This window comes from Pseudomonas sp. PDM26, from assembly GCF_019219185.1.
In the GTDB taxonomy this organism is placed as follows: Bacteria; Pseudomonadota; Gammaproteobacteria; order Pseudomonadales; family Pseudomonadaceae; genus Aquipseudomonas.
Window position 1 is genome coordinate 112,925 of the sequence record NZ_JAHUWC010000017.1, and the last position, 41,690, is coordinate 154,614.

The 41,690-nt window shown below is 59.2% G+C and carries 38 protein-coding genes (1 of these 38 cut by a window edge); 14 read left to right on the plus strand and 24 right to left on the minus strand.

Features of this window, described 5'->3' with window-relative positions; all coding sequences use genetic code 11:
• A protein-coding gene (locus KW849_RS27445; RefSeq protein WP_218432582.1) for an energy-coupling factor ABC transporter permease crosses the window boundary here: on the plus strand, positions 1–459 show its 3' portion. It extends 231 nt beyond the left edge of the window; 459 of the gene's 690 nt are visible here — the last part of the coding sequence; its start codon lies beyond the left edge, outside the window; it ends in the stop codon at positions 457–459.
• A 34-nt stretch (positions 460–493) separates the two neighbouring features.
• On the opposite strand, the gene yacG is transcribed toward KW849_RS27445, so the two are convergent.
• Genes yacG through KW849_RS27465 form a run of 4 tightly spaced genes read right to left on the minus strand, consistent with a single transcriptional unit; the run spans position 494 to position 3,402 of the window.
• Positions 494–694, minus strand: coding sequence for a DNA gyrase inhibitor YacG (gene yacG / locus KW849_RS27450; RefSeq protein WP_218432541.1), 201 nt, complete (start codon positions 692–694; stop codon positions 494–496).
• Complete coding sequence (gene coaE / locus KW849_RS27455) at positions 691–1,314, minus strand: dephospho-CoA kinase (protein WP_218432543.1); 624 nt, start codon at positions 1,312–1,314, stop codon at positions 691–693. Before coaE ends, yacG begins: the two co-directional genes overlap by 4 nt.
• Positions 1,311–2,183, minus strand: a complete 873-nt coding sequence (locus KW849_RS27460; RefSeq protein ID WP_108216454.1) for an A24 family peptidase — start codon at positions 2,181–2,183, stop codon at positions 1,311–1,313. The genes coaE and KW849_RS27460 overlap by 4 nt, the downstream gene beginning before the upstream one ends.
• 1 nt (position 2,184) lies before the next feature.
• The gene (locus KW849_RS27465; RefSeq protein ID WP_218432545.1) at positions 2,185–3,402 is read right to left on the minus strand and encodes a type II secretion system F family protein; all 1,218 of its coding nucleotides are present in this window, start codon (positions 3,400–3,402) and stop codon (positions 2,185–2,187) included.
• 227 nt (positions 3,403–3,629) lie between these two features.
• On the opposite strand from KW849_RS27465, the gene KW849_RS27470 reads away from it, so the two are divergent.
• Positions 3,630–4,052, plus strand: a complete 423-nt coding sequence (locus KW849_RS27470) for a pilin (RefSeq protein WP_218432547.1) — start codon at positions 3,630–3,632, stop codon at positions 4,050–4,052.
• A gap of 300 nt (positions 4,053–4,352) precedes the next feature.
• Entirely contained in the window at positions 4,353–4,709 is a 357-nt protein-coding gene (locus tag KW849_RS27475) for a BON domain-containing protein (RefSeq protein WP_108216457.1), read from the plus strand.
• A gap of 201 nt (positions 4,710–4,910) precedes the next feature.
• On the opposite strand, the gene KW849_RS27480 is transcribed toward KW849_RS27475, so the two are convergent.
• The 16 genes from KW849_RS27480 to dksA form a co-directional block, all read right to left on the minus strand.
• Positions 4,911–5,207, minus strand: coding sequence for a DUF2845 domain-containing protein (locus KW849_RS27480; protein ID WP_218432548.1), 297 nt, complete (start codon positions 5,205–5,207; stop codon positions 4,911–4,913).
• A complete protein-coding gene (locus tag KW849_RS27485; RefSeq protein ID WP_218432549.1) occupies positions 5,207–8,164 on the minus strand; it encodes a DUF748 domain-containing protein in 2,958 nt (985 codons plus the stop codon). The genes KW849_RS27480 and KW849_RS27485 overlap by 1 nt, the downstream gene beginning before the upstream one ends.
• Before the next feature lie 93 nt (positions 8,165–8,257).
• Complete coding sequence (locus tag KW849_RS27490) at positions 8,258–9,274, minus strand: class I SAM-dependent rRNA methyltransferase (protein ID WP_218432550.1); 1,017 nt, start codon at positions 9,272–9,274, stop codon at positions 8,258–8,260.
• 209 nt (positions 9,275–9,483) lie between these two features.
• Positions 9,484–10,356, minus strand: coding sequence for an oxygenase MpaB family protein (locus KW849_RS27495; protein ID WP_218432551.1), 873 nt, complete (start codon positions 10,354–10,356; stop codon positions 9,484–9,486).
• 146 nt (positions 10,357–10,502) lie between these two features.
• A complete protein-coding gene (gene acs, locus KW849_RS27500) occupies positions 10,503–12,440 on the minus strand; it encodes an acetate--CoA ligase (RefSeq protein WP_218432552.1) in 1,938 nt (645 codons plus the stop codon).
• Positions 12,441–12,698: 258 nt separating this feature from the next.
• Positions 12,699–14,363, minus strand: a complete 1,665-nt coding sequence (gene pgi, locus KW849_RS27505) for a glucose-6-phosphate isomerase (RefSeq protein ID WP_218432553.1) — start codon at positions 14,361–14,363, stop codon at positions 12,699–12,701.
• Positions 14,364–14,587: 224 nt separating this feature from the next.
• The gene (gene panD, locus KW849_RS27510; protein ID WP_003228271.1) at positions 14,588–14,968 is read right to left on the minus strand and encodes an aspartate 1-decarboxylase; all 381 of its coding nucleotides are present in this window, start codon (positions 14,966–14,968) and stop codon (positions 14,588–14,590) included.
• A gap of 119 nt (positions 14,969–15,087) precedes the next feature.
• Positions 15,088–15,948 (minus strand): pantoate--beta-alanine ligase, encoded by an 861-nt coding sequence (gene panC / locus KW849_RS27515; RefSeq protein ID WP_218432558.1) that lies wholly within the window; start codon positions 15,946–15,948, stop codon positions 15,088–15,090.
• Positions 15,945–16,745, minus strand: a complete 801-nt coding sequence (gene panB, locus KW849_RS27520) for a 3-methyl-2-oxobutanoate hydroxymethyltransferase (RefSeq protein ID WP_218432559.1) — start codon at positions 16,743–16,745, stop codon at positions 15,945–15,947. The genes panC and panB overlap by 4 nt, the downstream gene beginning before the upstream one ends.
• Positions 16,746–17,127: 382 nt before the next feature.
• Positions 17,128–17,613 carry a 2-amino-4-hydroxy-6-hydroxymethyldihydropteridine diphosphokinase gene (gene folK, locus KW849_RS27525; RefSeq protein ID WP_218432560.1) on the minus strand — a complete coding sequence of 162 codons (486 nt, stop codon included), beginning with the start codon at positions 17,611–17,613 and terminating at the stop codon, positions 17,128–17,130.
• Between the two features lie 3 nt (positions 17,614–17,616).
• On the minus strand, positions 17,617–19,017 hold the full coding sequence (locus tag KW849_RS27530) for a polynucleotide adenylyltransferase PcnB (protein WP_008050165.1): 1,401 nt from the start codon (positions 19,015–19,017) through the stop codon (positions 17,617–17,619).
• 822 nt (positions 19,018–19,839) lie between these two features.
• On the minus strand, positions 19,840–21,279 hold the full coding sequence (locus KW849_RS27535) for a sigma-54 dependent transcriptional regulator (RefSeq protein ID WP_150754948.1): 1,440 nt from the start codon (positions 21,277–21,279) through the stop codon (positions 19,840–19,842).
• 22 nt (positions 21,280–21,301) lie between these two features.
• Positions 21,302–24,256 (minus strand): sensor histidine kinase, encoded by a 2,955-nt coding sequence (locus KW849_RS27540; protein WP_218432564.1) that lies wholly within the window; start codon positions 24,254–24,256, stop codon positions 21,302–21,304.
• The gene (locus tag KW849_RS27545; RefSeq protein ID WP_003176118.1) at positions 24,240–24,416 is read right to left on the minus strand and encodes a hypothetical protein; all 177 of its coding nucleotides are present in this window, start codon (positions 24,414–24,416) and stop codon (positions 24,240–24,242) included. Before KW849_RS27545 ends, KW849_RS27540 begins: the two co-directional genes overlap by 17 nt.
• Positions 24,417–24,493: 77 nt before the next feature.
• Positions 24,494–25,384: a tRNA glutamyl-Q(34) synthetase GluQRS gene (gene gluQRS / locus KW849_RS27550; RefSeq protein WP_218432566.1), complete on the minus strand. Its 891-nt coding sequence runs from the start codon at positions 25,382–25,384 to the stop codon at positions 24,494–24,496.
• Positions 25,385–25,461: 77 nt separating this feature from the next.
• A complete protein-coding gene (gene dksA / locus KW849_RS27555) occupies positions 25,462–25,902 on the minus strand; it encodes an RNA polymerase-binding protein DksA (RefSeq protein ID WP_007971100.1) in 441 nt (146 codons plus the stop codon).
• 333 nt (positions 25,903–26,235) lie between these two features.
• Between dksA and KW849_RS27560 the strand changes: the two genes are divergently transcribed.
• Positions 26,236–27,408, plus strand: coding sequence for a pyridoxal phosphate-dependent aminotransferase (locus tag KW849_RS27560; protein ID WP_218432568.1), 1,173 nt, complete (start codon positions 26,236–26,238; stop codon positions 27,406–27,408).
• A complete protein-coding gene (sfsA, locus tag KW849_RS27565; protein ID WP_218432569.1) occupies positions 27,408–28,121 on the plus strand; it encodes a DNA/RNA nuclease SfsA in 714 nt (237 codons plus the stop codon). The genes KW849_RS27560 and sfsA overlap by 1 nt, the downstream gene beginning before the upstream one ends.
• Here the strand turns inward: sfsA and KW849_RS27570 are convergent.
• From KW849_RS27570 to KW849_RS27585, 4 genes are all read right to left on the minus strand, one after another.
• A complete protein-coding gene (locus KW849_RS27570; RefSeq protein WP_218432571.1) occupies positions 28,118–28,435 on the minus strand; it encodes a Rieske (2Fe-2S) protein in 318 nt (105 codons plus the stop codon). The genes sfsA and KW849_RS27570 overlap by 4 nt on opposite strands.
• A 381-nt stretch (positions 28,436–28,816) precedes the next feature.
• On the minus strand, positions 28,817–29,089 hold the full coding sequence (locus KW849_RS27575) for a TfoX/Sxy family protein (protein ID WP_108216473.1): 273 nt from the start codon (positions 29,087–29,089) through the stop codon (positions 28,817–28,819).
• A gap of 244 nt (positions 29,090–29,333) precedes the next feature.
• Positions 29,334–29,678 carry a pentapeptide repeat-containing protein gene (locus KW849_RS27580; protein ID WP_007990076.1) on the minus strand — a complete coding sequence of 115 codons (345 nt, stop codon included), beginning with the start codon at positions 29,676–29,678 and terminating at the stop codon, positions 29,334–29,336.
• Between the two features lie 91 nt (positions 29,679–29,769).
• Complete coding sequence (locus KW849_RS27585) at positions 29,770–31,326, minus strand: bifunctional aminoglycoside phosphotransferase/ATP-binding protein (RefSeq protein ID WP_218432573.1); 1,557 nt, start codon at positions 31,324–31,326, stop codon at positions 29,770–29,772.
• A 115-nt stretch (positions 31,327–31,441) separates the two neighbouring features.
• Here KW849_RS27585 and mrcB point away from each other — a divergent pair, with 115 nt between their 5' ends.
• From mrcB to msrQ, 9 genes are all read left to right on the plus strand, one after another.
• The gene (gene mrcB, locus KW849_RS27590) at positions 31,442–33,760 is read left to right on the plus strand and encodes a penicillin-binding protein 1B (RefSeq protein ID WP_218432574.1); all 2,319 of its coding nucleotides are present in this window, start codon (positions 31,442–31,444) and stop codon (positions 33,758–33,760) included.
• Positions 33,761–33,776: 16 nt separating this feature from the next.
• Entirely contained in the window at positions 33,777–34,514 is a 738-nt protein-coding gene (locus KW849_RS27595) for a hypothetical protein (RefSeq protein WP_218432575.1), read from the plus strand.
• Positions 34,514–34,849, plus strand: a complete 336-nt coding sequence (locus KW849_RS27600) for a YqcC family protein (protein WP_218432576.1) — start codon at positions 34,514–34,516, stop codon at positions 34,847–34,849. The genes KW849_RS27595 and KW849_RS27600 overlap by 1 nt, the downstream gene beginning before the upstream one ends.
• A gap of 483 nt (positions 34,850–35,332) precedes the next feature.
• Positions 35,333–37,057, plus strand: coding sequence for an acetolactate synthase 3 large subunit (locus KW849_RS27605; RefSeq protein ID WP_218432578.1), 1,725 nt, complete (start codon positions 35,333–35,335; stop codon positions 37,055–37,057).
• 2 nt (positions 37,058–37,059) lie between these two features.
• Complete coding sequence (gene ilvN / locus KW849_RS27610) at positions 37,060–37,551, plus strand: acetolactate synthase small subunit (RefSeq protein WP_003176102.1); 492 nt, start codon at positions 37,060–37,062, stop codon at positions 37,549–37,551.
• A 45-nt stretch (positions 37,552–37,596) separates the two neighbouring features.
• Complete coding sequence (gene ilvC, locus KW849_RS27615; RefSeq protein WP_003228216.1) at positions 37,597–38,613, plus strand: ketol-acid reductoisomerase; 1,017 nt, start codon at positions 37,597–37,599, stop codon at positions 38,611–38,613.
• Between the two features lie 144 nt (positions 38,614–38,757).
• Positions 38,758–39,615, plus strand: coding sequence for a CDP-diacylglycerol--serine O-phosphatidyltransferase (gene pssA / locus KW849_RS27620; RefSeq protein WP_108216478.1), 858 nt, complete (start codon positions 38,758–38,760; stop codon positions 39,613–39,615).
• Between the two features lie 63 nt (positions 39,616–39,678).
• On the plus strand, positions 39,679–40,692 hold the full coding sequence (gene msrP, locus KW849_RS27625; RefSeq protein ID WP_218432579.1) for a protein-methionine-sulfoxide reductase catalytic subunit MsrP: 1,014 nt from the start codon (positions 39,679–39,681) through the stop codon (positions 40,690–40,692).
• Positions 40,692–41,312: a protein-methionine-sulfoxide reductase heme-binding subunit MsrQ gene (gene msrQ / locus KW849_RS27630; RefSeq protein ID WP_218432580.1), complete on the plus strand. Its 621-nt coding sequence runs from the start codon at positions 40,692–40,694 to the stop codon at positions 41,310–41,312. The genes msrP and msrQ overlap by 1 nt, the downstream gene beginning before the upstream one ends.
• Positions 41,313–41,690 lie beyond the last annotated feature (378 nt).

Consider the following 41,690-nt stretch of genomic DNA (forward strand, 5'->3'; position numbering starts at 1 on the left):
CTGCTGCTGGACTGGCCGCTGGCGCTGGTTGGCGGCCTGGTGGCGCAAACGGGGCTGGTGTTGCTCGGTCGACAGGACCTGGCGGCGGTCGGAGTCAATGGCGCGCTGTTGATTGCGCTGCCGGTGCTGGTCACCGAGTGCTGCGCCATTCTGGTGGAGCGTGCGCAGCCACGAAATCCCTTCGTGTATATCTTCGTTTCCGGATTCTTTGCCGCCGCGCTGTCGGCGTTGCTGTGTCTGCTGCTGGCGCTGTGGTTGCTGTGGTTCGACGAGCGTTTCGAGATGCCGTACTGGCTCGAGGATTTTGTCGGTTACCTGTGGCTGATCATCTTTCCCGAAGCATTTATCAACGGCATGATCGTCAGTGCGCTGGTGGTGTTCTGCCCGGAATGGCTGGAGACATTCAACCGCACCCGCTACCTCTCGGCCCCCTGGAAGGACGACGATCCCAAGCCTTGATCCGGATCAAAGCTTGAAATCGCCGCGGTCGGAATCAATGACGCGGGTCGAAGTCGCCGCTGAACATCTCGTCCTCGGCATCGGGAGGCACTGGAATCTTGTGTTCTTCGGACGCCCAGGCGCCCAGGTCGATCAGTTTGCAGCGGTCGGAGCAGAATGGCCGGAATTTGCTCTCGGCGGTCCATTCCACGGGGGCGCCACAGGTTGGGCATTCGACGGTTGTTGGTTGGCTCATGACTGGCCTCCACGCAAAGAAAGATAAAAGTGATGCAGGCGTTCGACCTCGCTGTGCAGCCAGGCAAGGTCGCGGTCATTGACCACGACGTCGTCTGCATGGCTCACGCGATCCTGGCGGCTGGACTGGGCCTTGAGAATCGCCTGGACTTGCTGCTCGCTGGTCTGGTCACGTTGCAGGGTGCGTTCGATCTGCAATTGTTCGGGGGCATCGATCACCAGCACCCGTTGGGTCATGGCGTATTGCCCGGACTCGATCAGCAGCGGCGAAACCAGAATCGCATATGGCGATTTTGCCAGCGCCAGGTGGTGAGCGATCTCCTCGCCGATCAGCGGATGCAGGAGGGCTTCCAGCCAGCGGCGTTCTTCAGGCACTTCGAAGATCAATTTGCGTAGCGCGGCGCGGTCCAGTTGCCCGTCGGCCAGTAACACGCCCGGACCGAAGTGTTCGGCGATTTGTGCCAGTGCCGGGCGGCCAGGTTCAACTACCCAGCGAGCGGCATGATCGGCGTCTACCACATGCACGCCCAGATCGATGAAGTGTTGGGCGGCCGCACTTTTGCCGCTGCCGATGCCGCCGGTCAGGCCGAGAATCCAGGGTTTTTCCACAGGGCTATTCATTTCAAACCGACAAACTGCCAATAGAGGTCGGTTATTTGACCACCCCAGAGCAACGCAATCCAGCCGGCAATGGCCAGATAGGGACCGAAAGGGATTGGCGTCGAGGTTTTTGCATTGCGCAAGCGCAGCATCATCAGCCCGATAATGGCACCCACCAGCGAGGACAGCAGGATGGTCAGCGGCAGAATCTGCCAGCCACCCCAGGCGCCCAGCATCGCCAGCAGCTTGAAATCTCCGTAGCCCATGCCGTCCTTGCCCGTGATCAGCTTGAACAGCCAGAACACCGACCACAGGAGGCCGTAGCCGGCAATCGCGCCCCAAAGCGCCTCGTGCAACGACACGAACAGGCCGAAACTGTTGACGATCAACCCCAGCCACATCAACGGCAGCACCAGTACGTCCGGCAATATCTGATGTTCGGCGTCGATCAGGCTCATCGCCAGCAAGCCCCAGCTCAGGACCAGCACCAGGCCGGCCGGCCAACCGAAGCCGAAGTGCCAGGCAACAAACGCCGATAACAGCCCGCAGGCCAGTTCGGTCAACGGATAGCGCGGGCTGATCGCCGCCGCACAGGCTGAACAGCGCCCGCGCAAAAACACATAACTGAGCAGCGGGATGTTTTCCCAGGCGCGGATTCGGTGACCGCAGTGCGGGCACTGGGAATGGGGCAGCAACAGGTTGTAGGTCGGCAGCGGTGTTTCGCCAGGCAGCCCGAGAATGTCATGGGCCTGCTCACGCCAGTCGCGTTCGAGCATTTTCGGCAGGCGCCAGATCACGACATTGAGGAAACTGCCGACCAGCAGGCCGGTGATGCCTGCGAGAAGGACAAAGGCCAGCGCAGAGTGAATCAGAATTTCATTCAAGGGCATGTCAGATCGCTGAGCCAAGTTGGAAGATGGGCAGGTACATGGCAACTACCAGTCCACCGACGATAACACCCAGCACCACCATGATGAACGGCTCCATCAGGCTGGTGAGGTTATCGACCATGTTATCGACGTTGTCTTCGTAGAACCCTGCGACTTTGTCGAGCATGGCGTCCAGGGTGCCTGACTCTTCGCCGATGGCAGTCATCTGTATCGCCATGTTCGGAAAAACACCGCAGGTACGCATGGCGAAATTCAATTGCATGCCGGTCGAGATGTCCTGACGGATGCGCAAAACCGCGCGCTTGAACACGATATTGCCGGTCGCACCGGCCACTGATTCCAGGGCCTCCACCAGCGGCACGCCGGCAGCGAACGTGGTCGACAGTGTACGGGCGAACCGGGCCACGGCGGACTTGTGCATCAGGGGGCCCACCAGCGGCAGTTTCAGCAGCCAGGTGTCCATCCGGTCACGCAATGCCTTGGATGTCCTGAGGGCGTGGCGCACGCCGAAGGCCATGGTGATCAGCGCGCCAAGGACCACCCACCACCAGGCTTGCATGAATTGCGACAGGCCAATGACCATCACGGTGAAGGCCGGCAGTTCGGCGCCAAAGCCTTTGAACACCGACTCGAACTGCGGCACGACATTGACCAGCAGAATCCCGCTGACAATCGCCGCGACGAACACCACCACCAGCGGGTAGGTCATGGCTTTCCTGATCCTGGCCTTGAGGCTCTCGCTTTTTTCCTTGTAGGTCGCGACCCGCTCCAAAAGGGTGTCGAGGGCACCGGCCTGCTCGCCGGCATCCACCAGGTTGCAATACAGCTCATCGAAATAGCGGGGCTTCTTGCGCAGGGCGGCGGCGAAGCTGCTGCCTGCGGCAACTTCCTGTTTCAGTTCGTCCACCAGCTTGCGCATGGCCGGATTGTCGAAGCCTTCGCCGATGATGTCGAACGACTGCAACAACGGCACGCCGGCCTTCATCATCGTCGCCATTTGCCGGGTGAACAGGGCAATGTCATGGGCCTTTATGCGCTTGCCCATGTCGAAAACCGACGGATTTTTTTTGCGAACCTTGCCCGGACTGATGCCTTGTTTGCGCAGTTTCGCCTTGATCAGCGCCGGGTTTTGAGCGCTGAGTTCGCCGGTCACTTTTGTGCCTTTGCGGTCGATGCCTTCCCATGCATACACGCTGATTTTCGCTGCCTTGACCGCCATGTTCAGTCCTGGGTATTCCGATTGAATTGCTCTTATAGCCTAGTCAAGGGACGGGGCCAAACCCGCAAGGGTAAGGTGACAAAAAACGTCAGATAGTGCTGATCCTGGTAATAGGTCAGGGCTTTACAGTCACCATGCCCCCTGTCAACAGGGGCTTTTGGCCTTGGCACAGGCTGTGCTGCCATGGGGCAGGTCATGAGCTTTCGACTCATGCATGGAGCCTGTACATGAACAATCAAAAAGGTTTTACCCTGATCGAGTTGCTCGTCGTGGTGGCGATCATCGGGATCCTGGCAACTCTGGGACTGCCGATGTATTCCAAATACCAGGCTCGGGCCAAAGTCACGGCGGCGCTGGCCGAACTGACTGCAATGAAGGTGCCGTTCGAGGATGTGATCAGCCAGGGGGAAACCCCGACAATTGCCAACGTGGCGCCCGCCGGCGCGACATCGACCAACCACTGCGCCCTGTCTGTGACGGCTTCAACTGCGGAGGGGGCGGGATCAATCGTATGTACGTTGCACAATGCCCCGGGGGTGGTCCAGGGCAAAACCGTCACCCTGACACGGGACGAAACCAAAGGCTGGTCATGTAAGAGCAGCGTTTCCCCGGATTACTTGCCCAAAGGGTGTTCCGGTTCCGCGACATGAATAGCTGAATCAGATCCCCGCCATCGCGGGGTTTTTCCTGTTTATCGAACCGTCGTCAAAAGCTACAGAGAAAACTCGGAAATTCAGGATCTTAGGAACTTTCCAGAAACCCGCAACTTGCATGCAGCGTTTCTGCGTCTCGTGCATTTTGCATGATTCCGAAAATTGGCTGATTTTATAATTTGTTGATTTATAAGGTTTTTCTATCTGTTTTAAAGTTGGCATAGCGTTCGCAATATTTCAGGTAACCCTGCCGACATGGCACCCGGCAGACTTTTCCGAAAAACAGGAGTTACTCGTATGAAGAAGTTCGCTATCACTGCCGCTGCTGCTACCGCGCTGACCCTGACCATGGCCAACGTCGCGTTTGCTCAAACCACCCAGGCAACCCAGTCGCCAATGGTGCTGGCTGCCGGTGAAATGGCCAAAGCGAAAGAAGCTACTTCCGATACCTGGATCACCACCAAAGTCAAAGCCGACCTGATGACCGAAAAAGGCATTCCAGGTAGCGATATCAAGGTTGAAACCAACGAAGGCGTGGTATCGCTGTCGTCGACCACCGCCGTGACCGATTCGCAAAAAGAAATGGCAGTGGCCATCACCAAGAAAATCAAAGGCGTCAAGGCGGTTTCCGCTGACGGTTTGAAAGCCGAGTAAGGCAAGGCTTCTCGTCTTGACCGGGAGAAGGCGCGACAGACGGGCCGAGTCTTACGTCTGTTGCAACCTGAGTGTTCATGCGAAGGGCCATAAGGATGTGGCCGTCACGGGCCCCGCGCATTTTTGCCGGGGCCTGTTCTATGTGTAGCGCTGAAAACCCAATGTGGGAGCAAGCCCGTTCCCACATTGGGTAGTGGCAAATTAATTGCCGCGTTTGCTGGTGATCTGCTTCAGCCGATTACCTTCGAACCGCAAGTATTGATACATCCCGCCATTCGGTCCGTAGGTCCATTCCTCGACCTGAAACTCCTCGCGCCGATCGGCACTGCGCTTGTAACCCAACAGGTCGCGACTGACCGGTTCTCCGCACTTGTGCAAAACCTCACTCGAGCGATCGCCGACGCTGATCAATTGGCTGCCACAGCGCAGGGTATCGGCCGCCCAGACCTGACTGGCGGATAACGCCAGAACCAGGCCTGCCAGCAGCCACCGAATCATCACTCGGCATCCAGATGCATCGGTGTCACCACGCGACCGTCACTTTGCGCCTCGCCCAGATTGGCGTCGATGAAGTACACCCGGTCGTCTTCCAGCTGCGTCTTGTCGACCAGGTAATCCTTGATGCTGCTGGCGCGTTCCTGGCCCAGTTGACGCAACAGCACGTCACTGGAGCTCCAGAACTTGATCACCTCGGCGCGCATTTTCGCGGTGCGCTCTTCCTTGCCCAGGTCCTTCCATTCGGCAGGGGGCTGGGTTTTCAGGCGGATGCGGTAGATACCTTCAAGCAGCGGGCCTTTTTCGTCGTCCGGCACTTCCAGCAACGAGGCCTGGGCCGGGACCTTGTCGCCGCGGCGCTGGAGCATTTTGTAGTAGTTGTACTGGTATTCACGCTCCAGGCGTTGTTCGGCTATCAGCGGGCCATCGCTGCTCTGGGCGGCGGTGCCTTCGATTTCCAGGCGCAGGGCCGGGCGCTCCTTGAGTGCTTTGGACAGTTTGTCCAGGGCACCTTCGGCGTCCTTGCCCAAGTCGCTGGAACCGGCTGCGAATGAAACGCTGCCCAGGTCTTCCGAGCCACCACCGTTGACCAGCCCGCCAATGAGCTTGAACGGTGCTGCCGCGGCTTTGACGATCATGTTGCGCAGGCTCTGCCAGATAATCGGCATGATGCTGAACTGCGGGTTGTTCAGGTCGCCGCTGACCGGCAGTTCGATGGAGATCTTGCCATCGACGTCCTTGAGCAAGGCAATCGCCAGTTTCAGCGGCAGGCTCACGGCATCCGGGCTGTCGACTTTTTCACCCAGTTGCAGTTGTTCGACCACTACTTTGTTTTCAGCTTTGAGCTGGCCCTTGGTGATCTGGTAGTGCAGGTCGAGATTGAGCCGGCCCTTGCGGATACGGTAGCCGGCGAACTTGCCGGAGTAGGGCGTCAGCGTGGTCAGTTCCACGCGTTTGAAGCTGGTGGCGATGTCGAGGCTGGCCATCGGGTCGAACGGGTTGACGGCGCCCTTGATGGTCACCGGCGCATAGCGATCGACCTTGCCCTTGACGTCGACACCGGACGGTTTCGGCTGGCGGCTGTCGATGGTGCCGATCTGCCCGTTGAGTTGCTGGATGGCGGTGGCGAAGTTCGGGGTCAGGCTGAAGTCGGCGAAGTTGGCCGAACCATCATTGATGAAAATGCCGCCGATGTGAATGCCCAACGGCTTTTCATTGCCGCCCGGTTTGCTCGCCGCCGGTTTTGCCCCGGAGTCCGCGGGTTGCGGAATCAGCAGGTCGTCGATGTTGGTGGTGCGATCATCGTTGATCATGAAGCGCGCATAGGGCTGGAACAGGTTGATCTTGTCGATCGACAGGCTGTCCCCATGCTGATAGTTCAGGCCTTCGACCACGACCTGTTGCCACTTGAGGAAGTCGCGGGTTTTCAGGGTGTCCAGGGTATGCAACTGATCGACCTGGGCGCGGCCGGTGACGTTGAAGGCCAGGGGGTCGGTGCTTTTCAGGTCGACCGCCAGATCGCTGCCGAGCATGCCGCTGCGCAGTTCCAGGCGAATGAACGGCGTGATGTAGGACTGGGCAACCCGCAGGTCGATGTCCCTGGTCTGGACCTTCAGTCTGGCGCTGACGGGGGCCAGGTTGACCTCGCCGTCGGCCATGATCCTGCCTTGTTTGCCCACGCCGGTATCGAGCTTGAGGGTAAAGGGCGAGCCGTTGAGGCTGTCGAAGTTTTGCAGGTCGAGGTTCAGCGGGCTCAGGTCCAGGGCGACGGCGGGTTGAGCCTTGCGGTCGGCCAGATGCACCTGGTAGTCGCGCAACTGCACATCCTTGAGCAGCACTTGCCAAGGTTTGTCTGGCGCGGCCGGTTCAGGTTTCGGTGAGTCAGCTGCCGCCGGGGCGCTGGCCGGTTCGGCATCCGCCTTGGCTTTGGCTGCGGGTTTTGACGGTTGGCTGGCGAACAGTTTCTGCCAGTCGAGTTGGCCGTCCGATTCCAGTGCGGCCCAGGTTTCCAGTTTGTGGCTGCGGATCTTGCCGACCACCACTTGCTGCTTGGCCAGGTCCACGGTGGTTTCGCTGACGTCCAGGCGTTCGAGCTTCACCAGAGGCCGACCATCCGGGGCCTTGATCGCGAAGGGTGCAATGTTGACCGCTACATTGCTCAACAGCAGCTCGGTTTCCTTGGCCAGGCTGAATTTGTAGTCGGTACTGATGCTCATGACGCCGTTTTCGAGGTCCAGTGGCACGGCGTCGCGCACATAGGGCCAGAAGGCTTTCATCTTGCCATCGGTGATTTTCAGCTTACCTTCGGAGGCGATCGGGACCAGGCTGAAGTTGCCGGTCCAGTCGATCTGTCCGCCATTGGGGCCGACGGCCACCAGGGTCATGTCGGCGCTGTCATCGGGCAGGGTGCTGAGGTTCTTCAGCTCGAAATCGAGTGTGTCGTAGAGAAACTCGATGGGCTCGCTGGGCCGGGCATCTTCAAAGTGCACGGCGCCGCCGGCCAGTTTGATCCGCTCGATGCGCAGCGGAAACGGCTTGGCATCCGGGTCGGCGGGTGTGGGTTCGCTCGCTGGCAGTTTGAACAGCCCCAGCAGATTGAGTTTGCCGTCCTTGCCGAACAGGATTTCGGTCTTGGGCTTGTCCAGCTCGACATCGGACAGGTGCACCGCCTTGGTCCACAGGCTGTCGAGTTGCAGATTGGCGTACAGGCGTTCGAAACCGACCTGCTCCTTGCCGGGCTCGCCGATGTTCAAGCCCCAAAGGGTCAGTTCAAGGCTGAACGGATTGAATTCGATCCGCTGGATCGTGGCGGGCGTGGTGGCGTAGTTGGCCAGTTGCTGGTTGGCAACGCGCAGCGCGACACCCGGTAAAATCAGAAAACCCAGCAAGCTGTAGAGGGCCAGAGCAGTCAACAAGGCGCCAATGGCGCGAATCAATCCTTTGTACATTTGCGGCTTCATCTGTCTGGATCGGAGAGCCTTGGAGTATGGCACGCGTTTCCGGTTCCCAAGTGATCGCCCTGTTCAGTAAGTTTCAGATTTCTCCCACAGTAATCAGAGCTGCAGGATCAGGGTTTTCAGCGGTGGTTGCTGATCCATCGACGGGAAGTCGGCGCCTGGCTTCATCACGCTCCACTCACGCACCGGCCGCCCGGCCTTCTCTGCGCAACGCAAAACCTGTTCGCGCCAGTCGTCCATGCTGACTTTCGCCAGGTTGTTGCAGCAGATCAGCACGCCGTTGTCGGCGGTGGTCAGCAGGGCCGGTTTGAGCAGGCTCTGGTAGTCGCGCAGCAGGTCGACGGTGCCGAATGCGCTCTTGGCCCAGGCCGGAGGGTCGAGCAGCACCAGATCGTACTGACGCTGTTCCAGGCGCTGATAGCTCGGCAGTTTTTGCCCACGGCGCTGGCTGATCGGCAGGCCGGCCAGTTGGCGAATGGCCGGGAAGTAGTCGGACTGGATAAATTCCATGGTTGGCAACAGCGGGTTGAGTTGACCGTTCTCTCGGCCGACCGCCAGGTTGCCTTCGGCGAAGTCCAGGTTGCACACCTCGCGTGCGCCGCCGGCGGCAGCACTGAGACCGACACCACAGGTGTAGGCGAACAGGTTCAGCACGCTTTTGTTTTTGCTGTGGTCCTTGACCCAGCCACGGGTGTTGCGCAGGTCGAGGAACAGCAGCGGGTCTTGTCCGGCATGGCGACCACGCACCCGATAGTTCAGGCCCCATTCGTGGCCGACCAGGTCTTGCAGGGCGGCTTCGTCGGCGCGGTAGACGATGTCTTCGCGATCGATGCGCGAGTTGCCACGGGAGCGGTCGTTGTAGACCAGCAGGGTGTCAAAACCCAGGTGCTGATTGATCGTTTCGTGCAGTTCCAGCAGTTCCTCGCGCTCCAGCGATTGGTGGAAGCTCTGCACCATCAGTTGCGGGCCATAGCGGTCGATGGTCAGGCCACCGGCACCTTCCTGGCTGCCGTGGAACAGGCGATAGCAATCGGTGCCCTGGCTGTGCAGCTCCGTCAGCAGATCCTGGCGACGTTCGAGGGCGGCGCGCAGCGCCTGATTCAAGGAAGACATGCTGGGCGCCTTGCAGGAGGGAATTGGGCGCGGGAGTTTAACACTGTGGAACAGAGATGAGGGGCTTGCCCGTGGCGAGGGAGCTTGCTCCCGCTGGGCTGCGAAGCGGCCCCAAAATCCTGGTACGTTTCGATTTATATGCGAGTGCTGCGCACTCGAGCGGGAGCAAGTTCCCTCGCCACAGAGTGATCACATTCAAGGACCTGTACTCAGGTCAGCAACCCCATCCGCCGCTTGGCCCGCTGCACCGACCCATTACGCACCGCCCAGCGCAGCATTGGCGCACTGCGATTGACGCTGGCGCGGATCAGCTTGCGTTGCAGCGGGTTCTGGCTGACGCCGAGCATGTCACTGGCCCAGTCCGGCAGCAGATCGATCCCGGCCTGCATCATCAAACCGCCGAAAGGTTTGGCCAAGCGACTGGGGGATGGGGCGTTCAGCAACAGGCGCAGGACTTCACGACTGCGCTCGTCGCACAGCAGTTGTGGACGGATGCGCTCAAGGTAGTCGGCAATTTCCCGCCGCGAACGGGGTACATCCCTGGCCCCGAGTCGCTCGGCGATCAGGGCAATTTCAGCGTAATAGCGATCCTGATCGGCTGGGGGCAGGTGCGGATTGCGATAGCGTAAGTGTGCAGCGAGGAAATTACTGACTTCCGCCACGTGCACCCATGTCAGTAAATCGGGATCGCTGGCAGCGTAGGGGCGCCCATCCGGCGCGGTGCCGGTAATCTGCAAGTGGATGGTACGGACCTTCTCGATCAACCAGTCTGCGTCCTGTCGTGAGCCGAACGTAGTGCCGGAAATGAACTGCCCGGTACGGCGCAAGCGGCCGAGCATGTCTTCACGAAAGTTTGAATGGTCCCAAACCCCGGCCAACGCCAGCGGGTGCAGGGCTTGCAGCATCAGGGCGCTGATGCCGCCGATCAGCATGCTGCTGAAATCGCCATGGACTTGCCAGCTCACCGAGTCTGGCCCGAACAGTCCGGGGTCGCCTATGGGGTTTTCCAGGTCGAGTTTGCCCAGGGACAAACCGCTCAGGCTCATGATCTGGGTTTCGATGCGGGTGCGGATGAATTCCATGAATACCCTGTAGGAGCAGCCGGTCGACGCTCGATTGCTCGCGATGGTCGTTAACGATAACGCGTGTTTCCTGAATATACACGGCGCGTCGGAGTTCATCGCGAGCGATCGAGCGTCGACCGGCTGCTCCTACAGAAGACAGTACGTCATTGATTCAGGCGTTTATCGATCAAGTCTTGCACCACGCTCGGGTCAGCCAGGGTCGAAGTATCGCCCAGGCTGTCGAGTTCATTGCAGGCGATCTTGCGCAGAATGCGCCGCATGATCTTGCCTGAACGGGTTTTCGGCAGGGCCGGCGCCCACTGGATCAAGTCCGGCTTGGCGAAACTGCCGATTTCCTGGCTGACGAGGGCCAGCAATTCTTTCTTCAGTTCATCGCTGGTTTCGAGGCCTTTCATGGGCGTGACGAAGACATAGATGCCCTGGCCTTTGATGTCGTGGGGATAACCGACTGCAGCTGCTTCGGCGATGCTCTCGTGCAGCACCAGGGCGCTTTCCACTTCGGCGGTGCCGATGCGGTGGCCGGACACGTTGATCACATCGTCGATGCGCCCAGTGATCCAGTAATCACCGTCTTCATCGCGTCGTGCGCCGTCACCGGTGAAGTAGTAGCCGGGGTAAGGTTTGAAATAGGTGTCGACCATGCGTTGCGGGTCGCGGTAGACGCTGCGGATCTGTGCGGGCCAGCTGGACTTCAAGGCGAGTACGCCGCTGCCGGCGCCTTTGATTTCCTTGCCCTGCTCGTCGAGCAATACCGGCTGCACGCCGAACATTGGTTGTGTCGCGCAACCGGGTTTGATCCGCTGCGCACTGACCAGCGGGCTGAGCATGATGCCGCCGGTTTCGGTCTGCCACCAGGTATCGACGATCGGGCAGCGTTCTTCGCCGACCTCATGGAAGTACCACTGCCACGCTTCCGGGTTGATCGGCTCGCCGACCGTACCGAGCAGCCTGACGCTGGCGCGGGATGTTTGTTTCAACGGTTCGGGGCCTTCGCGCATCAGCGCACGCAGCGCCGTCGGGGCGGTGTAGAAAATGTTCACCTTGTGCTTGTCGATCACCTGCCAGAAGCGCGAGGTACTCGGGTAGCTCGGCACGCCTTCGAAGATCAGCGTGGTCGCACCGTTGGCCAGCGGGCCGTACACAATGTAGCTGTGGCCTGTGACCCAGCCGATGTCGGCGGTGCACCAGAAGACTTCGCCATCGCGGTAGTCCAGCACGTACTTGAAGGTCATCGCGGCTTGCAACAGGTAGCCGCCGGTGGTGTGCAGCACGCCTTTGGGTTTGCCGGTACTGCCGGAGGTGTAGAGGATGAACAACGGGTCCTCGGCGTCCATCGGCTCGGGCAGGCAATCGGCGCTGGCATCGTGCAGGGCCTGGTGATACTTGATGTCCCGTCCATCGACCCAGTTCACCTGCCCCTTGGTGCGCTCGACCACCAGCACGCTACTCACGTCCGGGCAGCTTTGCAGCGCCTTGTCGACGTTCTGCTTGAGGGGCACGACCTTGCCGCCGCGCACGCCTTCGTCCGCGGTAATCACGGTACGACAGTCGGCGTCGAGAATACGGTCGCGCAACGAGTCCGGGGAGAAGCCGCCGAACACCACCGAATGCACCGCGCCAATGCGGGTACAGGCCAGCATGGCGTAGGCCGCCTCGGGAATCATCGACAGGTAGATGCACACGCGGTCGCCTTTTTTCACGCCACGGCTTTTCAGCACGTTAGCCAGGCGGCAGACGTTTTCATGCAGTTTTTTGTAGGTAATGGAGGTGGAGTCGGCAGGGTCGTCGCCTTCCCAGATGATGGCGACCTGATCGCCGCGGTTTTCCAGGTGCCGGTCGATACAGTTGTAGCTGACGTTCAGTTTTGCACCGGCAAACCAGCTGGCCTCACCGGTCTTCAGGTCGTAGCGCTGGACGGTCTGCCACGGTGCGCTCCAGTCGAGGAAGCGGGTGGCCTGTTCAGCCCAGAACGTACTGGGGTGTTCAACGGACTCGCGGTACAGGCGCTGATAGTCGTCTTGACTCAATTGAGCAGCCCGGCGTACGGCATCGGCTTTGGGGAACGTGCTGATATCGAACATGACGGTTCCTTATTCTTGTATTGCGACAAGGATAAAGATGCGCCGAGAGTCTAATGGGTTCAAGAGGGGAGCTGTGCGACCCTCGTAGGAGCTGCCGAAGGCTGCGATCTTTTGACGTTGCTTTGAAGATCAAGAGATCGCAGCCTTCGGCAGCTCCTACAGTGATAGCGCACGTCACCGTTTTTGCAGAAAACCTGGTGCCGTTTGAAGTGTCGATGCAGCAAGTCGAAGGGGCGGGCTAACCGCCCCTTCAGCCTATCACCCGCGGTGACGACCACGGAAGTAGTTGATCAGCCCCTGGGTCGAGGCGTCCTCGGCCGCGGTTTCTTCGCTGCCGACCAGGCGGTTGTAGACACCTTTGCCCAGCTCCTTGCCCAGCTCCACTCCCCACTGGTCGAAGGCGTTGATGCCCCAGATCACGCTTTGTACGAAGACTTTGTGCTCGTACATCGCCACCAGTGCACCGAGGCGACGCGGGCTGATGCGCTCGACCACCAGGGTGTTGCTCGGACGGTTGCCCGGGATCACCTTGTGCGGCGCGAGTTTGTGCACCTCGGCCTCACTCATGCCTTTGTCGCGCAGTTCGGTTTCGGCCTCGCCAAGGGTCTTGCCGAGCATCAGCGCCTGGCTCTGCGACAGGCAGTTGGCGTACAGCCACTGGTGGTGGTCGGACACCGGGTTGAAGCTTACGATCGGCACGATGAAGTCAGCCGGGATCAACTGGGTGCCCTGGTGCAGCAACTGGTGATAGGCATGCTGACCATTGCAACCTACGCCGCCCCAGATCACCGGCCCGGTGTCAGTGGACACAGGCTTGCCGTCCTGGCGTACGCTCTTGCCGTTGGATTCCATGTCCAGCTGTTGCAGGTGCTTGGTGATGTTACGCAGGTAGTGGTCGTACGGCAGGATCGCGTGGCTTTGAGCGCCCCAGAAGTTGCCGTACCACACGCCGAGCAAGGCCAGCAGCACCGGCATGTTCTGTTCGAACGGCGCGCTCTGGAAGTGCTGGTCCATGGTGTAGGCACCGGACAGCAATTCCTTGAAGTTGGACATGCCGATGGCCAGGGCAATCGGCAAGCCGATGGCCGACCACAGCGAGTAGCGCCCGCCGACCCAGTCCCACATCGGGAAGATGTTCTCTTCGCGGATGCCGAACGCTACCGCGGCGGCGTTGTTGCTCGATACCGCGATGAAGTGACGATACAACTCGGCTTCCGAACCACCCTGGGCCAGATACCAGGCACGGGCGGCCTGGGCGTTCTTCAGGGTTTCGAGGGTGTTGAAGGATTTCGACGAGACGATGAACAGCGTGGTTTCGGCACGCAGCTTCATGGTCAGTTCGTGGAACTCGCTGCCGTCGATGTTCGCCAGGTAATGGCAACGCACGCCTTTCTGGGCGTAAGACAGCAGCGCTTCGGACACCAGCTCAGGGCCGAGGAAGGAGCCGCCGATGCCGATGTTGACCACGTCGGTGATCGGCTTCTCGGTGTAACCACGCCACAGACCGTCGTGGATACGGCCGACGAGGTCGGTGATCTGGTTCAGCACCTTGTGCACTTCGGGCATCACGTTGACGCCGTTGACCGACAGCTTGTCGCCAACCGGGCGGCGCAGGGCGGTGTGCAGGGCCGGACGGCCTTCGGAAGAGTTGACGATTTCGCCGTCGAACAGCGATTTGATTGCGCCCTTGAGGTCGACTTCGTTGGCCAGGCCCACCAGCAAATTGCGGGTTTCGGCGTTGATCAGGTTTTTCGAATAATCGAGAAACAGGCCGCAGCTGCTGAGGGTGAATTGAGTAAAACGCTGCGGATCGGCATTGAAGGCTTCGCGCATGCTGAAATCCTGCATGGCTTGGCGGTGGTCATTCAACGCTTGCCAGGCGGGCAAAGCGGTAACGTCGTGAGGAGTGCGGTAATACGCCATCGCTGCGGGTTTCCTTATTACTTGAACGGCCTTTTGAACACTAAAAATCCCGGAGCGCTGTGGGTGGGCGTTCCGGTCAACTGCGTCGACACGATTTCATGGCGCAGGGCGAATACAGTAAACCCCGCGCAATGATCTGTCTTGCCTTTGTCTGACCTGTTTCCGGTACTTTTTTAACACCAAAGTTAGGAACAGTCCGACAAACGGAAGAGACAGGACTCGGATCAGGCGACCTGGACCGGAATGGCGTTGCTGGTGTGGCTCAGTTCATTGCCCGGCGCCATGTAGAGCATGCGCGGCTTGAAGTTGAGCAGTTCGGCTTCGCTGTAATGGGCGTAAGCGCAGATGATCACGCGATCGCCGACCTTGGCCTTGTGCGCCGCGGCGCCATTGACCGAGATCATGCGCGAACCTTCTTCACCACGGATGGCGTAGGTGGTGAAGCGCTCGCCGTTGTCGACGTTGTAGATCTGGATTTGCTCGTACTCGCGGATGCCGGACAGGTCCAGCCATTCACCGTCGATGGCGCAGGAGCCTTCGTAATCGAGTACAGCGTGGGTGACTTCGGCGCGATGCAGCTTGGCTTTGAGCATGATGGCGTGCATGAGTGTTTCTCAGGTCGGAATCGAACGGCGGGCAGCGCCTGCAGGCGCGTAGGAGCTGCCGCAGGCTGCGATCTTTTGATCTCGCCGTTGATTTTGGTTTTGTTGTTTGATCTTGCTGCTTAAACCGCAGCGTCGAGGTTCAGGTGCAGGTTGTCGATCAACCGCGTCGTACCGAGGAACGCCGCCACCAGAATCACCAGGTCACGATCCTGCGCCGTCGCTGGGCGCAAGGTCAGGGCATGGCGGATTTCCAGATAGTCAGGACGCAGGCCGGCCGTTTCGAGCTGTTTGATCTGGGTGTCGATCAGCGCCGGGTAGTCGCGTTCGCCCTGCTTGATCGCCTCGCCGATCGCTTTCAGCGTGCGGTAGACCACCGGTGCCACAGCGCGTTGCTCTTCGTTGAGGAAGCCGTTGCGCGACGACAGCGCCAGGCCATCGGCCGCCCGTACGGTTGGCTCACCGATGATCTGGATCGGCATGTTCAGGTCATGTACCAGCGCACGAATCACCGCCAGTTGCTGGAAATCCTTTTCGCCGAAAATCGCCAGGTCCGGCTGGACCATGTTGAACAGCTTGCAGACCACCGTCGCCACGCCTTCGAAATGCCCCGGCCGGCTGGCACCGCACAGGCCTTCGGACAATTGCGGCACGCTGACGCGGGTCTGGCCGGTCATGCCGTCGGGGTACATCTCTTCAACAGTGGGGGCAAACAACAAATGGCAACCGGCCTGGAGCAGTTTTTCCTGGTCGGCGGCAAGGGTGCGCGGGTACTTGTCGAGGTCTTCGCCAGCACCGAATTGCAGCGGGTTGACGAAAACGCTCGCAACCACGAAGTCCGCCCGCTGGGAGGCTTTGGTCACCAGCGCCACGTGGCCGCTGTGCAGGTTGCCCATGGTTGGCACAAAAGCGATGCGCTTGCCTTCGCTACGGGCGCGGGCCACTGCGGCCCGTAGTTCGCGTACGGTTTTTACGGTGTTCATGCAGAGAATCCGTGTTCGATCCCAGGGAAGGTCGCCGCTTTGACTTCAGTCACGTAGGCATTCAGTGCTGCTTCAATGCTGGTTTGGCCAGTCATGAAGTTTTTTACGAATTTTGGCATGCGGCCGCTAATAGATAGCCCCAGCATGTCGTGCAGAACCAGCACCTGGCCGTCGGTGCGATTGCCGGCGCCAATACCAATCACCGGAATCTTCACCGCCTGGGTGATTTCTTCCGCCAGTTCGCTCGGGACGCACTCGAGCAGCAGCATTGCCGCGCCAGCCTGTTCCAGGGAGATCGCGTCGGCACGCATCTGCCGCGCCTGGTTTTCATTGCGACCCTGGACCTTGTAGCCGCCAAGGATATTCACCGATTGCGGCGTCAGGCCCATGTGCGCGCAGACAGGGATGCCGCGCTCGGCCAGCAGGCGGATCGAATCGGCCAGCCACAATGCCCCTTCAACCTTGACCATGTGCGCGCCGGCCTGCATCAACAAGGCGCTGTTGGTCATGGCTTGTTCGGTGGTGGCGTAGGCCATGAAAGGCAGGTCGGCGAGGATCAAGGCGTCGCTGTTACCGCGTTTGACGGCGGCCACGTGGTAAGCCATTTCCGCGGTGGTGACAGGCAAGGTGCTGTCGTGGCCCTGCAAAACCATGCCGAGGGAGTCGCCCACCAGCAGCACTTCGACGCCAGCCTGATTGCAGGCGTGGGCGAAGGTCGCGTCGTAGCAGGTCAGCATGGTGATCTTTTCACCTTTTTGCTTCAGACCTTGCAGGGTGGTCAGGGTGATGGCTGGCATGAAAAACTTCCTCATTCAGGCGCTGTGGAAACTACTGCGAGTAACGCGCGTGATTCTTCGTTGAATACAGGCGCACGTTCTTTAGTCGTGCTTTTAAGGCCTGGATTGCGCCCTTGAATGCCGTGTTAGCGGCAGCGGGACGCCTATAGTCGTGAGGAGAACGAGGGAAGTCAATTGCGTGTGTTACCGCATTGTTACGGGTGGGGTGTTACCGGGGTAACTGATGCGATTCAGCAGCGGATCTTGTGCGCGACACAAAAACCAACGTGGGAGCGGGCTTGCTCGCGAAAGCGACCTGACAGTCAATTTTTATGTTGAATGTTAAATCGTCTTCGCGAGCAAGTCGGATCGCCGCACCGCCGCTCCCACAAGGGGATTTTGGTCAGTTCGGGGTGAGGCGTTCCAGGCCGACGAACGGGCATGCCTCGAGCAGTTCGGCCAAGGTCCGGCCATCGGCCAGTCGCAAACCCGCAGGGGCCAGTTCCGCGAGCGGATACAACACGAAGGCCCGTTCCTGCATATGGTAATGGGGAACCTTCAGGCGCGGTTCGTCGATCAGGCGATTACCGAACAGCAAGATGTCGAGATCCAGCGTGCGCGGTCCCCAGCGCTCAAGACGCTCGCGACCCTGGCCGTTTTCGATGGCCTGCAAGGCATCAAGAAGGTCCAGTGGCGCCAGCGTGCTGTCGAGAGCGGCCACTGCATTGGTGTAGCGCGGTTGTCCGGGTAGCAGAGAGTCACTTTGATAAAACGTAGAAACCCCGACCAGCGCCGTTTGTGGCAAATGCGCTAGCGCCTCGATGGCGCTGCGCAATTGTTCGGCAGGGGCAGCCAGATTGCTGCCCATGCCGATGTAGATGCGTTCCATGGATTACTCGCCCGTGGTGCTCGAAGCGCCGGCGGCGCGTTTGCGCTTGGAACCACCGCTGCGGCGACGCTTGCGCGGGGCGCCGGTGCCTTCGTCCTTGCCGCTGAGGTCGCGAATCATGTCACGGCGCTCGCTTTCGTTGGCGTCCTGATAGTCCGTCCACCATTCGCCCAGGCCATCGGTCTGCTCGCCGGCGCTTTCACGTAGCAACAGGAAGTCGTAGCCGGCGCGGAAGCGCGGATTGTCCAGCAACAGATCGGCACGCTTGCCGCTGCGGCGCGGCAGGCGTTCCTGCATGTCCCAGATCTCGCGGATCGGCATGGTGAAGCGTTTCGGAATCGCGATCCGCTGGCACTGTTCGGCAATCAGCTCGTGTGCCGCTTCCTGCATCGCCGGAATCGGTGGCATGCCACGCTCCTGCAGGCGCAGGACGCGGGCCGGCAGGGCAGGCCAGAGCAGGGCTGCAAACAGGAACGCCGGGGTGACCGGTTTGTTCTGCTTGATCCGCAGGTCGGTGTTGATCAGGGCTTCGCTGATCAAGGTGTGGGTGTACGTCGGGTTGTATTCCAGTGCTTCGGCGCTGGCCGGGAACAATGGATCGAACAACTGCAGGTCGACCAGCATTTCAAACGTATCGGCGGCATGGCCGGAGAGGAACAGCTTGAGCACCTCTTCGAACAGGCGGGCCGACGGGATTTCGCGCAGCATCGGTGCCAGGCCGCGGATCGGCAGGGCGCTGTGTTTTTCGATGCCGAAGTTTAACTTGGCGGCGAAACGCACGGCCCGCAGCATCCGTACCGGGTCTTCCTGGTAGCGTTGCGTCGGATCGCCGATCAGGCGGATCAGGTGATTGCGGATGTCGTGTACGCCGTTGGCGTAGTCGAGGATGCGTTCGCTGACCGGATCGTAATACAAGGCATTGATGGTGAAGTCGCGACGTTGCGCGTCTTCTTCCAGGGTGCCGTAAACGTTATCGCGCAAGATGCGCCCGCTTTCGTTGCGCGAAGACTGATTGCTGTCTTCCTCGTCTTCGTTTTGCGGGTGATTGGCGCGAAAGGTCGCGACTTCGATGATTTCGCGGCCGAAGTGGATGTGCACCAGTTTGAACCGGCGCCCGATGATTCGTGCGTTACGGAATTCGGCCCGTACCTGCTCGGGTGTGGCGCTGGTGGCAACGTCGAAATCTTTCGGTGTGATACCCAGCAGCATGTCGCGCACGCAACCGCCCACCAGGTAAGCCTGATAACCGGCGCTCTGCAGGCGTTCAACGATATTCACCGCGTAGCGGCTGAATTGCGCCTTCTGCAGCGAGTGTTGGCCGCTGTTGAGCACTTCAGGCGTGCTGCGAATGTGTTGCGTAGGACGCTTGGGAGAACGGAATGACTGGAACAGCTTCTTCAGCATGGGATGCACTGTTTGAAGGAATATTCGGCCATAACAGAAGAATGACCGCATGATGGGCGGGGATTCTAGCATTTAGTCGGGGGATGGTGTAGGACGCAGCAGATATGAGCTGTAGGCCGCAGGTTGTAGGAGCGAGCTTGCTCGCGAAAAGCGCAAGAGCGGTGCGGGGTGTCTGGTTTTACGCGTTATCGTTCACGACCATCGCGAGCCAGCTCGCTCCTACGGTAAGCAGGTGCGCAGATTCTGGAATCGCGAAAACCACAAGGGGAGCCGAAGCTCCCCAAGAAGTAGTTGCATGCTCTATTTTTATTTTTGGTTTCGGGCTTCTTGTTTTTGTTGAGTGCCCTCGCCATGAAGCTTTCCTTCATGACCCTCCCAATCGGGAGTCAAGAGCAAACGGATTGCTTTGGTCGCTGTGTTGCAGTGATCTTGCGATCCAACCAGTACAGGCTCTGTCTTAAGACAGTTTTTGTTGTTCTCGGCCTGGTCGTGGGGCTAGCCCCAAATACAACGCCTCTCCAAAAGAATCAGTTAGCTGCGCCTCTCGCCGTCTTGTTTTTATTATGCGTGAGTCGATTCGTCTTATTTTTATTGTCTTGTGCATTGCTTGTTATTGTTCTTGTACCAAACATATAGCAGGGTGCGTGCCAACTTTTGCGAAACCCAATAAAACAAGGGGTTAGGCCGACTACAAGGCATTTCGAAGACCAAAAAAAGCCGGGGCTTCGTTACCGTAAGCCCCGGCTTCTGTTACGTGAAAAAACTGAGGTAACAGTTTTTTCCACAAAGTCACGTGTTACCCGCACATGAGACAGGTGTGGTTCAGCTTTCGCTGGCCACCCCGGTCTTGCGCCGCGGGATGCCCAGGCGCTGACGGCGCTCCCACAGGCATTTGCGGCTGACCCCGAGTTTGCGGGCCAGCTCGGTTTCGGTCATGTGATCCTGATGCTCGAGGACGAAATGCTGGAAGTAGTCTTCCAGGGAGAGGTCTTCGGTCGGCTCGTGATTGCTGTTACTGGCATTGCCATTGCCCTGTTGTGGGGGCAGGCCAATGAATTCGTCGTCTTCCAGGTCGCCCAGCTCGATGTCGATGCCCAGCAGCTCTGCGGAAATTTCCGGGCTTTCGCACAGGATAACGGCACGCTCGACGGCATTTTCCAGTTCGCGAACGTTGCCCGGCCAGGAGTAGTGACGAATGGCTTGCTCGGCATCCGCGGCGAATTTCAGGTCGGTGCGGTTGATTCGCGCACTTTGCCGCGCCAGGAAGGCGTTGGCGATTTCGTTGACGTCCGCACCGCGTTCGCGCAGGGCTGGCAGCTTCAGCGCGATAACGTGGAGGCGGTAATACAAGTCTTCGCGGAACTGGCCGATCTTCGCCAGGCTCTTGAGGTCGCGGTGAGTTGCAGCGATCAGGCGCACATCGACTTTTTGCGACTGCACCGAGCCCACGCGACGAATTTCGCCTTCCTGCAATACGCGCAGCAGGCGAGCCTGGGCTTCCAGTGGCAGTTCGCCGATTTCGTCGAGGAACAAGGTACCGCCGTCCGCCGCTTCCACCAGGCCGGCGCGTCCGGCGCTGGCGCCGGTGAATGCGCCTTTCTCGTGGCCGAACAGTTCGGACTCGATCAGGCTCTCCGGAATGGCCGCACAGTTCACCGAAATCATCGGTGCCTTGGCGCGTTTGGACAGGTTGTGCAGGGCACGCGCCACCAGTTCTTTACCGGTGCCCGATTCGCCCTGGATCAGAACGTTGGAATCGGTCGGCGCGACTTTGCGGATCTTGCCGTACAGGTCCTGCATCGGCGGGCACGAGCCGATAATGCCGATTTCACCGTTGCTGTTGTCGGTACCGGATTTCGCCGCACCGTTGGCGGCTTTGCCGGCAACTGCCTCACCACCGGCTTGTACCGTTTGTCGGTCACGCAGGATGCGTGCGGCGGCTTGCAGCATTTCGTCGTGGTCGAATGGCTTGGCAATGTAATCCACTGCACCCATTTTCATCGAGTCGACTGCCGAGCGCAGGCTGGCATAGCTGGTCATGATCAGCACCGGCGTGCCCTGGGCGAGCTTGATCAGCTCCGTGCCGGGCGCGCCCGGCAGGCGCAGGTCACTGATGATCAGATCGAACGAGGGAATGGTGAAGCGTTCTTGTGCTTCCTGCACTGATCCGGCTTCGCTGACCTGGTACTGGTTACGTTCCAGCAGGCGGCGCAAGGCGGAGCGGATAATGGTTTCGTCTTCGACGATCAAAATGTGCGGCATTGATTCGATACTCTCGACGGTCTCAGTTCACAGCGGACGTCGCTTCGACATGACGCGGCAAAGTAACCCTGATTCGGGTGCCGCGTTGGCTTTGAACATCAGCCGGGCTGTCGATGGTGATTTGTCCATAATGCTCTTCAACGATGGAATAGACCAGTGCAAGGCCCAGACCGGTGCCTTCGCCAGGGTCCTTGGTGGTGAAGAAAGGTTCGAACAATCGGTCCATGATGCTCGACGGAATACCACTGCCTTCGTCTTCCACGATCAGATCGACCGTGTGTTCGCCAGCTTCGCTCTTGACCCGTACCGCACTGCCGGGAGGCGAGGCGTCACGGGCGTTTGAAAGCAGGTTGATCAATACCTGGGCCAGCCGTTGCGGGTCGCCTTCGACCCAGTGTTCGGGGTCGCACAGGTTGTAGAACTGCACTTCGAAATTGCGTCGGTTCAGGGCCAGCAGGCCGATGGCATCCTGAGCCACTTCGGCCAGACAGACGGGCTCGTCGCTGTGCTGATGGCTGCCGGCATGGGCAAAGCTCATCAGCGACTGGACGATGCGCGACACGCGTTTGGTCTGTTCGAGGATCTGGCCGCTGATTTCCTTCAGCTCGCCGTCTTCTTCACGTTCTTCGCGCAGGTTCTGCGCCAGGCACGCGATACCGGTGATCGGGTTGCCGATTTCATGGGCCACGCCGGCCGCCAGGCGACCGATGCTGGCCAAGCGCTCGGAGTGCACCAGTTTGTCCTCGAGCATCTGGGTTTCGGTCAAGTCTTCCACCAGCAGCACCAGGCCACTGTTGCCCGGCGCGAGGGGTTCGTCGATCGCCGCTTTGTGCAAGTTCAGCCAGCGGGTCTGGCCGTCGAGGGCCAGGTGCTGCTTGTGCAAGTGTTCGTCCGGCAGATTGATGAAACCTTGCAGCAGTTCTTTCCAGGGATCGGCAATGGTGCTCAGGCGCGAACCGACCACGCGCTGCGCGGTGATGCCGGTGAGTTCCTCCATGGCCTTGTTCCACATGAGGATTTCCTGGTCCTTGGCCAGCGAGCAAACGCCCATCGGCAATTCCTGCAAGGTCTGGCGGTGATAGCGGCGCAGGGCATCGAGTTCGGCGGCCAGGCCGGTCAGGCGCGAGTGGTAATCCTCGAGACGACTTTCGATGAAGTGGATGTCTTCGGTGACGTAGTTTTCGCCGCCGGCCTTGTAGGGCAGGAAGGTTTCGACCATGTCCTGGGCTACACTCGGCCCCATCAGGCCGGAGAGGTTGGCCTCGATGCGGTCACGCAAGCGGCGCAGGGCATACGGTCGACGCTCGTCGAAGGGCAGATAGAGATCGCGCAGGGCCTGTTCCACTTCTTTCTGCGCAGCTTTTGCACCCAATGGTTTTGCAAGTTGTGTGGCGAACTCCTGAGGCGAGGCGGCGTGCAGTTCCCGGCGTTGCGGGCGGCGCACGTTATCCACGGCGCAGGCTTCGGCAGCGCTGGCCTCTTCGGTGCTGGCGTTGGTGAACAGCGAGATCAGGGTGAACATCAGCACGTTGGCCGCCAGCGAGGCAATTGCCGCCATGTGCCAGCTGGTGTCGTCCAGCACGTAGATCATGTTCAGCAGCGGAATGTAGAAGCCTTGCAGGTTGCCGACCAGCGGCAACAGCATGGTCACCAGCCACACCAGGATCCCCGCCAGCAAACCGGCGATGAAGCCGCGACGGTTGGCGGTCGGCCAATACAGGACCGAAAGCACGCCCGGCAGGAACTGCAACGTGGCGACGAAAGCGACAATGCCGAGGTTGGCCAGGTCCTGCTCGGCACCGAGCATCAGGTAGAAGCCGTAGCCGGCCATGATGATCGCGACAATCAACGCCCGGCGGGTCCATTTCAGCCAGCGGTAGATGTTGCCTTCGGCCGGTGGTTGATACAGCGGCAGCACCAGGTGGTTCAAGGCCATCCCGGACAGCGCCAGCGTGGTGACGATGATCAGGCCGCTGGCAGCGGACAACCCGCCGACATACGCCAGCAACGCCAGCGCCTTGTTGTTGGCGGCGATACCGATGCCCAGGGTGAAGTATTCCGGGTTGGTGGTGGCGCCGAGCTTCAGTCCGGCCCAGAGAATCAGCGGCACTGCCAGGCTCATCAGCAACAGGAACAGCGGCAGGCCCCAGCTCGCACTGACCAGCGAACGTGGGTTGAGGTTCTCGGTAAAGGTCATGTGGTACATGTGCGGCATCACGATCGCCGAGGCGAAGAACACCAGCAGCAGCGTACGCCACGGGCCTTCCTGCAAAGGCGTGTGCAGGGCAGCGAGCGCAGTCTGGTTTTGCAGCAACCACAGCTCAAGCTGTTGTGGGCCATCGAACACGCCGTAAAGCGCATACAGCCCGACACCGCCGAGGGCGATCAGCTTGATCACCGATTCGAACGCAATCGCGAACACCAGGCCTTCATGCTTTTCGCGGGTGGCGATGTGGCGGGAGCCGAAGAAAATCGTGAACAGCGTAATCAATGCGCAGAAGCTCAGGGCCACGCGATTCTGTACCGGCTCTTGGGTGAGGATGCCGATGGAGTCGGCGACCGCCTGAATCTGCAAGGCCAGCAACGGCAATACACCGATCAGCATGAAAATCGTGGTCAGTGCTCCGGCCCAGGTGCTGCGGAAGCGGAAGGCAAACAGGTCCGCCAAAGACGACAGTTGATAGGTGCGGGTGATCTTCAGGATCGGGTAGAGCAGCACCGGCGCCAGCAGGAATGCCCCGGAAACGCCCAGGTAGCTGGACAGAAAACCGTAGCCGTACTGATAGGCCAGGCCCACGGTGCCATAAAACGCCCAGGCGCTGGCGTAGACGCCCAGTGACAGGGTGTAAGTCAGCGGGTGGCGAATGATCGCCCGGGGAATCATGCCCCGTTCGCTGATCCAGGCCACACCGAACAGCACCGCCAGGTACGCGGCGCTGATCAGGATCATCTGGGTCAGGCTAAAGCTCATCGGCATCTTTTTGGCTCTGCAGGATGAAAGTCACGACGATCAGAATCAGCCAGAGCAGATACGGGCGATACCAGGCGCCAGTGGCGTCGATCCACCAATCCATGATGGCCGGGGAAAACAGGTAAATCCCCACTACCAAAAGCAGGACCAAGCGATAGATGTACATCCCGGCCTCTCTTTTTTATGCGCGTGCCCTAAAACGTGCGGCGATGGTAACGGATGGGCGCGCCACTGCAAGTGCGATCACAACAGCTGCGCCTCGGGCAGGCTCAGTGTGCGCGGGATCAACGAGGCATCCCAGTGGACAATGCCCCAGTTCAGCACTTCTCGTGGCGTGGCATCAGTCAGTTCGGTTCCCGGGTTTTGTCCCAGCGCGCGCAGCGCCCGCAGTAACAGTGGCGTTGCCTGATCCTCGGTCAGCGGCGGCGAGCGGTAGGACTTACCAAGTTTATTGCCATCAGGTTGAGTAATCAGCGGGATATGCAGATAACGCGGCTGCGGCAGACCGAGCAACTCTTGCAGGTAGAGCTGGCGGGGCGTGGAGTCCAGCAGGTCGGCACCTCGAACGATATCGGTGATGCCCTGCCAGGCATCGTCCAGGACCACGGCCAATTGATAGGCGTAGAGACCGTCGCGGCGGCGAATCACGAAGTCGCCGACTTCCCGGCCCAGATGCTGGCGGTATTCGCCTTGCACCCGGTCGATGAAGTGGTACTCCAGCTCCGGAACACGCAGGCGGATGGCGGCGCCGTCGGTGCCATGGCCGGCATTGCGGCACAGCCCCGGATAAATCCCGCGATACGGTTCCAGCTGTTTGCGCGAACAGGTGCAGGCGTAGGCCAGGCCGTGATTGAACAGGCGATTGAGCACCTCGGCGTAGGCATCGTGCCGCTCGCTTTGGCGAACCAGGTCGCCATCCCACTCGAAGCCATAGCCTTCCAGAGCCTTGAGAATGGCCGCCTGGGCCCCGGGTTCTTCACGAGGCGGATCAAGGTCTTCCATGCGCATCAGCCAGCGTCCGCCCACCGAGCGCGCGTCGAGGTAAGAGGCCAGCGCGGCGACCAGCGAGCCGAAGTGTAGATGGCCGCTAGGGGTGGGGGCGAAGCGCCCGATGTAGGGGGTGTTGGCGGTCATGGATACATTTAAAGCCAAAAAAACATCAGAAACAAAAACGGAGCGTTCGCACGCTCCGTTCTTCGTTCAAGTCGCAATTATTTGCCGACTTGCTTTTCCTTGATTTCCGCCAGGGTCTTGCAGTCGATGCACAGGTCGGCGGTAGGACGCGCTTCGAGGCGCTTGACGCCGATCTCGATGCCGCAGGATTCACACCAGCCATACTCTTCGTCTTCGATCAGCTGAAGTGTCTTGTCGATCTTCTTGATCAACTTGCGTTCACGGTCGCGGGCGCGCAGTTCGAGGGCGAATTCCTCTTCCTGGCTGGCACGGTCTGCCGGATCAGGAAAGTTGGCCGCTTCGTCCTTCATGTGGTCCACGGTCTTGTCGACACCTTCCATCAGCTCTTTTTTCCACTGATTCAGGACCTTGGTGAAGTGCTTGCGCATGGGCTCGCCCATGTATTCTTCGCCGGCTTTCTGAACATAGGGCTCGAAGCCGCTGATCGCCTGATTTTGCTGCTTTGCTTGGGTGGACATGAAATAGACCGCCTCTACTCTTGTAATCCATCTGCGCAGGATTGCTCCATCACCGACAACTGCCGGCCCTGCGGCTGCAAGCGGGCGAACTTACCAGATCAACTCGGGCCGCGCTACTCCCGGATGTCGAGCTCGCGGCACATACTGCTTGCAGATCATGACAAACCGTTGTCTGGTGGCTCTGGAACCCTGCTCAATTATTGATTTTAGTCAAACCTTGCGCGCGTGCTTGAGTCGTTTGTGATCGGGGTTACAAGGCCTCTGACCGCTTTAGGTTCTCGCTCGTTCCTGCGCTTGGGTAGAATCGGTTTTTTCTCCGTTGAAGGAAGGCCAATGGCTCAGTCCTACAGTGCCCGCAGTCGCGCAATCGAACCTTTCCATGTCATGGCGCTGTTGGCGCGGGCCAATGAATTGCAGGCAGCCGGCCATGACGTGATCCACCTGGAAATCGGTGAGCCGGACTTCACCACCGCCGAACCGATCATTCAGGCCGGCCAGGCTGCGCTGACAGCGGGGAAAACCCGTTACACCGCCGCGCGCGGCATTCCGGAGCTGCGTGAGGCTATCTCGGGTTTTTATCAGCAGCGTTATGGGTTGAATATCGACCCTCGGCGCATCCTCATCACGCCAGGCGGGTCCGGCGCGTTGCTGCTGGCCAGCGCTTTGCTGGTAGACCCCGGTAAACACTGGCTGCTGGCGGACCCTGGCTACCCGTGTAACCGGCATTTCCTGCGACTGGTCGAAGGCGCGGCGCAATTGGTGCCGGTCGGTCCGGATGTGCGTTATCAGTTGACGCCTGGCCTGATCGAGCGTCATTGGGACCACGACAGCGTCGGCGCATTGGTCGCGTCGCCGGCCAATCCGACCGGCACGATCCTGACCCGCGACGAGCTGGCGAAGCTGTCTGTCGCGATCAAGGCACGCCACGGTCATCTGGTGGTCGACGAGATTTATCACGGCCTGACCTACGGCACCGATGCGGCCAGCGTGCTGGAAGTCGACGACAGTGCATTCGTTCTGAACAGTTTTTCGAAGTACTTCGGGATGACCGGTTGGCGGCTCGGATGGCTGGTGGCCCCCGACGCGGCCGTCGGTGAGCTGGAAAAGCTCGCCCAGAATCTCTACATCAGCGCTCCAAGCATGGCGCAGTACGCTGCACTGGCCTGTTTCGAACCGGCAACCATCAGCATTCTGGAAGAGCGTCGCGCCGAATTTGGCCGGCGTCGGGATTACCTGCTGCCAGTCTTGCGTGAATTGGGCTTCGGCATTGCCGTGGAGCCGGAAGGGGCGTTCTACTTGTACGCCGATATCAGCAAGTTCGGCGGCGATGCCTTCGCGTTCTGTAAGCATTTTCTCGAAACCGAACATGTGGCATTCACCCCGGGGCTGGATTTCGGGCGTTATAAGGCCGGGCATCATGTGCGGTTCGCCTATACGCAAAATCTCGAGCGTTTGCAGGAGGCGGTCGATCGCATTGCCCGTGGGTTGCGGAGCTGGCAAGGCTGATGCGTTTTCATCCTCCCCTTGAAGAAGGGCGCCTGATCCGACGTTACAAGCGTTTTCTCGCCGATATCGAAACCGTTGGCGGCGAATTGCTGACCATTCACTGCCCGAACACCGGCTCGATGCTCAATTGTCAGGTCGAAGGCGGGCAGGTCTGGTTCAGCCGCTCCAATGACCCGAAACGCAAGTTGCCTGGTACTTGGGAGATTGGTGAAACCCCGCAAGGGCGGCTGTTTTGCGTGAACACCGCCCGCGCCAATGGTTTGATCGAAGAGGCGCTGCGAGCGGGCGTCATCACCGAACTGAACGGCTTTACCGAACTCAAGCGCGAAGTGGCTTATGGTCAGGAAAACAGTCGCATCGATTTCCGCCTCGATTATCCCGACGGGCCAGCCTACGTCGAAGTCAAAAGCGTGACCCTGGGCTTCGACGGTACGGCGGTGGCAGCGTTTCCCGATGCGGTCACCCAGCGTGGCGCCAAGCATCTGCGGGAACTGGCGCATTTGGCCAGGGACGGTATTCGCGCGGTGCAGTTGTACTGTGTTTGCCTGACCGACATCGAGGCCGTGCGCCCGGCGCAGGAAATCGATGCGGCTTATGCTCAGGCCTTGCGTGAGGCTATCGCCTGCGGGGTCGAGGTATTGGCTTACGGTGTGCGGTTGAGCCACGAAGAAATGCGGGTCGACCGGCGTCTGGACGTGTTACCGGGTGGTTAAAGGCTGATCCAGATCCCCTGTTCATCCTCGCGGCAGGCCACGCCGGTCAAGGCTTGCCCCGCGCAAGGGCCGGCGACGCATTCACCGTCTTCGATCAGGAACAGTGCGCCATGGGTGGCGCACTGGATCAGGCTGTTGCTGGGGTCGAGAAACTGGTCGGGATGCCACTCAAGGGCAACGCCCCGGTGCGGGCAGCGATTGATGTAGACATAAACCTGCCCGCTACGGCGCACCGCAAAAAACTTTTGGCCACCGATGTCGAAACCGCGGCTGCTGTCGTTGACCAGCTCGGTACCTGCGCAAAGCAACTTCATGTCTATCCTCGGTCGCGCAGCTCGTGAGCGGATATGTCCGAGCTTGAGGGTTGAATGCTATCAAATGGCTGTCTTGCCCGTGGAATCCTTTGAAGGAAGCTGCGCCTGACCCTGTCAGTACTTTTCCACAGGCAAAAAAAGACCCGGCAAGAGCCGGGTCAAATAACCGTGATTAGCCTGATGAGGAGATAATCCGAGAGTCCGAACCAAGGGCTTTTCAGAATATCTGACCAGTCTCGCGACCAGTTGTGATAATAATATCGATTCTCATTACCAAGTCAACCGCTGTTTTTTGATTTCTTTGCGATTTTCCGGATTTGCGTCTGCAGGCCGCGTAATCATTGGGTTTCAGGTTGCAAAGCTTCAGAAATATTTGTCGGATCAAATCTTGTGGCGTGTAGATATGGCTTCCAGTTGTTTGTTCAGCGCTTCCTTGCGCTCGGCAGGAATGTCGTTCCAGTGAACGTCCATCAGGGCGCCTTCAATTGCGTACAACAACACCTTGGACGCCCGAAAACCGCGCGTGCGCACGGCCCGATAAGCATCCACCGCCCCGAGGCGACGCAAGTCCGACGCGCTATGGATGCCCACGGCATGCAGCCATTGCGCTGACGTCTTGCCAAGATTCTTCAGGTGTTGCAGTTCATCATTCATCAAGCCTCCTTGCGATGGCCGAATGGAGAGCGTGGGCAATCTTCTGAGGAGTGTAGCCATCAGTAGGAAACGCGTGATTGTTTGCTCGTTTTCGAGGCAAATGCTTCTAAGAAACGAGTATTGGCAGAGCGTGAAAAATCCGCGAACGCAGTAGGAAGAGGTGGGGAATAATCAGGAATTACGGGTGAGCAACCCTCAGTCCAGCGCAGCGAGGGGCGCTGGACGTGTCAGTCAGCGATGATGATCAGCGGGTGCGATAGCGCAATCGCGTGCCGAAGTTCATCGACATCAGGATTTCGTCAGCGCTGAGTTCCACCGGAAAGTAGGCACCGGAGATTTGCGCGTGGGCCAGACTCGCGCCTTCCAGGTTCGCTTTGCTGAAATCAATGCCGCGCAAGTCGGCGGAACGGAAGTAGGCGTTGCTGAAATCCACACCGTCGGCATTCAGCTCGCGAAGGTCCAGCCCCCGGAAATCTCCACCCGCCATGTCGATGGGGCCATCTTTGGGGCGTTCACTGTTGAAGCCTCGGATGTCGTCTTTGTGCAGCAGGGCATAAAGCGGAGTATCGAGAAGTTTCGGCTGGCTCATGTCGCATCACCTGATGTTTTTATGACGCCAGTATAGTGCCACTATTTTGCAGTCGTGAAGCCTGTGCGGGCCTCACGACTGAAATAGTTTCTTACAGGCCTGGCAGGCGCTGGCGAATCTGTTCCACGACTGTATCGAGCGTCCCGCTTTCATTGGTCTGGACGCGCTTGCTGCAGAGGATTTCCGCAGGTGTCAGCGCTTCACGGCTGGCTTGCTGGGCAGCGATAACAGCCAGGGTGGCGTCGGATGGGTCTTTCTTGTCTGCCTGACGCATGGCCAGCCAGCTTTCGATCACGGCCTGTGGCGCATTGCAGTCGAGGATCAGGAAGGGGGTGCCTGTGGCTTCGGCAACCTTCGCGGCACTGTCACGCTGATCACGCTTGAGGTAAGTGGCGTCGACCACCACCGGGAAGCCCGCACGCAGGATGACGTCGGCGATTTCATGCAGGCGGGCATAGGTCGCCGCGCTGGCGTCGGCGCTATAGATACCGGCCTGTACGTTATTCTCGACGGTTTGCTCGCCGAACAGGCGCTTGCGCTCGACATCGGAGCGCAGGCGAATCGCGCCCAGGGCTTCGACCAGACGCATGGCGACATGGCTCTTGCCGACGGCGGAAATACCGTGGGTGATGGCCATGAAACGCGAAGGAATGGTGCTGTAGCTTTCCGCCAGGTTGGCGTAGTTGCGGTATTGGCGCAGGGTCGTGGCGCGCTGCACGGCAGTGGCTTCGGCCGGCATGCTGAACAGGGCAACCTTGGCACGAACCAGTGCGCGGTAGGCTTTATAGAAGTTCAGCAGTTCGAGGCCGCGATAGTCGCCGGTCAACTCCAGGTACTGGCTGATGAAACGACGCGCCAGGCACTTCAGGCCGCGATCTTCCAGGTCCATCGCCAGGAAGCCGGTGTCGGCATAAACGTCGGTAAAGCGAAACGGTTCGTTGAATTCGATGCAGTCGAAGATCACGACCTTGCCGTCGATCACGGTGGCGTTACCCAAGTGGATATCACCGTGGCATTCACGAATGAAGCCTTCGGCCTTGCGCTGGGCGAACAGCGGTTTGAGGCGTTCAAAGCTGCTTTCGGCCCAGGCTTGCAGGGCGTCGAGTTGCAGCAGGTCGGCTTTGTCGCTGAGGAACGGACGGATCTGTTCGAAGTTCTGTCGCACCGGCGCCATGACGCTGTCCGGGGTGCCGGCTTCGTGCCCGGCTGGCACTTTCGGTGCGCTGAGGTGGAAGCGGGCGATTTGCTCGGCCATCTCGTCGATGTGCGCGGTGGTCAGTTCGCCATTGGCTTGAAGGGTGCTGAGCAAGCCGTTTTGCGGGAACTGGCGCATTTTCAGTACATATTCGATGGCCGGGCCTTCGCCACCCAGTTGCGGAGCCTCGGCACTGCCGGTGACGGGCAGCACTTCGAGGTACAAATCGTCGGTCAGACGCTGGTTCAGGCGCAGTTCTTCGGCGCAAAAGTGTTCGCGAGCCTCAAGGCTGGTGAAGTCGAGAAAACCGAAATTGACCGGCTTCTTCACTTTATAGGCGTAGGGGCCGGTGAGCAGTACCCAGGAAATATGGGTCTCGATGACCTGGAATCCCTCTACAGGATGCGGGTAGAGGGCAGGGTTTTGCAGGGCAGCGATCAGGGACTGGCTCACAGGCGATCCTTCAGAGTCTGGAAAATCAAGGCGGCCATTATGGCGGTAAGTCCGCTTGACGCAAACCTCGGAGCGCTCCTGTTGAGTATGAATAAAGTGCGTATAATCCGCCGCCATGACTCGTACTCGAACTCCCCGCACCCCAAAGAAACCACCCTCCAGGGGCCTGCGCCCGTGGTTGGGCTGGGCCATTAAACTCAGTCTGGTCGGCCTGGTAGTGCTGGCCGGATTCGCCGTTTACCTTGATGCAATCGTCCAGGAGAAGTTCTCCGGCAAGCGCTGGACCATTCCGGCCAAGGTTTACGCGCGTCCGCTCGAGCTGTTCGTCGGACAAAAGCTGAGCAGGGATGATTTCCTGACTGAACTCGATGCCCTGGGCTATCGCCGTGAAAGCGTGGCCAATGGTCCGGGGGCGGCGTCGGTCAACGGCAATACCGTTGATCTGAATACCCGTGGCTTCCAGTTCTATGAAGGTATGGAACAAGCGCAACCGGTACGGGTGCGTTTCTCCGGCGATTACGTGGCCGAGTTGGCGGGGGCAAAAGGCTCGAAACTGTCGGTGGTGCGCCTGGAGCCGCTGCTGATCGGCGGCCTGTACCCGAAGAACCTCGAAGACCGGATTCTGATCAAGATCGATCAGGTGCCGCCGTATTTGCTTGAAACGCTGGTGGCGGTCGAGGATCGCGATTTTTATCATCACTTTGGTGTTTCGCCGAAGTCGATCGCCCGTGCAATCTGGGTCAACGGTTCGTCCGGTCGCATGCGCCAGGGTGGCAGTACCCTGACTCAGCAGTTGGTCAAAAACTTCTACCTGACCAACGAGCGCAGCCTGAACCGCAAACTCACCGAAGCGATGATGGCACTGCTGCTTGAGGTGCATTACGACAAGCGCGAAATCCTTGAGGCTTACCTCAACGAAGTATTTATCGGGCAGGACGGTCAGCGCGCGGTGCACGGTTTCGGTCTGGCCAGCCAGTTCTTCTTCAGCCAGCCGCTGGCCGAGCTCAAGCTGCATCAGGTCGCACTGCTGGTAGGCATGGTCAAAGGGCCTTCTGCCTATAACCCGCGTCGTTATCCGGAGCGTGCCCTTGAACGGCGCAACCTGGTGCTCGATGTGCTGCAAGAGCAGGGCGTCGCGACTGCCGAGCAGGTTGAGGCAGCGAAGAAAATGCCACTGGGCGTGACCAAGCGCGGCAGTCTGGCGGACAGCTCGTTCCCCGGCTTCCTCGATCTGGTCAAGCGTCAGTTGCGCCAAGACTATCGCGACGAAGACTTGACCGAAGAAGGTCTGCGGATCTTCACCAGTTTCGACCCGATCCTGCAGATGAAGGCTGAAGCGTCGGTCAACGACACCTTCAAGCGTCTGGCGGGGCGCAAGGGTTCCGATGACGTCGAAGCGGCAATGGTCGTGACCAACCCGGAGACCGGTGAGGTGCAGGCCATGATCGGCAGTCGCCAGGCCAGTTTTGCCGGGTTCAACCGGGCGCTGGACGCTGTGCGGCCGATCGGCTCGCTGATCAAGCCGGCGGTTTACCTGACCGCGTTGGAGAAACCAAGCCAGTACACATTGACCAGTTGGCTGTCGGATGAATCCTTCTCGGTCAAGGGGGCGGACGGTCAGGTCTGGAAGCCGCAGAACTACGATCGTCGCTCCCACGGTACGGTCTTCCTCTATCAAGGCCTGGCGCATTCCTACAACCTGTCGACCGCGCGTCTCGGTTTGGCGGTCGGTGTGCCGAACGTATTGAAGACGGTGGAGCGCCTGGGGGTGTCTCGTGAGTTCCCGGCTTTCCCGTCGATGTTGCTCGGCGCTGGCGGCATGACGCCCATCGAAGTGGCGACCATGTACCAGACCCTCGCCAACGGCGGCTTCAATACGCCGATGCGCGGGATTCGAAGCGTGCTGACTGCCGAGGGCGAGCCGCTCAAGCGTTATCCGTTCCAGATTCAGCAACGTTTCGATCCGGCCTCCATTTACCTGATCCAGAGCGCCATGCAGCGCGTGATGCGTGAAGGTACCGGCAGCTCGGTTTACAGCGTGTTGCCAAGGACCCTGACTCTGGCGGGTAAAACCGGCACCAGTAACGATTCGCGGGACAGTTGGTTTGCCGGTTTCAGTCAGGACTTGCTGGCGGTGGTCTGGCTGGGTCGCGACGACAACGGCAAGACGCCATTCACCGGCGCTACCGGGGCCTTGCAGGTCTGGACCAGTTTCATGCGCAAGGCCGACCCGTTGCCGCTGGACATGCCGCAGCCGGATAATATCGTCCAGGCCTGGGTTGATTCGCGAACCGGGCAAGGTTCTGACGCTGGTTGCCCGGGTGCCGTGCAGATGCCGTATATTCGCGGCAGCGAACCGCCTCCCGGTGCCGCTTGCGGTGGTGAAAACCCTGCCGAGACGGTGATGGATTGGGTCAAGGGCTGGATGAATTAAGCAAAGAGGGTTTCAAGTGAACAAGTGGTTGATTCCAGCGGTTGCCGCCGTAGCTTTGCTCAGCGGTTGCTCTAGCGTACAACGTGGCTCGATTCCGGTTGTGGATTCCGGCACCGCCGTGTCCAATAGTGAGCGGATCTCGGCCAATGGCGGCTTCCGCCAGACGACCGTCAAGCGCCCTGCGCAAGGCCAGTCGCAGACCCAGGCAATACCGCAAGGTGATAGCGGCGTCGTGGTGATGGTGCCAGGCGCAGCAACGACTTCGACACCGATCAGCACCGCGCCGATTACCCCGGGTCCGATCACGCCGGGGCCGATTGACACGTCGCCGGTCCAGTCGGCGCCGATCAATCAGGGCAACTACAGCATGCCGTCGTCGCCAAGCGGGATTCCATCGGCCAGTGCGGGCGGACTATCTGCCGACGAGCAACTGGACGGCCCGGTGCTGGCCTTGCTGACCACCGCTCAACAGCAACAGGCGGGCGGTGATCTCAATGGTGCCTCCTCCAGCCTCGAACGCGCCCAGCGCGTTGCACCGCGTGAACCGCAGGTGCTTTACCGTCTGGCCCAGGTGCGCATGGCTCAGGGCGATGCCGCCCAGGCCGAGCAGTTCGCTCGCCGTGGGCTGACCCTTGCCAATGGCCGTCCAGCTCTTCAGGCCAACTTGTGGGAGCTGATTTCCCAGGCGCGTGAAAAACAGGGTGACTCCCAGGGCGCGGCATTGGCTCGTCAGAAGGCCAAGGTAACGCTGTGATGGACGCGCGCTTTCTGAAAATCGCCGATCAACTGTTGTTGATCGAGCGCGAGTTGCGGGTGCTAGGGTGGTGGGATGAAGTCTCGCCATCTGTCGAAGCGCTTTCCAGTGTCGAGCCGTTTTCGGTCGATACACTGGATTTCGAGCAGTGGCTGCAATGGATCTTCCTGCCGCGCATGAAGATGATCCTTGAGCAGGATTTGCCGCTACCCAATGCTTCGGGCATTCAGGAAATGGCTGAAATGGTCTTTGCCGGACGCAATGTCCAGGGCAAGGATCGGCAGTTGCAGGAATTGCTCAAACAGTTTGATCAGTTGATCACAGCGTCTCGCTGAGCCAGAAGCTGCCAGCGTCCGCTGGCAGTTGTCCACAATCTCTCTCTATTTTGTCGGCTATTGCAGGGTAAGTGCATGCGGGTGCCAATTTTTTGCCAAAAGTTGCGCAATCGAAGCTAACACAGGGCTGATTTACAGGTTTTTTCTTGCGTTCTCATGTGCTTACTAGAATAAAGCACATAGACGACTTGACTTGCGAAGGGCGAAACAGAAGAATCCAAAGTCCGCTGTACAGGGACTGCCAGAAGCAGACCCTCTCGGCAGATCATGAGGCGCCTATCCGCGTCGACCTGTTACACCCGCAACGCGTTACCTCGCGCTGGGTGGGAAAGGCCCGCAACACTTGGGACGATCCCAATACTTGCTCAGTCAGTGCTGACGTAGTCGGCGACCACCGTCGCTCATGCTCTGCCGAGAAGTAAACCTATTAAGACCCGTCCCATTTTTCGTGGGCGGTATTCTGGCGTTTTAGAGGTGAGCAACGTGGAGCTTTTATCTGGCGGTGAGATGCTCGTCCGCTTTTTGCGCGACGAAGGCGTCAAATATATCTACGGGTACCCGGGTGGTGCTCTTCTTCATGTCTACGATGCCCTGTTCAAAGAACCGGAAGTGACCCACATCCTGGTTCGTCACGAGCAAGCGGCTACCCATATGGCTGACGGCTATGCCCGTGCCACCGGTAAAGCCGGTGTGGTACTGGTGACTTCCGGGCCGGGCGCGACAAACGCCATCACCGGTATTGCCACGGCGTACATGGACTCCATTCCGATGGTGGTCATTTCCGGCCAGGTGCCGAGCACCATGGTTGGCACCGACGCATTCCAGGAAACCGACATGATCGGTATCTCCCGGCCGATCGTGAAACACAGCTTCATGATCAAGCACGCGTCGGAAATCCCGGAAGTCATGAAGAAGGCCTTCTACCTGGCGCAATCCGGTCGTCCTGGCCCGGTCGTTGTCGATATTCCGAAAGACATGACCAACCCGGCCGAGAAGTTCGAATACGTCTTCCCGAAAAAAGCCAAGCTGCGCTCCTACAGCCCGGCTGTTCGTGGTCACTCCGGTCAAATCCGCAAGGCGGCAGAAATGCTCCTGGCGGCCAAGCGCCCAGTCTTGTACTCGGGCGGCGGCGTGATCCTCGGCGGTGGTTCTGCACCACTGACCGAACTGGCGAAGATGCTCAACCTGCCAGTGACCAATACCCTGATGGGCCTCGGTGGCTACCCTGGCACCGACCGTCAGTTCATCGGCATGCTCGGCATGCACGGCAGCTACACCGCCAACCTGGCGATGCACCATGCTGACGTGATCCTCGCTGTCGGCGCGCGTTTCGACGACCGTGTCATCAACGGTGCCTCGAAGTTCTGCCCGAACGCCAAGATCATTCACATCGACATCGACCCGGCTTCGATCTCCAAGACCATCAAGGCCGATGTGCCTATCGTTGGTCCGGTCGAGAGTGTCCTGACCGAAATGGTCGCGATCCTCAAGGAAATCGGCGAGACCCCGAACAAGGAGTCCGTTGCCAGCTGGTGGAAGCAGGTTGATGAGTGGCGTGGTGATCGCGGCCTGTTCCCTTATGACAAGGGCGACGGCAGCGTCATCAAGCCGCAGACCGTGATCGAAACCCTGTGCGAAGTGACCAAGGGGGATGCCTTTGTAGCTTCCGATGTGGGTCAGCATCAAATGTTCGCGGCGCAGTACTACAAGTTCAACAAGCCGAACCGCTGGATCAACTCCGGTGGCCTGGGCACCATGGGCTTCGGTTTCCCGGCGGCCATGGGGATCAAGTTGAGCTTTCCGGATGATGAAGTCGTCTGCGTTACGGGTGAAGGCAGCATCCAGATGAACATTCAGGAGCTGTCGACCTGCCTGCAATACGATTTGCCGGTAAAGATCGTCATCCTGAACAACGGTGTGTTGGGCATGGTTCGCCAGTGGCAGGACATGAGCTACGGCAGCCGTCACTCTCATTCCTACATGGAATCGCTGCCTGACTTCGTCAAGCTGGCGGAGGCTTATGGTCACGTTGGTGTGCGCATCACCGATTCGAAAGATTTGAAGTCGAAGATGGAAGAAGCGTTCGCCATGAAAGATCGCCTGGTGGTGATCGATATTTCGGTCGATACCAGCGAGCACGTCTACCCGATGCAGATCAAAGACGGCTCCATGCGCGATATGTGGCTGAGCAAGACGGAGCGTACCTAATCATGCGGCACATTATTTCCTTGCTTCTGGAAAACGAACCCGGCGCTCTGTCTCGTGTAGTCGGCCTGTTCTCGCAGCGCAACTACAACATCGAAAGCCTGACCGTGGCTCCAACCGAAGACCCGACTCTGTCGCGTCTGACGCTGACCACCGTTGGTCACGATGAGGTCATCGAGCAGATCACCAAGAACCTGAACAAGCTGATCGAAGTGGTAAAGCTGGTCGACCTGTCGGAGAGTGCTCACATCGAGCGCGAACTGATGCTGGTCAAGGTCAAGGCCACCGGCGCCCAGCGCGCCGAGATCAAGCGCACTACCGATATTTACCGTGGACAGATCGTCGATGTCAGCGCCAGCGTGTATACCGTTCAACTGACCGGTACCAGCGACAAGCTCGACAGCTTCATTCAGTCCATTGGCACCGCATCGATTCTGGAAACCGTCCGTAGTGGCGTGACCGGCATTGCCCGCGGCGACAAAGTACTCAGCATCTAAACCAAATTAGCGAACGGCCTGAACGGCCTGATATAGGGGAAATTCATGAAAGTTTTCTACGATAAAGACTGCGACCTGTCGATCATCCAGGGCAAGAAAGTTGCCATCATCGGTTACGGTTCCCAGGGCCACGCTCAAGCGTGCAACCTGAAAGATTCCGGCGTTGACGTGACTGTCGGCCTGCGTAAAGGTTCGGCTACCGTTGCCAAGGCTGAAGCCCACGGCCTGAAAGTGACCGACGTTGCTTCCGCTGTTGCAGCTGCCGACCTGGTCATGATCCTGACCCCGGACGAATTCCAGTCCTCCCTGTACAAGAACGAAATCGAGCCGAATATCAAGAAGGGCGCCACCCTGGCCTTCTCCCACGGCTTCGCGATCCACTACAACCAGGTTGTGCCGCGCGCTGACCTCGACGTGATCATGATCGCGCCGAAGGCTCCAGGCCACACCGTACGTTCCGAGTTCGTGAAGGGCGGCGGTATCCCTGACCTGATCGCGATCTACCAGGACGCCTCGGGCAACGCCAAGAACGTCGCTCTGTCCTACGCTGCCGGCGTCGGTGGCGGTCGTACCGGCATCATCGAAACCACCTTCAAGGACGAGACCGAAACCGACCTGTTCGGCGAACAAGCCGTTCTGTGCGGCGGTACCGTTGAGCTGGTCAAAGCCGGTTTCGAAACCCTGGTTGAAGCTGGCTACGCGCCGGAAATGGCCTACTTCGAGTGCCTGCACGAACTGAAGCTGATCGTTGACCTCATGTACGAAGGCGGTATCGCCAACATGAACTACTCGATCTCCAACAACGCCGAATACGGCGAGTACGTGACCGGCCCTGAAGTCATCAACGCCGAATCCCGTCAGGCCATGCGCAACGCCCTGAAACGTATTCAGGACGGCGAATACGCCAAGATGTTCATCAGCGAAGGCGCTACCGGCTATCCTTCGATGACCGCCAAGCGTCGTAACAACGCCGCTCACGGTATCGAAATCATCGGCGAGCAACTGCGCTCCATGATGCCGTGGATCGGTGCCAACAAGATCGTCGACAAAGCCAAAAACTAAGTCACGCCCTTGTACGAAAAACGCGGCTTAGGCCGCGTTTTTTCGTTTGGGAGGCCGGTTCTGGTATAAAGCTGCATCGTTTGCGGCCGAACCGTCGTCCCAGACACCTGTCCAGACTTTCCACCCCGTTGCAAGGTAATGTCCATGAGCGAACGCCCCGAAGAGCCAAACCAGGCTTCTGACGCCGAAAGCCTGCTGCCCATCGATGAACATGTCGAGGAAGGGCATGACGCTGAAGGTCGTAAAGTCCGGCATCGTGGTATCTATCTTCTGCCGAATCTGTTCACCACTGCGAACCTGTTCGCAGGGTTCTATTCCATCATCAACTCGATGAGCGCCCAGGCGGCCCTGAGTGCTGGTGACTCGGCCAATGCGAGCAAGTACTTTGCGTTTGCCGCCATCGCCATTTTCGTCGCGATGGTACTCGATGGCCTCGATGGGCGCGTGGCCCGCATGACCAATACCCAGAGCGCGTTCGGTGCCGAGTACGACTCGTTGTCGGACATGGTTGCCTTTGGTGTGGCGCCGGCATTGCTGGCCTTCGGCTGGGCCCTGGGCGACATGGGCAAGGTCGGCTGGATGGTTGCCTTCCTTTATGTCGCGGGTGCGGCGCTACGTCTTGCGCGTTTCAACACTCAAGTCGGTACGGCGGACAAGCGCTACTTCATCGGCCTGGCCAGTCCTGCGGCGGCGGGTGTGGTTGCAGGCATCGTCTGGGCGTTCAGCGATTACGGTATCCAGGGGTCGAAGATGTCCTTCCTGGTTGCATTGATGGTTGCTGCGGCCGGTATGCTGATGGTCAGTAATATCAAGTACAACAGCTTCAAGGAACTGGATTTGAAAGGCCGTGTGCCGTTCGTGGCGATCCTCGCGGTAGTGCTGGTGTTCGCAGTGGTGTTCAGTGATCCGCCGCGCATTCTGCTGCTGGTTTTCCTCGCCTATGCAGCATCCGGCCCGGTGCAGTACTTGTTACATCTTCGTCGGCGCAAAAGCGCCGAGTGATGTAATTTCCCTCATACTCCGCAGTCTGTTGGTGCATCTGTTCTCCAAAGCTGCGGAGTAGCCATGCTGATCAAAGTCTCCAAAGCGTCCGACTGCCATGAGTCGGACGTCACGCCAGAATCCCTCTATCTATCTCGACGCAATGTGCTGGGTGCCACGGTTGCCGGCTTCGCTCTGGGCAGCCTGCCGCTATGGGCCAGCGCTGGCGATGGTTCGCGTTACCCGGATGTTGAGCCTGGCAAGGCGCCTTCCTGGTTCAGCGAAAAACTCCCGGCCACCCAGTGGGGGGCGGTCAACGTCAAGGATGAGGCGATCACGCCGTTCAAGGATGCGACTCACTACAACAATTTCTACGAGTTCGGCACCGACAAAGGTGATCCGGCCGCCAACGCCGGCACGCTGAAGACGGAGCCGTGGTCGGTGGTAGTGGATGGGGAGGTGGGCAAGCCTGGGCGGTATGCACTCGAAGACTTCATGAAACCGTATCAGCTGGAGGAGCGAATCTACCGTTTGCGCTGTGTGGAAGCCTGGTCGATGGTCATACCCTGGATCGGTTTTCCGCTCTCGGCTTTGCTCAAGGAAGTCGAGCCGACCTCGAAAGCCAGATTCATCCGCTTCGAAACCCTGCAGGATCCCAAAAGCATGCCGGGTCAGCGCTCCGGTTTTGCCTTGATCGACTGGCCGTATATAGAAGGCTTGCGTCTGGATGAGGCGATGAACCCGTTGGCGATTCTTGCGGTAGGCATGTACGGGCGTGAGTTGCCTAATCAAAACGGTGCGCCGTTGCGTTTGGTGGTGCCCTGGAAATATGGCTTCAAGAGCATCAAGTCCATCGTGCGCATCAGTCTGGTCAGCGAGCAGCCGAAAACCACCTGGCAGAGCATTGCCGCGGATGAATATGGCTTTTATGCGAACGTGAATCCCACGGTTGACCATCCTCGCTGGACTCAGGCACGTGAACGCCGCCTGCCCAGTGGCTTGTTCAAGCCTAATGTGCGCGACACGCAAATGTTCAACGGCTATTCAGAGGAAGTCGCCTCTCTATATACGGGGCTCGACCTGAGGAAGAACTACTGATGCGCTATCCGTTTTGGCGTATCGGTGTCTTTGTCGTGGTGCTGGTGTGGCCGCTGCTGTGGTTGTACCAGGCCTGGGGGGATGTCCTCGGGCCGGATCCGGGCAAGGTGCTGGTCGATCGACTGGGTTTGGGGGCGCTTGTTCTGCTGCTCGTAATCTTGAGCTTGACGCCTTTGCAGAAACTCACCGGTTGGGCGGGCTGGAATGTCATGCGGCGACAGTTGGGATTGTGGTGTTTTGCCTATGTGCTGCTCCACCTCGTTAGTTATTGCGCATTCATTCTTGGTTTTGACTGGTCGCAGCTGGGTGTCGAATTACGCAAGCGGCCTTACATTATTGTCGGGGCGCTGGGCTTTCTTGGTTTGCTGGCCTTGGCGGTGACGTCCAATCGATACAGTCAGCGGCGATTGGGGGCGAGCTGGAAGAAGTTGCATCGCTTGGCGTATGTCATTCTCGGGCTTGGATTGCTGCATATGCTCTGGATTGTGCGCGCCGACCTCAAGGAGTGGGTGATCTATGCATCTATAGGTGCATTGCTGTTAGTGCTGCGGCTACCGCCTTTGGCTCGTCGAATTCCGTGTTTAATGGCTAGAAAGGCCTCTTCTGCCAAAAAGGCGTAAATAGTGGTTGACGGCAGATTTTGGGAGCCTATAATTCGCCCCACTTCCGGCGCAGTCGAAACGGAAAACTCCTTGGCAAACAATGAGTTACGCAGTTTTCGGCAGCAAGTTGCTTCAGGTCATCGAAGCCAAAAGGAAGTTGAAAAAGAGGTGTTGACAGCAGCGTGTAACGCTGTAGAATTCGCCTCCCGCTGATGAGAGATCTGAGGCGCAAGTGGTTGAAGTTGAAAAGGAAACTTGGAAAACTTCAGAAAATAATCACTTGACAGCAAATGAGGCTGCTGTAGAATGCGCGCCTCGGTTGAGACGAAAGATCTTAACCAACCGCTCTTTAACAACTGAATCAAGCAATTCGTGTGGGTGCTTGTGGAGTCAGAC

Excerpts from the sequence above, each read along its gene's own strand:
- yacG (WP_218432541.1), bottom strand. The coding sequence starts at position 694 with ATGAGCCAACCAACAACCGTCGAATGCCCAACCTGTGGCGCCCCCGTG.
- coaE (WP_218432543.1), bottom strand. The coding sequence starts at position 1,314 with ATGAATAGCCCTGTGGAAAAACCCTGGATTCTCGGCCTGACCGGCGGC.
- KW849_RS27460 (WP_108216454.1), bottom strand. The coding sequence starts at position 2,183 with ATGCCCTTGAATGAAATTCTGATTCACTCTGCGCTGGCCTTTGTCCTT.
- KW849_RS27465 (WP_218432545.1), bottom strand. The coding sequence starts at position 3,402 with ATGGCGGTCAAGGCAGCGAAAATCAGCGTGTATGCATGGGAAGGCATC.
- KW849_RS27470 (WP_218432547.1), top strand. The coding sequence starts at position 3,630 with ATGAACAATCAAAAAGGTTTTACCCTGATCGAGTTGCTCGTCGTGGTG.
- KW849_RS27475 (WP_108216457.1), top strand. The coding sequence starts at position 4,353 with ATGAAGAAGTTCGCTATCACTGCCGCTGCTGCTACCGCGCTGACCCTG.
- KW849_RS27480 (WP_218432548.1), bottom strand. The coding sequence starts at position 5,207 with ATGATTCGGTGGCTGCTGGCAGGCCTGGTTCTGGCGTTATCCGCCAGT.
- KW849_RS27485 (WP_218432549.1), bottom strand. The coding sequence starts at position 8,164 with ATGAAGCCGCAAATGTACAAAGGATTGATTCGCGCCATTGGCGCCTTG.
- KW849_RS27490 (WP_218432550.1), bottom strand. The coding sequence starts at position 9,274 with ATGTCTTCCTTGAATCAGGCGCTGCGCGCCGCCCTCGAACGTCGCCAG.
- KW849_RS27495 (WP_218432551.1), bottom strand. The coding sequence starts at position 10,356 with ATGGAATTCATCCGCACCCGCATCGAAACCCAGATCATGAGCCTGAGC.
- acs (WP_218432552.1), bottom strand. The coding sequence starts at position 12,440 with ATGTTCGATATCAGCACGTTCCCCAAAGCCGATGCCGTACGCCGGGCT.
- pgi (WP_218432553.1), bottom strand. The coding sequence starts at position 14,363 with ATGGCGTATTACCGCACTCCTCACGACGTTACCGCTTTGCCCGCCTGG.
- panD (WP_003228271.1), bottom strand. The coding sequence starts at position 14,968 with ATGCACGCCATCATGCTCAAAGCCAAGCTGCATCGCGCCGAAGTCACC.
- panC (WP_218432558.1), bottom strand. The coding sequence starts at position 15,948 with ATGAACACCGTAAAAACCGTACGCGAACTACGGGCCGCAGTGGCCCGC.
- panB (WP_218432559.1), bottom strand. The coding sequence starts at position 16,745 with ATGCCAGCCATCACCCTGACCACCCTGCAAGGTCTGAAGCAAAAAGGT.
- folK (WP_218432560.1), bottom strand. The coding sequence starts at position 17,613 with ATGGAACGCATCTACATCGGCATGGGCAGCAATCTGGCTGCCCCTGCC.
- KW849_RS27530 (WP_008050165.1), bottom strand. The coding sequence starts at position 19,017 with ATGCTGAAGAAGCTGTTCCAGTCATTCCGTTCTCCCAAGCGTCCTACG.
- KW849_RS27535 (WP_150754948.1), bottom strand. The coding sequence starts at position 21,279 with ATGCCGCACATTTTGATCGTCGAAGACGAAACCATTATCCGCTCCGCC.
- KW849_RS27540 (WP_218432564.1), bottom strand. The coding sequence starts at position 24,256 with ATGCCGATGAGCTTTAGCCTGACCCAGATGATCCTGATCAGCGCCGCG.
- KW849_RS27545 (WP_003176118.1), bottom strand. The coding sequence starts at position 24,416 with ATGTACATCTATCGCTTGGTCCTGCTTTTGGTAGTGGGGATTTACCTG.
- gluQRS (WP_218432566.1), bottom strand. The coding sequence starts at position 25,384 with ATGACCGCCAACACCCCCTACATCGGGCGCTTCGCCCCCACCCCTAGC.
- dksA (WP_007971100.1), bottom strand. The coding sequence starts at position 25,902 with ATGTCCACCCAAGCAAAGCAGCAAAATCAGGCGATCAGCGGCTTCGAG.
- KW849_RS27560 (WP_218432568.1), top strand. The coding sequence starts at position 26,236 with ATGGCTCAGTCCTACAGTGCCCGCAGTCGCGCAATCGAACCTTTCCAT.
- sfsA (WP_218432569.1), top strand. The coding sequence starts at position 27,408 with ATGCGTTTTCATCCTCCCCTTGAAGAAGGGCGCCTGATCCGACGTTAC.
- KW849_RS27570 (WP_218432571.1), bottom strand. The coding sequence starts at position 28,435 with ATGAAGTTGCTTTGCGCAGGTACCGAGCTGGTCAACGACAGCAGCCGC.
- KW849_RS27575 (WP_108216473.1), bottom strand. The coding sequence starts at position 29,089 with ATGAATGATGAACTGCAACACCTGAAGAATCTTGGCAAGACGTCAGCG.
- KW849_RS27580 (WP_007990076.1), bottom strand. The coding sequence starts at position 29,678 with ATGAGCCAGCCGAAACTTCTCGATACTCCGCTTTATGCCCTGCTGCAC.
- mrcB (WP_218432574.1), top strand. The coding sequence starts at position 31,442 with ATGACTCGTACTCGAACTCCCCGCACCCCAAAGAAACCACCCTCCAGG.
- KW849_RS27600 (WP_218432576.1), top strand. The coding sequence starts at position 34,514 with ATGGACGCGCGCTTTCTGAAAATCGCCGATCAACTGTTGTTGATCGAG.
- ilvN (WP_003176102.1), top strand. The coding sequence starts at position 37,060 with ATGCGGCACATTATTTCCTTGCTTCTGGAAAACGAACCCGGCGCTCTG.
- ilvC (WP_003228216.1), top strand. The coding sequence starts at position 37,597 with ATGAAAGTTTTCTACGATAAAGACTGCGACCTGTCGATCATCCAGGGC.
- pssA (WP_108216478.1), top strand. The coding sequence starts at position 38,758 with ATGAGCGAACGCCCCGAAGAGCCAAACCAGGCTTCTGACGCCGAAAGC.
- msrP (WP_218432579.1), top strand. The coding sequence starts at position 39,679 with ATGCTGATCAAAGTCTCCAAAGCGTCCGACTGCCATGAGTCGGACGTC.
- msrQ (WP_218432580.1), top strand. The coding sequence starts at position 40,692 with ATGCGCTATCCGTTTTGGCGTATCGGTGTCTTTGTCGTGGTGCTGGTG.